The organism is Burkholderia pseudomultivorans, assembly GCF_902499075.1.
GTDB classification, from domain to species: domain Bacteria; phylum Pseudomonadota; class Gammaproteobacteria; order Burkholderiales; family Burkholderiaceae; genus Burkholderia; species Burkholderia pseudomultivorans.
The window spans coordinates 229,453-286,884 of sequence record NZ_CABVPP010000001.1; the positions used below are offsets into that span (position 1 = coordinate 229,453).

The window sequence follows — 57,432 nt, forward strand, 5'->3', positions numbered from 1 at the left end:
AACCGGAAGACGGCGGCGGCGAGGCGCCGCAGCGGCCGGCATGGCACAAGCGGATCGCGCATCCGCCGTCTGCGCAGCGCAACATCGTGAAGCCCGCGAACTGGCAGCACTACGAATTTCCGTTCATCTACGGGCAGTTCGACCAGTCGCTGTTTCCGACCAACGACTGGCGCGAATGCTGCCTGAAAGCGCTGTCGGTGATGGAGATCCGCAACTGGGCGCCCGACCTGATCGAACGCGACGACGAATCGCTGATCCAGCAGATCCGCACGCGCGTGCTGCCGCGTCGCGGCGTGTTCGCGATGCCCGACGAGATCGTAGTCACGAACGGCTGCCAGCAGGCGCTGTACCTGATCGCGGACCTGCTGTGCGACAAGCACACGACGGTCGGCTTCGAGAACCCCGGCTATCCGGACGCGCGCAACATCTTCGAGAACCGCAACGCGCGGCTGCTGCCGCTGCCCGTCGACGGCAACGGGATCGCGCCCGACGCACAGGACGCCGTGCTCGCGCGCTGCGACTACGTGTACGTGACGCCGAGCCATCAGTGCCCGACCACCGCGACGATGCCGGTCGAGCGCCGCCGCGCGCTGCTCGAGCGCGCGCAGCAGCACGATTTCGTGATCATCGAGGACGACTACGAGAGCGAGAACACATTCTCCGGCACGCCGCATCCGGCGCTGAAGAGTCTCGACGGCGCCGATCGCGTGATCTATGTCGGCAGCCTGTCGAAGACCTTCGCACCGGGCCTGCGGCTCGGTTACGTGGTCGGGCCGCGCGAGCTGATCCGCGAGCTGCGGGCGCTGCGGCGGCTGATGGTGCGCCACCCGGTCGCGTATATCCAGCGTGCGTTCGCGACCTTTCTCGCGCTCGGTCATCACGACGCGCTGCTGCGCCGGCTCGCGCATGCGTACAGCGAGCGCTCGCAGGCGCTGATGGCGGCGCTCGACGCGCATCTGCCGGAAGCGCGCTACGTGCCGGTGACGGGCGGCGCGTCGTGCTGGGTCGAGGGGCCGCCGTGGCTCGACGCGGCGCGCCTTGCGGCCGATGCGCAGGCCGCCGGCATCCTGATCGAGCCGGGCGACGTGTTCTTCATGCGCGACGACGATGCGCACCGCTATTTCCGGATGGGGTTCTCGGCGATTCCGCTCGACCGGATCGATGCGGGCGTGCAGGCGCTGGCGCAGTGTGTGCGCGCGCAGAAGCCCGATTAATGAATGAGGCCCGCAGTGGCGCGGGCCTTGTCGCGGGACGCGAACATCAAGGCACGGTGTGCGGATTCGGGCAACAATCGTCAGGGCACCCCGGCCCTACATTGACCTCCACACGCCTCCCCGTTTCCTCGATCTCGGGAATCGGCTTGTAGACTCTGCCGATAAAAGCACTCCGTTTTCCTCTGATCGCGAACTGGTCAAGTGCATTCATGACGTTTTGTGCACGTCGGTATGCCAGTTGTCGCGCGTCTTTCTCGGTCGGCTCCGAAAGTCCGACAGTCCAGACGACGTCGATAATCGGAAATCGACTGCGCAGATCACGCGACCATACCGACAACCTCGCCAGCTCGGTGACAGGAATCTCGCTTGAGTCGCTTTCGAAGCGAACGTCGATATATTGGCCGGAAAGATTTTTTGGCCCGTCGCACGCCAACGCTGTCTGCATACCGATGAACGCGAGCGCGAGGACCGCCAGGAGTTTAGTCTCCATCTACGACGTATCCCGCAATGCTGTCGGCATTGTTGATCGCCAAATCCGGATGTGATCGCCCCCATGCGGAAAGGAATGGCGTGATGTAGTACTGCTCGTCCGTGGTTGCCATGGTGTCCAGGAAATGACTTGCTTCGTGAATGATCACGGATACTTGGGAATCCGCATACGCGCTCCAGGGACGCATGGTACAAAACTTGGCGCTGATCGAGAACGTGTGCGTTGCGGTGTCCGGTGCGCAGACGTGGGCGGCCTCCTGCCCCGTTCCCAGTGGGTGGGGTGTGCAACCCGTCGCCAGATCGGCCGCGCTCCCCGTACGAACGACGTTGTGCTCGCTGAACGAACGGACAACATTCAGCACCTTCGTCAATCCGGTCAGAAGCCGTCTACGGGTTTGCTCGTCATCGCGACCGAACCACTTGAATACGCGGCCTTTCTCGTGCGAGGACCATTCCGTCAAGAAGGCAACGCGCGCCTCCAGCCGATTCACGGCAATCGCCTGCGCCCGAGCGAACATTATCCGAAACTCAGAATTGCTCATGTTTTCGCAAATCGGCCGCATGTCGACATCGGCGAACCGCTGCGATCCCTTGATGGTATTCGTCGTTGTCTCGGCCACCTCGGTTTGATTCGTCATCGTTTCAGTCCCCGACAAAAAGCTTCAGCGTCTGCGGGCCTTCCGTTCTCACGCGCAACGTGCACCCGCTTGCGTCGCTCGATCCCGACGCAAGCACATTGCCGGACTGATCCTTGATCCAATACCGCACATTGCTCAACGGTTGCTTTGTCCGCTTGTCCCGGATCACGAACTGCTCGTCATGGACTACCGGTGTAACGGAACGCGTGAGTGCGCTTGACGAACGCGCACCGATTCCGGCCGCACCGTCCGAAACATCGTAAAAAATGGTGCAGTCACTGCCCGCGAGAACTCTGTTCGTTCCGCATGGACAAAGTACGTGGTCACCCTCGAGAACAACATTGCGGCCGTGCCACGTCATGCGTGTTGCGCTCCCGACAATCTTGAACGAACCCTTGCAGTTGCCGCATGTTGCCTCGTCGCCATCAAGCGCTACATGTTTGTCTTTATGAAACATCGTGGCTGTCGTTGCAGTAACGAAGCCCCCTGTAGTCGTCGGGTCGCCGTTTCTGACTGCTCGTCGCGACATAGTCGGATCCTTAGATAAGTTGGCAAAAGATCGATTGCATGCCTGCTCTCCCGCACTACGCAAAAATCCGGGAAGCGACCACGCAAAACCAACGAAATATTGACCCGCAAACTCGCGCACACACCAACAGATACACATCCCTCGATTTTTCAAATAAGGCAACTCGAATAAGGCAACTCGACTTCAGACACGTCCTATCTAATCAAATCAATTTAGAACAATCTTGATTCCTACCATCCAATCCCGAAATCGACTCCTTACTTTTCAAATTCAAATTACGCCCGCCCAACAATCATCGATCCGATATATCGCCCAAAAATAATCATTAAATAATTAAAAACTGTCACGCCGCCCCTTCCCCCGCCAACCGCCACAACGCCGCTGGCCCAAGCGAAACCCCCGAACTGGCGCTACCGTCAAAAACAGGCGCTCACTAACGTGTCGATACCGCGTGCCGCATGCGTGCCAGCGCAGCGCGGCCGCCCACCACTCGACAGGAGACACGTTATGGCTGACACGCTTACCGCCCCCGCCGCCGTCACGACCGCCACGCTCACGGCCTTTTCCGACGCCTTCAACCGGCACGACGCGAACGCGCTGATGGGCTTCATGACCGAGGACTGCGTGTTCGACGCGGCCGGCGGCCCCGACGTCCACGGCACGCGCTTCGTCGGCCGCGACGCCGTGCGCGCCGCGTTCGAAGCGGTGTTCAAGACCTTCCCCGACGCGCATTGGGGCCACGGCCGCCACACCGTATGCGGCGAGCGCGGCGTGTCCGAATGGGTGTTCACGGGCACGCACGCGGACGGCTGGCGCATCGAGGCCGAAGGCTGCGACCTGTTCGAATTCCGCGACGGACTGATCGCCGTCAAGCGCGCGTTCCGCAAGGAACGGCCGAAGCAGCCGGCCTGAGCGCGCCCGGCGCGCATCGCCGACGCCTCGCGCATTTTGAAACGAATCATTTCATTTCATTCCACATTCCCCGACACCCGGCGGAATCGCTTGACCCGGCTCCGCCAGCAAATAGCATCTGGAACAGGACGTTCCGTTAATTGAACAATCCCGGAGACAACCCATGAGCGAACAAACCACTTCCCAGCGCGTTTCGGCCAGCGGCCCGCAGGACATGACGCCGTCCGAAGCCTTCGTCGAGACTCTCGCGGCCAACGGCGTGACCGACATGTTCGGCATCATGGGCTCCGCGTTCATGGACGCGATGGACATCTTCGCGCCGGCCGGCATTCGGCTGATCCCGGTCGTACACGAACAGGGCGCCGGCCACATGGCCGACGGCTATGCGCGCGTATCGGGCCGTCACGGCGTCGTGATCGGCCAGAACGGTCCCGGCATCAGCAACTGCGTGACGGCAATCGCGGCCGCGTACTGGGCGCACAGCCCGGTCGTGATCGTCACGCCGGAAGCCGGCACGATGGGCATCGGCCTCGGCGGCTTCCAGGAGGCGAACCAGTTGCCGATGTTCCAGGAATTCACGAAGTACCAGGGTCACGTCACGCACCCGGCGCGGATGGCCGAATTCACCGCGCGCTGCTTCGACCGCGCGCAGGCCGAGATGGGGCCGACGCAGCTCAACATTCCGCGCGACTACTTCTACGGCAAGGTCAAGGTCGAGATTCCGCAGCCGCGCAAGCTCGATCGCGGCCCCGGCGGCGAGCAGAGCCTGAACGACGCGGCCGAGCTGATCGCGCAGGCGAAGTTCCCGGTGATCATCTCGGGCGGCGGCGTCGTGATGGCCGATGCGATCGACGAATGCAAGGCGCTCGCCGAACGGCTCGGCGCACCGGTCGTCAACAGCTACCTGCACAACGACTCGTTCCCGGCGAATCATCCGCTGTGGTGCGGCCCGCTCGGCTACCAGGGCTCGAAGGCCGCGATGAAGCTGCTGTCGCGCGCGGACGTCGTGATCGCGCTCGGCTCGCGCCTCGGGCCGTTCGGCACGCTGCCGCAGCACGGCATGGACTACTGGCCGAAGGACGCGAAGATCATCCAGATCGATGCCGATCACAAGATGCTCGGCCTCGTGAAGAAGATCTCGGTCGGCATCTGCGGCGATGCGAAGGCCGCCGCGGTCGCGCTCACGCAGCGCCTCGAAGGCCGCACGCTCGCATGCGATGCGTCGCGCGGCGAACGCGCGGACCAGATCGCGACCGAAAAGGCCGCGTGGGAGAAGGAGCTCGACGACTGGACGCACGAGCGCGACGCGTTCAGCCTCGACATGATCGAGGAGCAGAAGCACGAGAAGCCCTTCAGCGGCGGCCAGTACCTGCATCCGCGCCAGGTGCTGCGCGAGCTCGAGAAGGCGATGCCCGAGGACGTGATGGTGTCGACCGACATCGGCAACATCAACTCGGTCGCGAACAGCTATCTGCGCTTCAACAAGCCGCGCAGCTTCTTCGCGGCAATGAGCTGGGGCAATTGCGGTTATGCGTTCCCGACGATCATCGGCGCGAAGGTCGCCGCGCCGCACCGTCCGGCCGTGTCGTACGCGGGCGACGGCGCGTGGGGGATGAGCCTGATGGAGACGATGACCTGCGTGCGCCACAACATCCCTGTCACGGCCGTCGTGTTCCACAACCGCCAGTGGGGCGCGGAGAAGAAGAACCAGGTCGACTTCTACAACCGCCGCTTCGTCGCGGGCGAACTCGACAACCAGAGCTTCGCGGCGATCGCGCGCGCGATGGGCGCCGAGGGGATCACGGTCGACCGTCTCGAAGACGTGGGCCCGGCGCTCAAGCGCGCGATCGACATGCAGATGAACGAAGGCAAGACGACGATCATCGAGATCATGTGCACGCGCGAACTCGGCGATCCGTTCCGTCGCGACGCGCTGTCGAAGCCGGTGCGCATGCTCGACAAGTACAAGGACTACGTGTGACGACGCGTCGCTGACGCACCCAGCGGCCGGCCGTGCGCGACGCGCGCGGCCGGTTCCCCGGCCGGATGCCGAGCCCCCGCGCGGGCCGCCGCTTCCGGCCGTTTTTCCTTCCCGAGCCGCCCATGAAAGCCCTCGACCGCATTCTCGACTCCGCGCGCCGCCAGCCGATGCGCATCGCGCTCTGCGAAGCCGACGATCCGCGCGTGCTGCACGCCGCCGCGCGCGCGACCCGCGACGGCATCGCGCATGTCGTGCTGGTCGGCGCGCGCGCCGCGATTCACGCGGCCGCCGCGCGCGACGGCATCGACCTCGACGGCATCGCGCTCGTCGATCCGGCCAGCGCCGCGTCGCGCGACGCGTATGCGGATGCGCTGCATGCGCTGCGCAAGAACAAGGGCATGACGGCCGACGCCGCGCGCGATGCCGTGCTCGACCCGCTCTGCCATGCGAACCTGATGGTGCGGCTCGGCGACGCGGACGGCTCGGTCGCGGGCGCGGTGCACGCGACGGCCGACGTCGTGCGCGCGGCGATCCAGCTGATCGGCGTCGATCCGTCGTTCCGGATCGTGTCGAGCTTCTTCCTGATGATGCTGTGCGAGCCGTTCCACACGATCAAGGGCGGCCTGATCTTCTCCGACTGCGCGCTGGTCGTCGATCCGGACGCCGGGCAGCTCGCCGAAATCGCGATGGCCGCGGCCGACAGCACGCAGGCGCTGCTCGGCGAGGCGCCGCGCGTCGCGATGCTGTCGTTCTCGACGAGCGGCAGCGCGCACCATGCGGCGGTCGACAAGGTGACGGCCGCGACCGCGCGCGTGCGCGAGCGCCGCCCCACGCTCGCGATCGACGGCGACGTGCAGCTCGACGCGGCGATCGTCGCCGAGATCGCCGAGCGCAAGATCGCGCATTCGCAGGTCGGCGGCCACGCGAACGTGCTGGTGTTCCCGAGCCTCGAGGCCGGCAACATCGGCTACAAGCTCGCCGAGCGCATCGGCCGCGCGAAGGCCGTCGGCCCCTTGCTGCAAGGCTTGCGCCGACCGGCGAACGACCTGTCGCGCGGCTGCAGCGCGGACGACGTGTATCACGTGATCGCGGCGACGACCGTGCAGGCGCAGGCAGCCGCGCAACGCGCCGCGACGACCGAGGCCGCGCACGCATGAGCGCCGACAAACTGGCCGTGCTGATCGCGGTGATCGGCGCCGGCAGCTATTTCCAGACGATTACCGGCTTCGGGCTCGGCATGATCGTGATGGGCGCGACGAGCGGCTTCGGCCTCGCGCCGCTCGCGACCGTCGCGACGCTGATGAGCATCGTGTCGCTCGCGAACGGCGCGGCCGCGCTGCCCGGGCGGCTGCATCACATCGACTGGCGCGCGGTCGGCGCGGCAACGCTCGGCATCCTGCCGTCGGTCGTCGCGGGCGTGCTGCTGCTCGAATGCCTGAGCCGCTCGGCGGCCGACCTGCTGCAGCTGATCCTCGGCGCGGTCGTGCTGTACGGCGGGCTGAGCGCGGCGCTGCGGCCGACGCCGCTCGACACGCGCTCGGACAATCGCAGCTTCTTCGTCAGCGGCGTGTTCGGCGGGCTGCTGAGCGGGATGTTCGGCGTATCGGGGCCGCCGCTGATCTTCCAGTTCTACCGGCAGCCGCTGACGCTCGTGCAGATCCGCTGCGCGCTGATCGTGCTGTTTACGACGACCTCGGCGACGCGCGTGCTGTTCAGCGCATGCGAAGGCCGGCTCGACCGCGACATCTGGCTGCTCGCGGCGATCGCCACGCCGGTCGTGATGCTGATGACGGTCGCCGCGCGCCACTATCCGCCGCCGCTGTCGCCGGTCGCGACGCGGCGGCTCGCGTTCGGCGTGCTGATGGCGATCGGCGGCGGACTGATCGCGACGTCGCTGCCGCCGCTGCTGCATCGGGTCTGAGCGCCGCTTCTCCGCAGCAGGCCGCGCCGCACCTCATCGCCGCGCGCCGATCCAGCCCGCGATCTCGACCAGCCGCTTCATGTCCGGAAGCGACGCGAGATCGATCGCGAGCCGGTGCCGGTAATACGGGCCGAGATCGAGCCCGACGCCGAGCCCGAGGATCTCGACGCGGCCAGCCGCTTCCTGGCGCGCGACCACCTGCTTCAGATGGTTGTCGAGATAGAACGGGTCGTTGGCGAGCGCCGTCGCGCCGTCCATCGGGCTGCCGTCCGAGATCACGACGAGAATCCGCCGCGCCTCCGGCCGCGCGGCGAGCCGCGCGCACGCCCACTCGACCGCTTCGCCGTCGACGCCTTCGCGAAACAGGTCGGCCTTGAACAGCGCCGCGATGCCGGTGCGTGCGTGCCGCCAGCGCGTGTCCGCGTCCTTGAACACCAGATGGCAGGTTTCGTTCAGCCGCCCCGGATGACGCGGCTTGCCGCGCGCGAGCCAGTCCTGTCGTGCACGGCCGCCGTTCCAGGCGAGCGTCGTGAAGCCGAGCACCTCGGTCGCGACACCGGCGGCGTCGCCTGCGCGAGCGAGCGTGTCGACGGTCAGCGCGACCGCGTCGATCCACGCCTTCATCGAGCCCGAGCAATCGATCAGGAACGCGAGCGCGCAATCGGCACGCGGCCGCACGCGTTCGAGCCGGAACAGCCGACGCTCCGCCGGCGAGCTGACGAGCTGCGCGAGCCGACGGCCGTCGAGCCGGCCGTGCTCCTCGCCGAACGACCAGCCGTCGGCCTGCGGCACGACGAGCGCCGCGCGCAGCACGCGCGCGAGCCGCGTCGCGTTGATGCGCTGCGCGGCGACCTGCGCATCGAGCCGCTCGCGATACTCGCGCAGCAGCGCCGCACGGATCCGCGCGGCCGGCCGCAGTTCGCGGTCGTAGCGCGTGGTGTACGCGCGATAGACGCCGTCGCCGCCATCCAGCACGACGCTGTCGCCGGTCTCCACCAGCGCCGGCAGGTCGACGCCCGTTTCGTCGAAATCGACCCACAGCGAGAAATTCGTCAGCGCGTCGTCCGGTTCGCGCGCGTCGTTTGCGTCGGTGTCGACGACGGCCGCGCGCGCGTCGCGAATCATCGCCGCGATGCGCCGCGCGAGCGTCAGCGCATGCGCGGCGAACGCGCGCTGGTCGTGCCGGCAGTGCTTCAGCGCCGCGAGTTGCATGCCGATCTCCGGCACGATCGCCGCGCGCGTCGCTTCGATCAGGTCTTCCGTTTCGTCGAGCACCGGCCAGCCCGACAGGCGCGACCACGCGACCTGCGCGACCGTGTACACGAGAATCCCGACATGCGTGTCGGCCTGCCCCGACCGATGGAACGCGCGCGACCACGCTTCGAAACGATGCCGCAGGTTCTGCACGAGCCCGCGCATCGCAGGCGGCGCCAACGATTCGCAGCGCAACTGCTCGAGCATCTCGAACAGCACGCGTTCGACCGGGTCGTCGCCGAGCAGCGCGCGATGCAGATCGGCGTCGGAATGCAGGATGCGCAGTGCAGCGCCATCCGCCGCGCCGCGCCAGGATGCGAGATCGTCGTCGGCCTGCGCGCGCAGATGCGGCGCATGAATCGGCAGCGGACGCAGCTCGCGGCAGACGCGGCCCGCACGATAATGCAGCGCCGCATCGCGCGTCAGCGCACGCACGGTCGAGGCGGCCAGCGCTTCGCGCAGCGACGCGCGGCGCGCCGCGTCGCGATCGGCGCTCACCGCCCCGCTCCCGGTTCGCCGCCGCCGGCATGCGACGCAACCGCCAGTTCCTCGCCGAAACAGCGCTGGTAATACTCGGCGACGACCGGCCGCTCGGCGTCGTCGCACTTGTTCAGGAACGTGAGCCGGAACGCGAGCGCCGGATCGCGGAAGATCCGGCAGTTCTCGGCCCAGTCGATCACCGTGCGCGGCGACATCAGCGTCGACAGGTCGCCGGTCGCGAAGCCGTTGCGCGTCAGCTCGGCGACGCTCACCATCGCTTCGAGCAGCGTGCGGCCCGCTGCGTCGTCCAGCTCGGGCACGCGTGCGCGCACGATGCCGATCTCCTCGTCGCGCGGCAGGTAGTCGAGCGTCGCGACCACGTTCCAGCGATCCATCTGCGCATGGTTGAGCATCTGCGTGCCGTGATAGAGGCCGTTCAGGTTGCCGAGCCCGACCGTGTTCGCGGTCGCGAACAGCCGGAACGACGGATGCGGATGAATCACGCGGTTCTGGTCGAGCAGCGTGAACTTGCCGTCGCGCTCCAGGATCCGCTGGATCACGAACATCACGTCGGGCCGCCCGGCATCGTATTCGTCGAAGATCAGTGCGACCGGTCGCTGCAGCGCCCACGGCACGATCCCTTCCTGGAACTCGGTCACCTGCACGTCGTCGCGCACGACGATCGCGTCCTTGCCGACCAGATCGAGCCGGCTGATGTGGCCGTCGAGGTTTACGCGCACGCACGGCCAGTTCAGGCGCGCCGCGACCTGCTCGATATGCGTCGACTTGCCGGTACCGTGCATGCCCTGCACCAGCACGCGCCGGTTGCGGGCGAAGCCCGCGAGAATCGCGAGCGTCACGTCCGGGTTGAAGCGGTACGCGTCGTCGACGTCGGGCACGTGATCGTCGCGCACGCCGAACGCGGGCACCATCAGGTCCGAATCGACGCCGAACCGCTCGCGGACCGACACCATGCAGTCCGGCTTGCTCGCCACCCCATCCATCGTGTTGCGCTCCTGTCGTTGCATATCGTTTGCGGGCGTCTACGCGTGCCGCGTCGCACCCGTTTGCGGAACGATTCGTTCCGCCGTGAAAGATTCGGGCCGGCTCGTTCCGGCCGCCCGTCGGCGCGGCGGGCCGGCGAAGCCGTTCGGTACAATGGCCGCAGTCCAGTTTCCGGAACGGCCCTGCCCATGCTTCCCGCGGATACGCCCACGCTGCGCGCCTTCGCGCTGCTCGAACACCTCGTCCAGGCCGGCGATGCCGTGTCGCTCGCCGATCTCGCGCGCGACGTCGACATCCCGAAGGCATCGCTGCACCGGATGCTCGCGTCGCTCGAGGCCGGCGGCCTCGTGATTCGCGAGCCGGGCCGCAAGAACGCGTACGCGGTCGGCCCGCGGCTCGCGCGGCTCGGCGCCAACGTGATGCTGAACGCCGGCGCGCGTCGGCTGCGTCATGCGATCCTCGAACGGCTCGTCGCCGATCTCGGCGAAACCTGCAACCTGACGATGCTGCACGACACCGAGGTCGTCTATCTCGACCGCGTCGAAGCCGACTGGCCGCTGCGGCTCGACCTGAAGCCCGGCTCGCGCGTGCCCGCGCACTGCAGCGCCAGCGGCAAGCTGCTGCTCGCGCTGCTGCCGCGCGACGAACGCGCCGTGCTGGTGCGCACGATGACGCTGGCGCGCCATACGCCGAACACGATCTCGGACCCGGAACTGCTCGAAGCCGAACTCGACCGCACCGCGCACAAGCGGCTCTCGATCGACAACGAGGAGTTCGTCGCCGGCATCGTCTGCATCGCCGCGCCGATCGTCGGTGCGGACGGCGCGTGCGTCGCCGCGGTCGCCGTGCATGCGCCCGTGTCGCGCGCGCCGCTGTCGCGGCTGCTCGACAGCGTGCCGCGCCTGCAGGAAGCCGCCCGCGCGCTCGCGGCGACCTTCTAGCGTGTGATTGCATCCGGAACACACGGGCGAGTCCATCGCTATTCGCGGCGTCGCGCGCCGTCGTACACGCAGCAACGCCTCCGCGCTCCGGAGATGCACCGACACCGGCACCGCGTCGCGCAGCGCACGCATCGTCATGACGCGCGCTGGTAGTAGATGTTCTGCGGATGCCGCGCGTCCGCGAAGAAGAACCAGCGCTCGGCGACCAGCCCCGCGTACTGGATCACGAACGCCGCGCCGAGCGCAAACGCCGCGGCCGCCGAGGTCGGCGCGAGCGCCAGCGCACCCGTCAGCACGAACGGCACCGCGAACGCGCCGAGCAGGAAGCCGGCCTTCACCGCGCGCAACGTGCCGTTGCCTTTGCCGTGAAAGAACTCGCGCGTATTGAACGCGCTCGCCGTGAAGCCGCGCGACTTCTGCTCGACCTTCGCATTGCGGATCCCCGTCGCGCTCTGCACGGTCGACTTCGGCCGCAGCCGCGCATTGCGCGCGAGCGACGCGAGCCGCGCCGCGCATCCGGCGAGCGTCAGCGCGCACGCGGCCGGCGCCAGCGACGCGACGAGCGACGGCGCGAGCCACGCCGCACAGGCCGTCGCGAGCGTGCAGCCCGACGCGCAGCCGAGCAGCACGAAATTCACCAGCGTCAGCGGGCTCGCCCATTCCTGCAGGAAGCGCAGGCACGCGTAGATCATCGCGGTGCACACGAACAACGCGACGCTCGCGAGCGCATCGGCCGCGCCGATCAGCAGCGTGCCGGGCCAGCCGAGCGCATGCGCGACGCCGTATGCGAACGTGCCGGCAAGAAACACCGGCAGCGCGATGCACTCGCGCGACAGCCATGACGTGCGCCACATCGCGATCGCGCGCCACGCGCGTTCCGGATGGCCGAGATGGAAGAACGACGCCAGCAGGCCGAGCGCGCCGAGCACGACCGACAGCGCGGCGCCCGTCACGTAGAACGACGCCGCGACGGCGACGCCGGACGCGCGCGTCAGCGCTTCGACGATCACGAGCGTCAGCAGCAGGCCCTGCGCGGCGCCGCACAGCGTGGTGAGAAAGACGACCGAAAAGGCGGGACGCATGAGAACTCCGTTTCTGCGTGGATCAATGATGCGCAACGCGGCTCAGCGCTGCGTCGCGAGCGACACCAGGTCGAGGTCGCCGCGCGCCGCGCGCGCCTCGAACGAATCGTCCGCGGCGCGGCCGTCCGATGCGCTGCCGCAGCCGCCGCTGCCGCATCCGCACGACGCTTCGGTCTTCACGCGCGGCAGATAGTGGTTCGACGGGCGCGTGCCCCACTCCGGCATCAGCGCGTAGCCGCCGCGCTCGCGAATCGCGCGCGACACGTCCGACTCCGGATCGTGCACGTCGCCGAACAGCCGCGCGGAGGTCGGGCACGCGAGCACGCAGGCCGGCTTGCGGTCGCGCTCGGGCAGCGCCTCGTTGTCGATGCGGTCCGCGCACAGCGTGCACTTGGTCATCTCCTTGCGGCCTTCGTCGAGTTCGCGCGCGCCGTACGGGCAGGCCCACGCGCAGTACTTGCAGCCGATGCACTTGTCGTAGTCGACCAGCACGATGCCGTCCGACTTGCGCTTGTAGCTCGCGCCGGTCGGACAGACCGGCACGCAAGGCGGATCCTCGCAGTGCAGACACGACTTCGGGAAGTGGATCGTGTCCGTCATCGGGAACACGCCGGCCTCGTAGGTCTGCACGCGGTTGAAGAAGGTGCCGGACGGATCGTCGTCGTACGGCCGCAGGTCGGCGAGGCTGCCGGCCTCGCCCGACGTGTTCCACTCCTTGCAGCTCGTCACGCAGGCATGGCAGCCGACGCACACGTTCAGGTCGATGACGAGGGCCATCTGGGTCATGGTTGCGCTCCTTCGTTTAACGGTCGTCCGACTGCGGGCCCGACGCGGCGCCGCGACGCAGCCGCGCGGCGAACGCGCCGGTGCCCGCGAAATACGCCTGCACGCGCTGCAGCACGCGGGTCGAGCCGGGCAGCGCCGGCATCGGCGCGAACTGCGGCAGCGTCGTCGCGGCGTCGGCTTCGGCCGGGTAGATCCGCACCCGCACGTCGTACCAGCCGGCCTGCCCCGTGACCGGATCGGAGTTCGACAGACGCGCGCCGGCGCGCGCCGGGTCCGGCAATTCGTCGGTGATCACGTGATTGAGCAGGAAGCCGCGCTGCGACTCGCCCGCCTGCGGGCCGAGGTTCCATGCGCCGGCCGCCTTGCCGATCGCGTTCCACGTCCACACGGTGCCGGGCTCGACGGCCTCGCTGTAGCGCGCGCGGCAGCGCACCTTGCCCCATGGCGATTCGACGTAGATCCAGGCGCCGTCGTCGATCCGCTGTGCGGCGGCCGTCGCCGGATTCACGAACAGATGGTTCTCGCCGTGGATCTGCCGCAGCCACGCGTTCTGCGAATCCCACGAGTGGTACATCGCCATCGGCCGCTGCGTGATCGCCGCGAGCGGATAGCGGTTCGCGTCGGTCAGCCCGCTTTCGAGCGACGGATACCAGAACGGCAGCGGATCGAAATGACGCGCAATGCGCTCGCGCAGATGCTCGGGCGGCTGCCGGCCCGACGTGCGGCCCTGCGCGGCGAGCCGGAATTTCTGCATCACGTCCGAATAGAGCTGGATCACGATCGGCACGCCGAACTTGCGCATCCCGTTGTCGACCGCCCACTGCATGTACGGGCCGTTGCAGTTGCGCATGTACTGCAGCGATTCCGGCAAGCGGTGGTGATACACGCAGTTGTTCTCCGCATAGCGCTGCCACTGGTCGGGGTTCGGCTCGCCGACCACGGCCTTGTCGCCGTGCTTGCCGCGCCAGCCGATCAGGAAGCCGGTGCCCGAATCGGGCGCGGTCTGGAAGTTGACGACGAAGTCCGGATAGTCGCGGAACTTGCGTTGCCCGTCCGGCGTCGTGAACGCGGGAAACTTCAGCCGGCTCGCGAGTTCGATCAGCACTTCCTGGAACGGCCTGCATTCGCCGGCCGGCGGCACGACCGGCACGCGCACCGAATCGACCGGCCCGTCGAATTCGGAAATCGGCCGGTCGAGCACCGACATCACGTCGTGCCGTTCGAGGTAGGTCGTGTCGGGCAGGATCAGGTCGGCGAACGCGGTCATCTCCGACGCGAACGCATCGCACACGACGAGGAACGGGATCCGGTATTCGCCGTCGTCGCGCTTGTCGACCAGCATCCTGCGCACTTCCGTCGTGTTCATCGACGAATTCCACGCCATGTTGGCCATGAAGATCAGCAGCGTGTCGATCGGATACGGATCGCCGCGCCACGCATTCGTGATCACCGAATGCATGAGTCCGTGCACCGCGAGCGGGTATTCCCACGAGAACGCCTTGTCGAGCCGCGCGGGCGAGCCGTCCGGATGGACGAACAGGTCCTCGGGGCCGGCCGGCCAGCCGAGCGGGCCGGTCGCAAGCGGCGTGTTCGGCCGCACCTGCTCCGGATCGTTCGGCGGTTTCGCCGACGGCGGTACCGCGCGCGGATACGGCGCCTTGTGCCGGAACCCGCCGGGCCGGTCGATCGTGCCGAGCAGCGACATCAGCACGGCCAGCGCGCGGATCGTCTGGAAGCCGTTCGAATGCGCGGCCAGCCCGCGCATCGCATGAAACGCGATCGGCACACCCTTCACCGACGCATGTTCCTTGCCCCATGAGTCGGTCCAGCGCACCGGCAACTCGATCGCCTGCTCGCGCGCGACCGTCTCCATCTCGCGCGCGAGACGGCGGATCGTGTCGGCCGCGATGCCGGTGATGTCGGCTGCCCACTCGGGTGTGCAATCGGCCACCTGCTCGCGCAGCAGCGCGAAGGACGGCGCGACGGGCGTACCGTCGTCGAGCGTGTAGCGGCCGTCGAGCGCCGGCTCCGCGCCGTCGGTGTGGTGCAGCACCGCGCGGTTCGTCGCGGCATCCCACCACATGCGGTTCTGCGGATACAGCGCGTTGATCTCGGGCGCGCCGGCATCGCGCACGAACAGCCCGAACGTGTCGGCGTCTTCGCGCAGGTCGACCAGCTCGGCCGCATTCGTGAAGCGCGCGACGAACTCGCGGTCAAACGCGTCGCGCGCGATCAGCTCGTGCATCAGCGCCATGAACAGCGCGCCGTCGGTGCCGGGGCGAATCGGGATCCATTCGTCGGCGATCGCCGCATAGCCGGTACGCACCGGATTGATCGCGATGAAGCGCCCGCCCGCGCGCTTGAACTTGCCGAGCGCGATCTTCAGCGGGTTCGAATGGTGATCTTCGGCGGTGCCGATCATGAAGAACAGCTTCGCGTTGTCGAGGTCGGGGCCGCCGAACTCCCAGAACGAGCCGCCGATCGTGTAGATCATCCCGGCGGCCATGTTCGCCGAGCAGAAGCCGCCGTGCGCCGCATAGTTCGGCGTGCCGAACTGCTTCGCGAACAGGCCGGTGAGCGCCTGCATCTGGTCGCGGCCCGTAAACAGCGCGAAGCGCTTCGGGTCGGTCGCTCGCAGGTGCGCGAGGCGCTTTTCGAGCACGTCGAACGCGACCTCCCACGACACGGGCTCGAACTGCGCGTCGCCGCGCTCGGCGCCCGGCTTGCGCATCAGCGGCTGCGTGAGCCGCGCGGGCGAGTACTGCTTCATGATCCCCGACGAACCTTTCGCGCAGATCACGCCCTGGTTCAGCGGATGCTCGGGATTGCCGTCGATGTAGCGGACTTCGCCGTCGCGCAGGTGCACGCGGATGCCGCAGCGGCATGCGCACATGTAGCACGTCGTGGTCTTGATCTCGGCCCGCTCGTCGCGGGCGCGCGCACGCTGCTCCATCGTCTGTCCTCGTTCGCGGATGACGGCGGGCCCGGCCGGGCCCGCCCGTGAATCGGTCTGTGTATCGTAGGCGCGCCGGCGGCATGCACAAAGTCGCATCCTCTGATCGAACCTATCGGTCGGACTGATAGTTGGGCGTTCGATCCGCGCGTGCGCCGCATGCGCGCAGGCCCGGCGCGCTCGCCGGGCCTGCGGCGCATCCTGCGTGACGCGTGTTACCGCGGCGGATACGCGAGCAGGTCGCTTTCGTCGAGATGTTCGCGACGACCGCGGCGGGTCAGTCCGTAGGCGACGAGCAGCACGGCGAGGCTCGCGACGCCGAGCCACAGCGGCTTGCGCTGGTCGGGAATGAACGCCATCGCGACGAGGATGCTGATCATGCCGCCGATCGCGACCCAGGTCAGGTACGGGTAGGCCCACATCTTGACGCGCAGCTTCGCGGTTGCGGCCGCGTCGAGACGCTTGCGCAGGCGCAGCTGCGAGAACGCAATCAGCACGTACACGAAGATCGCGACGGTGCCGTACGAATTGACGAGGAACGCGAACACCGTATCGGGCGACACGTAGGACATCACGACCGACACGTAGCCGAACACCGTGCCGAGCAGGATCGCGCGCACCGGCACGCCGCGCTTGCTGACCTTCGCGAGCGCGGCCGGCGCGTCGCCGTGGCGGGTCAGTGCGAACAGCATCCGCGACGCCGCATACAGCCCCGAGTTCAGCGCGGACAGCACGGCGGTCAGCACGATCGCGTTCATCACGTTGGCCGCGGCCGGCAGGCCCATCACCTCGAGCGCGCTGACGTACGGCGTGGCCATCTGCGGCGAATTCCACGGCACCAGCGCGACCACGAGCGCGACCGAGCCGACGTAGAACACCAGCACGCGCGTGATCACCGAGTTGGTTGCCTTCGCAACGGCCTTGGCCGGCTCGCGCGCCTCGGCCGCCGCGATCGTGACGATCTCGGCGCCGAAGTAGAAGCCGGTCGCCGCGACCGCCCCGCTCATCACCGGTCCGATCCCGAGCGGCATGAAGCCGCCGTGGCCGAGCAGCGTCGGCAGCACCGCCGTGGTATGCATCGACGACGGCCACAGGCCGAGCACGTAGAGGCCGCCGAGGAACAGGAACACGATGATCGCGGCGACCTTGATCGACGAGAACCAGAACTCGAACTCGCCGTAGCTGCCGACCGAGATCAGGTTCGTCAGCGTCAGCACGACCAGCAGCGCGAGGCTGATGATCCACGCAGGCACGTCGGGCAGCCAGAACTGGATCAGCTTGGCGCCCGCGACCGCTTCGAGCGCGACCACGATCACCCAGAAATACCAGTACATCCAGCCGGTCAGGAAGCCTGCCATCTTGCCCGGTCCGCGCCAGTTGCCGAACGCGAGCCGCGCATATTCGTAGAAGGAACCGACGGCCGGCATCGCGCAGGCCATCTCGCCGAGCATCCGCATCACGAGCACGACGAGCCCGCCCGTGATCAGGAACGACAGGATCGCGGCCGGCCCGGTCTGCTGAATCACCACGCCGCTGCCGACGAACAGTCCGGCACCGATCACGCCGCCGAGCGCGATCATCGTCATGTGGCGCTGCTTGAGCCCACATTTCAGGTCACTCTGGGTCTTCGAGGGTTGCATGTCTTCTCCATATCCTGGTTGTCCGGACGGCGTGCGCGCACCCGGATGGATGACGCGAACGCCGTCGGCGACGGCGTGTGCGGGGGCACCTGCCGCCCCGTCCGCACGGATCAGCTATTGCTTTTTGTTGTATTCGGTGATGCGCCCGGCGCATCGCGCCGGACGGCGCGGGCCGCGCTCAGGGCTTTTCGTCGCGCCTGAAGTACGACACGTAGAGCATGCGCTGCCCGAGTCGCCGGAACGGCGCGAACGGATGGCCGGGCAGCGGCGACGTAAAGATCGGCAGCGTCTGGTGCGCGCCCTTGCCGGCGATCCGCTCGGCGAGCCGGCGGCCGGCCTGCTGCGAGTACGACACGCCGTTGCCGCCGTAGCCGAGCGCGTAGAACACCGACTGTCGCGGATCGGGCTGCGCGACGCGCGGCATCATGTCGTGGCTGACATCGACCCAGCCCCACCACGAATAGTCGATCTGCACGCCGCGCAGCGCGGGAAACTTGCGGGCCATCCCTTCCTTCAGCAACTCGAGATGGCGCGGGTTCGGCGCGTCGTCGCCGGTGATCGCGCTGCGGCTGCCGATCTGCAGACGGCGGTCGGGCAGGAACCGGTAGTAGAAGCGCAGCGTGCGCGTGTCGGTCAGCACCTGCGTCGTGCGGAAGTTGCACGCGGCGATCTCGGCGTCCGTCAGCGGCCGCGTGACCATCGAGTTCGACAGGATCGGCATCACCTTGCTGCGCAGCGACGGATGCAGCGTCTGCGCGGTGTACGCGCCGGTCGCGATGCCGACCGCGCGGGCCCGCACGATGCCGCCGGGCGTGCGCAGATGGTGCACGCCGTCGATCGTCTCGAAGCCGAGCACGGGGCTGCTCGTATGCACCTTCGCGCCGGCCGCGCGCGCGAGGCGCAGGTAGCCGAACGCGAGCTTCAGCGCATGGATGCCGATGCCTTCCGGCTCGTGCAGCGCGCCGGCCGCCTCGTGATCGTCGATGAATTCGCGACGGAACGTCTCCGCGCTCAGCAGTTCGGACGGGTAGCCGAATACATCCTTCCACACTTTCGCCTCGGCCGCGAGCTTCGCCATGATGCGCGGACGATGCGCGATCAGGAAGTGGCCGCCCGGCTGCGGGTCGCAGTCGATTTCCGCGACCAGCGACTTGAAGTGCTCGAAGCCTTCGAGGATCTCGTCGTGCATCTTCAGCGCGACGTCCTTGCCCCAGCGCTCGATCCACTGCGAGCGCGACAGCCGGCCCGACGCGTTCTGGCCCTGCCCGCCGTTGCGGCTGCTGCAGCCCCAGCTGGTGCGGTTCGCCTCCAGCACGACGGCCTTGATCCCGTGGTCGCGGGCGAGGCACAGCGCGGTCGCGAGACCCGTGTAGCCGGCGCCGATGATCGCGACGTCGACGTCGAGATCGCCGCTGACGGGGCCGTCGTCGGGCGGCGGGCTGCCGGCCGTCGCGACCCAGTAGGTCGGCGCGTACTGCTTGCCGCAGCCGGGGCCGGGCGACACGAGCGGATCGTAGGTCGGGTCGTAGCGCGTATCGTTCTGGCGGCCCGTCGCGAAGCCGCCCGCGGCGCGTCCGATGGTGCTGGTGGACATGGTCAGCCCTCCGACACGGAAGCGCGCGTCGCGCCGCACGGCGTGCAAGCGGCGATTCGACTGACGGTTGCGGGGCGCGCGTTCGCCGGACGGACGAACGCTGCCGACTGCCTGTTGGTCATGCCTGTCTCCTGATCGTTCTCTTCGGGTCGATCCAGCGCAGATGCTTCGATGCGGCGATCTGTCGAACCAAGTGTAGGCAGGCCGTTTTTCGGCAGGTAGGGCCAGTCGGGCGGATTCGCTTGGACCAGCATGCGGTCGCGGGCACGGGTGCAGCGTTGGCGGGGCCGACGCTGCGGGATACCGGCGCGGCAACCGCCGCCGCCCGGCTTGCCGGCTGCTCCGCGTACCGCGCCGGCACATCACACGCGTTGCACCGCGCCCGGCGCCGTCACATCGCGCGCACCGCCACGCCGTCGACCCCGCCGCGCTTCTCGATCGCCCGCGTCGACACGATCGACAGGAGTGCAGACAGCATCACGTAAACCCCGACCAGCCATGGTGCGCCGCCGTTCGCGCGCAGCAGCGCGGTCGCGACGATCGGCGTGAGGCCGCTCGCGAAGATGCCCGACACCTGATAGACGAACGAGATGCCCGTATAGCGGACGTTCGCGTCGAACAGCTCCGCGAACAACGCGGCCTCGGGCCCGTACGCCATCGCGTAGAAGATGCCGAACGGAATCACGAGCGCGAGCCACACCGCGAGCAGGTTCGACGACTGCGTCTGCAGCAGCCAGAACGCGGGCAGCACCGACAGCCCGCACAGCGTCGCGCCCCACCGGTATACGCGCGCACGGCCGAGCCGGTCGGACAGGCTGCCGAACACGGGGATGAACGCGCACATCACGACCGCCGCGCTCATCACGCCGAGCAGCGCGTCGCCGCGCGAGATCGACAGGTTGCGCGTCATGTAGCCGATCGAGAACACCGCGAACACGTTGAAGAACACGCCGTCGATATAGCGCGCGCCCATGCCGAGCAGGATCGCGCGCCGGTAGTTGCCGAGCAGCTCGACGACCGGCAGCTTGGTGTCGCGCCGCTGGCGCTTGAGCGCGACGAACTCGGGCGTGTCGGCCACGCGCGTGCGGATGTAGAAGCCGATCGCGACCAGCAGCAGCGACGCCGCGAACGCGACGCGCCAGCCCCAGGCGAGGAACGCGGCGTCGGGCAGGCCGCGCGACAGCGCCGCCACCACGCCGGCCGCCAGGCACAGCCCGATCGCGAGACCGATCTGCGGCAGGCTCGCATACAGCCCGCGCCGGTGCGGCGGCGCGTATTCGTATGCCATCAGCACCGCGCCGCCCCACTCGCCGCCGAGGCCGATGCCCTGCAGCACGCGCAGCGTCAGCAGCAGCACGGGCGCCCACAGGCCGATCTGCGCATAGGTCGGGAGGAACGCGACGCCGGCCGTCGACACGCCCATGATCAGCATCGTCAGGATCAGCGCGGACTTGCGCCCGACGCGGTCGCCGAGATGGCCGAACAGCAGGCCGCCGAGCGGGCGCGTGACGAAGCCGACCGCGAAGGTCGCATACGCGAGCATGGTCGACACGAACGGATCGCCGGCCGGGAAGTACTGCTTGTCGAACACGATGCCGGCCACCACGCCGTACAGGAAAAAGTCGTACCACTCGACCGTCGCACCGATCACGCTGGCCGCGGCCACGCGACGGACGACTCGGGAATCGATTGCCATGCGAACTCCTCCACCGATGGATGCGCCGCAACCTGCCCCGACGCCGTGCCGGCGGGGGCATCCGGTGAGCGCGCGGCGGCCGTCCGGGCGCAGGAGCACGGGCCGCGCGGGCAACCCGCGCTACACCACGGCGACGGCGGCCGGCACGACGCTGCAGCCGCGATCGGCCTCGCGCGCGTCCTCGAGGATCATGTCGGACGCCTTCTCGGCAACCATCACGATCGGCACGTTGGTATTGCCCGACACGAGCGTCGGCATGATCGAGCAGTCGACCACGCGAAGCCCGCGCGTGCCGTACACGCGCAGACGCTCGTCGACCACCGCGAGCGGATCGCTCGCGACGCCCATCTTCGCGGTGCCGGACGGATGGAAGATCGTCTGTCCGTATTCGCGGCAGAATTCGAGCAGTTCGTCGTCGGTCTGCGCATCGGCGCCGGGCCGCACCTCGCGCTTCATCAGCGACGCCATCGGCTCGGTCGCCGCGACGCGCCGCGCGAAGCGCACGCCCGCCACCGTCGTGCGGCGATCGCGTTCGGTATCGAGATAGTTCGGCTGGATCGACGGCGCGTCGCGCGCGTCGTCGCTGCGGATCCGCACGCTGCCGCGCGACTCGGGCCGCAACTGGCAGATCGAATACGTGCAGCCGGGAAACGCATGCACGCTGCCGCCCGCCGAATCGGCCGACAGCGTCGAGAAATGGAACTGGATGTCGGGCGTCGCCGATTCCTCCGGCAGCGCGCGGCAGAACATCCCGCCCTGGTTGATGCCGACCGCGAGCGGGCCGCTGCGCAGCAGCGCCCACTGCAGCCCCATCTTCGCGCGGCCGACCCACGAATGCAGCGCGTCGTTGGTCGTGATCGGCTTCGTCACTTCATAGATCAGGCGAATCTGCAGATGATCCTGCAGGTTCTCGCCGACGCCCGCCCGATCGGCGACGACCGCAATCCCGTGCCGGTTCAGCAGCGCGGCCGGCCCGACACCCGACACCTGCAGCAGTTGCGGCGACTGCAGCGCGCCGGCCGCCAGCACCACTTCGCGCCGCGCCCGCACCTCGTGGAGCTCGCCGTGCCGCACATAGCGCACGCCGCTCGCCTGCGTGCCGTCGAACAGCACCTTCAGCGCCTGCGCATCGGTTTCGACGTGCAGGTTCGGCCGGCCGCGCGCGGGCTTCAGATAGGCGACCGCGGTCGAGCAGCGCAGCCCGTTGCGCGTCGTCAGCTGGTAGTAGCCGACGCCTTCCTGATCGCCGGTGTTGAAATCGTCGACGGTGCGCACGCCGAGCCGGTTCGACGCCGCAACGAACGCGTCGACGAGTTCGTGACGCTGGCGGATCGTCGACGCCCACAGCGGGCCGCCGGTGCCGCGCGTCGGCCCGTCGCCGAGCGTGTTGTGTTCGAGCCGCCGGAAATACGGCAGGCATTCGCGCCAGCTCCAGCCGCGATTGCCGAGCGCGGCCCAGTGATCGTAGTCCTGCTGCTGGCCGCGCACGTAGATCAGCCCGTTGATCGAGCTGCAGCCGCCGAGCGTGCGGCCGCGCGGCCAGTACAGCCGGCGGTTGTGCATGTTCGGATCGGGATCGGTATGGAAGCCCCAGTTGTACACCGGGTGGAACATCGTCTTGCCATAGCCGATCGGCACGTGAATCCACATGTAACGATCGGCGGGGCCGGCCTCCAGCAGGCACACCGTATGGCGGCCGCCGTCGGACAGGCGGTTGGCGAGGACGCAACCGGCCGAGCCCGCGCCGACCACGACATAGTCGAAGCTGCGTGTCATTCCGTGTCTCCGTTCCGATATGAAAAATCCGGTATGTTTTGTCCAAATTTATTGAGCACACGGAACGCATACAAGGCGATTTATTGTCCACTGCGGGAATGTGGTACAAAAACCGTTCAATTCGTTTCATTTCCCTCGCAGCCAACCCATCCCGGGACGCACCCCGACGGAGGAGACCCATGCGCGAACCCGCCTCCGCGCCGCCCGACGGCGCGCCCGCCGACGACGCGCGCGTGCTGCGCGCGCTCGCGGTTCTCGAAGCGCTCGCGTCGGCCGGCCAGCCATCCACGCTGTCGCAGCTCGCCGCGCGGCTGCATATCCCGAAGGCGACCCTGCTGCGGCTGATCGAATCGCTGGAGACGCGCGGCTACGTGATCCACATGCCCGACTCGCGCGGCCACGACCGCGGGATCGCGCTCGGCCCGCGCGCCGCGCAGCTCGCGCTGGCGACGCTGTCGAACAACGCGTTCACGCGCGGCTGCCGGACGGTACTGCGCACGCTCGTCGACGTGCTCGGCGAGACCTGCAACCTCACCGCGCTCGACGGCGACACGGTGCTGTACGTCGAGCGCGTCGAGACCACCGAGCCGCTGCGGCTCGAAATGCGGCCCGGCATGCGCGTGCCGCTGCACTGCACCGCGAGCGGCAAGCTGTTCCTGTCGCAGATGAACGCGCTCGAACGCAACGCGATGCTCGCGCGCCTCACGCTGAAGAAGATGACCTACCGGACGCTGACCGATGCGCAGCTGCTCGCGGCCGAGCTCGACCGGCTCGCGGCGCGCGGCGTCGGCATCGACAACGAGGAGTTCGTGCGCGGGATGGTGGCCGTGGCCGTCCCGGTAAAGGACGCGACGAGCGGACGCGTGCTCGCGGCGCTCGCCGTGCACGCGCCGACCGCGCGCGCGACGCTCAACGATCTGCTGGAAGCCGTGCCGAAGATGCGCGACACGGCCGCGCGGCTCGCGCCGCTGCTGCATGCGGCCGACACCGCACCGCCGGGCTGACGCGGCGATGCGCGCCCATGCGCGGCGTTATGCGAGGTGATAGCTCAGCCAGAAAGTCTCGCGGCATGCGTTGTCGAAGCTCTGCCGCGACGGGCTGATCGCTTGCGCGTCCGGATGCCGGATCACGTCGTAGTCGATCCAGCATTCCGCGCACAGCAGGTCGGACGGCATGCGATCCTGCTCGACCGAGCGGCGCACGATCGCGCCGTTGTCGAAACGGTATTCGGTTTCGTCGCGCGACACTTCGACGTCGTCGTCGGTCCAGCGCGCGTGCGAGGTCGTATGCGACACGATCGACACCGGGCCCGCGAGCCCGTGGATCGCGGCGACGTAGGAGATGAGCTTGTCCATGGCGGTGCGGCGAACTGGCGGATGACCGTTTCGCACGCGCGGTGCGAAACGGTCCGAGCGGCGAGTATAGCCGCGCCGCGATGACCTTGCGGCCGGCAGGGTTTCGCGCGCTACGCGTCGAGCGCGAGCAGCGCGAACGTCGCGAGCCAGTGCTCGCCCATGTAGTCGCCGGCCACGTGCGCGAGCGCGCTCGCGAGATGGCGGTCGGCCGCGTCGAGCAGCGCCGCGCGCCGCGCGTCGCCGTCCGGCAGCGCAGCGGCGAGCGAGCGCTGGCACCACGCGCGGCTCAGGTTCAGCCCGTCGAGGTGCGCGATCTTGCCGTCGCTGCGGTCGCTGACCGTCGCGGGCTCGAACAGCGTCGCGGGTTCGCGCCGCGCGAGATCGGGCAGGAAGCGCGCGAACCAGCCGTCGAATTCGGCCGCCGGCAGCACGCGGCGCATCAGTTCGGCCTCCATCAGCGCGGGCGACAGGAACTCGTCGCCCGACGGCTCCCACGCCTGGCAGCCGGCATCGTTCAAGTGCCAGCGCTTCGCGGTGTCGACGATCAGCGCGGCCAGCCCGTCGCGCTGCGTGTCGCGCGCGAATTCGAGCGTCAGCGCCAGCGCGAATGCGGTGTTGAAATGCGTGCCGACGCGCAGCGGATAGGTCGCCTTCGGCAGGAAGGTCTCGAAGCGCGACACGAACAGCTCGGTGAGCGGCATCATCGTCTTCGCCCAGCGCGCGGCCTGCGGCAGCACGCCCTTGCGCGCGAGCCGCTCGAGCTGCGCGGACAGCGCGAGCAGCCACGCCCAGCCGTACGGCCGCTCGAAGCCGCTGTTGTGCGGCAGCGCGAGATACGCGCGCTCGACCGCGACGTTCGCGTCGGTGAAATGCGCATCGACGACGGCCGCGATGCGCTCGGCCTCCGGCAGTATCGGATAGCGTTCGAGCACGCGCAGCACGAGCCAGTAGCCGTGCACGCACGAATGCCAGTCGTAGCTGCCGTAGAAGATCGGATGCAGCGCGCGCGGGCCCTGCACGTCCTGCGGCCCTGCGAGCGCATGCGTGAGCTTGTTCGGATACTCGCGCGTCAGGTGCGCGAGCGCGAGCGATGCGAATTTCGAGGCGAGTTCGGGCGTGAGTCGGTCGGTCATGGGCATCTCGTCGGGCAGGTCAGAAACGGAATACGAACGCGTACATCAGCAGCGTGTTCACGGCCAGCAGCAGCACGGCGGTCGGCCACTGCGCCTTGATCACGCCGTTCTTGTCCTTCAGTTCGAGCAGCGCGGCCGGCACGATGTTGAAGTTCGCGGCCATCGGCGTCATCAGCGTACCGCAGAAGCCGCTCAGCATCCCGATCGCGCCGAGGATCGCCGGGTTGCCGTGGAACTGGTGGACGATCAGCGGCAGGCCGATGCCGGCCGTCATCACCGGGAACGCCGCAAAGCCGTTGCCCATGATCATCGTGAACAGCGCCATGCCGACCGTATAGGCCGCGACCACCGCGAACGGCGAATCGATCGGCACCCAGTCCTTCACGAGCCCCGACACCACGCCGCCGACGCCCGCGACCGCGAACAGCGCGCCGAGCGCCGCGAGCATCTGCGGCAGAATCGCGGCCCAGCCGACCGCGTCCATCGTGTGGCGCGCTTCCTTCAGCGCGTGCACGGGCGAATCGCGCAGCATCGCGAGCGCGACGACGAACGCGACGATCGTGCCGAGCACGAGCGAGATCAGCGTCACGCTTTTCGCGTCGATGAACGGCAGGTATTTCAGCGTGAACGTGCCGACCAGCGTGACGGCCGGAATCAGCAGCGCGGGCAGGAACAGCCGGTTGCCGAAGCGCTGCGCGGCGGCCTCGCGCCGCTTCGCCGCGGCCTCGCCCGCCTCGTCGGAGCGGCCGCGCCCGAGCTTGCCTGAGCCGGCGATCAGCGCGAGCGCGATCGCGAGGCAGCCCGTCACGAAATGCGGCAGCAGCGCGCCGAACAGGAAGGTGATCGCATAGATCGCCCAGAACGCGAAGTTGACGACGCGGCGCGGGTTGGTGCGATCCGTCAGGTTGAAGCATGCGAATGCGGCGAACATCAGGCCTGCCAGCGTGTACAGCGATTCGAGGCCGATCATCGCACGCCCTCCCGCAGGGCCGGTGCGAATGCACGCGACAGCCGGCGATCGAGCAGCGCGAGCCGCGTGCAGTGGATCAGCAGCGCCGCGATCGCGGTCGGGATCGCCCACACCGACACGTGCAGCGGCTCGACGACGATCCCGTTCTGCTCGAGAAAACCCTTGATCAGCAGGATCGACTGGATCGCGATGAAGATGTCCTCGCCGAAGAACACCGCGACGTTGTCCGCGCCCGACGCGTGCGCGCGAATCTGCTGGCGCACCGACTCGGGCAGTTCGCCGTAGCGGTTCACGGCGGCGGCTTCGGCCATCGGCGCGATCAGCGGCCGCACCATCTGCGCGTGGCCGCCGAGCGACGTGAGGCCGAGCGCCGCCGTCGCCTGGCGCAGCACGAAGTACAGCATCAGCACGCGGCCGGTGGTCGCCGCATGCACGCGCGAGATCATCCGCTTCGCCTGTTCCTTCAGCCCGTTGCGCTCGAGCAGCGCGATCACCGGCAGCGTCAGCCAGATCAGTCCCATGTAGCGGTTGTCGGTAAAGGCCTTGCCGAACGCGCTGACGATGTCGACCAGATTCAGTCCGCCCGCGACGCCCGTCGCGAGCCCCGCGATCGTGACCACCAGCAGCGCGTTGAAGCGCAGCGCGAAGCCGATCACGACGATCGGCACCCCAATCAGCACCAGCATTGCTCCTCCTTGTGTGGGACGCGCGGCGCCGTGGCGCCGCGCTGCCGCCCGGTTTCGACCGGACTCGGTGCGCGCAATCTAACATGAGAATTTATCGATAAATAGTCGATGATTTCTTGATCCGGGTAAACGTTGAAAAGCACGCGATCATGGAAATCGGGGGCACACCCGTGCATCGCGCGCACCGCTGCCGCTTGCCGTCGCGGGCCGGCGCTCCGCCCCGCCGTGCGTGGCGGAGCGCGCGGCCAGCAACTACACTGGAAGGCATCGGCAACGTTCGGGAGAGCCGCCATGATTGACGTATTCCAGACCATCGGCAGCCGCGCGTTCTCCGCTCATCTGGCGAAGGACGGGATGGTGACGCTGATGGAGCAGCGCCATGAAGTCGACCGCGTGACGCTCGCCACCGCGTATGCGGCGCTCGTCGAGGAGGCCGAGCAGGAGGCCGACCTGCGCGACGCGACGGTCGAGGGAATGATGCGCGCACTGATCCAGGGCTACGCGCGCAGCCATTGAACGCCGCCGGCCGTGCGCACGACGCCCGCGCGGCGGGCGATGCGCGCGGCCGGCAGCACGACGCCCCGACCTGTCCGGCCAGCCGTCGTCGCTGCCGCCGTAAAAAACGCACAGCCGTTTGAAAATGCGATGCCGGACACCGCGCCGCCATCCGCGGCGGCGACATCGCTGTTCCGTTTCCCGGCTCCCTTCGCGCATCGCCGTCGCGCCCCGCCCTTCGCATGGCCCGAGCGCGCGTCGCGGCATGTCGACCGTCCATATCGGCCATCGACATGCGAGTTCGGTTATCCAGCGCACCGACAGAATGCCATGTGCAAATTTTTCGATTGCCGTCGGTCGCGCCGCATGACAGCATGCGGGGCGTCGCCAACCGAAAACCATGCCGCGCCGTTCGGCCGCCGATGCCGTGCCGTGGCAAGGATGGGCCGTGCCGTTCGTTGATGAAACGGCCGGACATCCGCTACCAAGACCTGACCGGAGAATCCCGCCTGTGAACATCGGCATCGTCAACGACCTCCCGCTTGCCGTCGAGGCGATGCGCCGCGTGATCGCGCAGCGGCCCGAGCATCGCGTGCTGTGGGTCGCGACCGACGGCGCGCAGGCCGTCGAACTGTGCGACGCGCAGCCGCCCGACGTCGTGCTGATGGACCTGATCATGCCGAGGTTCGACGGCATCGAAGCGACGCGGCGCATCATGCGATCGGCGCGCCCGTGCGCGATCCTGATCGTGACGAACAGCATCGGCGCAAACACGTGGCGCGTGTTCGAGGCGATGGGCGCCGGCGCGCTCGACGCGGTCGACACGCCGCAGCTCGGCGACGGCGCGGCCGGCGATTCCGCCAAACTGCTGCTCGCGAAGATCGACCAGATCGGCCGTCAGCTCGCGGTGCCGGGCGCCGCGCGCACCGCCGGCACGGCCGCCCGCGCGGACGGCGGCCCGCTGATCGCGATCGGCGCATCGGCCGGCGGCCCCGGCGCGCTCGCGTCGATACTCGGCGGCCTGCCGGCCGACTTCAGCGCGCCGATCGTGATCGTCCAGCACGTCGACCGCGCCTTTGCCGAAGGGATGGCGCAATGGCTCGACGGCCAGACGCCGCTCACGGTGCGCGTCGCCCGCGAAGGCGAGCGTCCGCAGCCGGGCATCGCACTGCTCGCCGCGACCGACGATCACCTGCGCATCACGCGCGCGGGCACGCTCGAATACACGCGCGAGCCGGCGTCGGCGCCATACCGCCCGTCCGTCGACGTGTTCTTCAACAGCCTGACCGAGCACTGGCCCGGCCGCGTGATCGGCGTGCTGCTGACCGGCATGGGACGCGACGGCGCGATCGGCCTGAAGGCGCTGCGCATGAAGGGCTACCATACGATCGCCCAGGACGAGGCGACCAGCGCCGTCTACGGGATGCCGAAGGCCGCCGCGACGCTCGGCGCCGCGCGCGCGATCCTGCCGCTCGAACGCATCGCCGGCGAACTGGCGGCACTCGCGCGATTCTGAGCGCGCACCCCGCCCCGCCATGAAAGAATCGACCATGACCAGCGACCCGACGTACCTGCCCGCCGCACACGCGCCGACCGCCGACGCACCGGCGATGGTGCTGCTGGTCGACGACCAGACGATCGTCGCGGAAGCCGTGCGTCGCGCGCTCGTCGACGAGGCCGGCATCGACTTCCACTACTGCCCGCGCTCGGACGACGCGATGAACACGGCGATCGAGACGCGCCCGACCGTGATCCTGCAGGATCTCGTGATGCCCGGAACCGACGGGCTGAGTCTCGTGAAGGCATATCGCGCGAATCCCGCGACGCGCGACGTGCCGATCATCGTGCTGTCCACGCAGGAAGAACCGGTCGTCAAGAGCGCCGCGTTCGCGGCCGGCGCGAACGACTACCTCGTGAAGCTGCCGGACCGCATCGAACTGGTCGCGCGCATCCGCTACCACTCGCGCTCGTACATCAACCTGCTGCAGCGCGACGACGCGTATCGCGCGCTGCGGCAGTCGCAGCAGCAATTGCTCGAAGCCAATCTCGAGCTGCGGCGGCTCACGCACTCGGACGGCCTGACCGGGCTGTCGAACCGGCGCTATCTCGACGAATACCTGGCCGCCGAATGGCGGCGCGGCACGCGCGAGCGCAGCGAGCTGTCGCTGCTGATGATCGATGTCGACAACTTCAAGCTGTACAACGACACCTACGGCCATGTGTCGGGCGACAGCGTGCTCAAGCAGGTCGCGACGACGATCGAGCGCTGCCTGCGGCAGTCGGGAGACCTCGCCGCGCGGTTCGGCGGCGAGGAATTCGCGGTCGTGATGCCGGGCACGTCGCCCGGCGCCGCACGGCTGCTCGGCGAGAAGATCCGTCTCGCGGTCGCGGCGCTGCGGCTGCAGCACGCGCAGTCGTCGACCGGCGGCTACGTGACGATCAGCATCGGCGGCGCCAGCATCGTGCCGGCGTCCGGCCTGCCGACGACGTCGCTGATCGAGGCCGCCGACCGTGCGCTGTATCGCGCGAAGCACGACGGCAAGAATCGCGTCGAGATCGATACGTCGCCGGCGTCGCCCACGTCGCCCGGCGCCGGCGGATCGCGCGTGCCGCACGACGGCTGAGCATGCGCGCCGCCGTTGCGGCGCGCGGCGTTCATGTCGCGACGAGCCGGCGCGCGTAGTCAGCCGGATCGAGCGGCCGGCTGAACAGATAACCCTGCTGCATGTCGCAGCCGATCTGCTGCAGGAACCACGATTGCGCCTCGGTTTCGACGCCTTCGGCAGTGACCTTCATGCCGAGCGAATGCGCCATCGCGACCACCGCCTGCGTGATCGCGACCGCGTCGCGATGATCGGGCACGCCCGACACGAACGAGCGGTCGACCTTCAGGTTGTGCAGCGGAAACCGCTTCAGGTAGGCCAGCGACGAATAGCCGGTGCCGAAATCGTCGACCGAGATCCGCACGTTCATGTCCGTCAGCGCTTCGAGCATCGGCAGCACCGTGTCGGTGTCGTTCATCAGCAGCCCTTCGGTGATCTCGAGTTCCAGCGCAGCCGGATCGAGCCGCGTCTGCGCGAGACAGCGGCCGACCGATTCGACGAGCCCGTCGTGGAACTGGCGCGGCGACAGGTTGACGGCCAGCATCAGGTCCGGCGCGATCGTGCGGCGCCATTCGGCCGCCTGCCGGCACGCGGTCTCGAGCACCCACTGGCCGATCGCGACGATCAGCCCGGTATCCTCCGCGACCGGGATGAATTCCGCCGGCGACAACGGCCCGAGCTCGGGGCTGGTCCAGCGCAGCAGCGCCTCCGCGCCGACCGTGCGACCGCTGCGCGCGTCGACGACCGGCTGATACGCGAGCCGCAGCGCATTCGACGCCAGCGCGCGCCGCAACGACTGCTCGATCGCGAAACGGCGCTGCAATCGCAGGTTCAGTTGCGCGGTGAAGAACGTGAAATGATTGCGGCCGCGCTGCTTCGCGTCGTACATCGCCGAGTCGGCGTTGCGCATCAGCGTCGCGGCATCGTCGCCGTCGCGCGGCGAGATGCTGATGCCGATCGACACGCCGAGCCAGTACTCGTTGTTCGCGACCGCAAACGGCTTCCCGATCGCATCGATCACCTGTCGCGCGAGCACGGCGAGCCGCTCGGGATCGTCGCAGTCGTCGACCAGGATCACGAACTCGTCGCCGCCGACGCGCGTGAGCGCATGCCGGCCGCCCGCGCAGCCTTCGAGCCGCATCGCGACGCTGCGCAGCAGCGCATCGCCCGCGTCGTGGCCGGCCGTATCGTTGACCTTCTTGAAGCCGACCAGATCGATGAACAGAATCGCGATGCGCGCGGGCCCGGACGCGGCGTCGCGCTGACCGAACATCTCGCGCATCCGGTCGGCGAGCCAGCGGCGGTTGTAGAGGCCCGTCAGCGCATCGCGCGTCGCGAGATAGCGCAGCTGCTGCTGCGCTTCGCGTACCGGCCCGACGTCGTTGAACGACACCAGCACCGATTCGGCCCGCGTGTCGCCGGGTTTCACGATCGGCACCGCGTTGCCGCGCACCCAGATGATGTCGCCGTCCGCGAGACCGAAGCCGACCGTGTAACCGAGCATCGGCGTCGCGCTCTCCAGCGCGCGCCGGCTCGGCCAGTCTTCCGGCGGAATCGGCGTGCCGTCCTCGTGCAGCTTGCGCAGGATCACCGTCGACAGGCGGCGGCCGACGAGCTCGCCCTTCACGCGCATCATCCGGCTCGCGCTCGGGTTGCTCGCGATGACGACGCCGTCGCGCGACACGACGAGGATGCCTTCGTTCAGGCTGTTGACGACGAGCCGGTGATGTTCCTCGCTGCGTGCGAGCTGCTGCGCGATGCGGTCCTGGTGCACGGCGAGCCCGACGCTGTTGCTGATGTCGAGCAGCAGCGCGGTTTCCTCGTCGCTCGGGCGGCGCGGCGTGCGGTAATAGACGGCGAACGCGCCGAGCACGGTGCCCGCGTCGTCCTCGAACGGCACCGACCAGCATGCGCGCAGCCCGAGCGGCAGCGCGATCGCCCGGTAGTCGGCCCACAGCGGATCGGTTTCGATGTCCTCGACGGCGACCATTCTTCGCTCGTACATCGCGGTGCCGCACGAGCCGGCCGCCGGCCCGATCGGCGCGCCGTCGATCGCCTCGCTGTACTGCGCGGGCAGCGACGGCGCCGCGCCCACGCGCACATGCAGGCCGTCCGTGTCGAGCAGCAGGATCGTGCACGACGCGCCGTCCCCGAGCAGCGCTTCCGCGCGCCGGCACACCTCGACCAGCAGTTCGGGCAGCGGCGTGTTGCGCGTGATCAGCCGCAGCACGCTCTGCTCGGATGCAAGCACTTCCGCGGCGAGCCCGAGGCTGTAGCGAGAACTTTGCGGTTCGGTATTCAAGATGAATCCTGCCGTCTGTCCGACCGGATGCGACCGGTTCGTTATCGATCGTTCGTGCCGTTTTTTTCGCGCCGGGATGACGCCCTGCCCCGCGCGCCCCGATCGTGCGCCGCGCCGGCGCGCACGGCGATATATTTACCACCAATCGGTGACGAGCGGCGCATCCGCGCGCATCGGGAGTTACGTGTGTATGCGGCGCAGCATGCGGGCGATCTCGCCGCCACCTTTCAAATTCCAGACATCATTCACCCGGATCCTGCTGCCGCCGCGCAACGGCTTTCAGCGCGTCGATCACGGCCGTCACCGACGCGCTCGCGGGCGCCGCATACAGCGCGCCGACGCTGTCCGGCATCATCGACAGCTTCAGCGGCAGCCGCGCGGTGCGCTCCCCGGCCCGCGCGGCGATGTCGAACGCGCTCGCCGACTGCACGAACAGACACGCGGACTGCTCGGCGATCGCGCGATTGGCCGCCCACGACACCGATTCCATCAGCACGGCCGGCGGCGGCAGGCACGCCTTCGCGAATTCGGCGTCGAGCGCGGTGCGCGCCGGCGAGCCGAGCGGCGGCGCGATCCACGGAAACGCCGCCGCGTCGCGCCACGTGACGCGCGCACGTCCGCGCAACGGATGGCGCGGCCCGCAGACGACGATCACGTCGTCGCGATACAGCGGCACGACCTCGAGGCCCGCGCGCATCGCCGACGCATCGAGCCGGCACACGAGCAGGTCGAGCTCGCGGCGCTGCGCCTGCGCGAGCATCCGGTCGAGCGTGTCCTCGCGCACGTTGAGCTGCACCGCGCGCCCGGCCTCGCGCAGCCATGCGAGCGCGCCCGGCATCAGCTGCTGCGCCATGTTCGGCAGCAGGCCGATCGTCACCGGCCGGCCCGCGCCGCGGCGCAGCGCGTCGAACGCGGGCGCCACGCCACGCATGTCGGTCAGCACGCGGCCGATGCATTCGAGCAGCGCGTCGCCGTAGACGGTCGTCGCGACGCGCCGCGAGGTGCGCTCGAACAGCGGCAGGCCGAGCGCGTCCTCGAGTTCGCGCAGCCATTTCGACAGCGCGGGCTGCGTGATCGACGCGGCCTCAGCCGTGCGCGCGAAGCTGCGCGTGCGCCCGAGCATGTCGAGCGTGTCGAGATCGCGCAGCCGCAGCCGGCGCAGCGCCTGCACGATGCGCTGGTCGCCGGCCGGCGCCAGCGGTTCCGGGCCGGGACGGCCGGTCGGGCCGCGTGTCGCATCGGTCACGGGAGTCTCCGTCATTCATGTTCGCCAGGTTATTGATCGATGCCGATCTTTCATCGATCGATACGCGATCGTGCCGCATAGTCGTCGACATGAAAACCCCCGGCACGAGCCGGCATACTCAGGAGACAGCTGCCGTGAAAGACGATCATGACCTTCCCGCTTCCGCGCCGCCCACCGGGCGGCGCCAGTTCCTCAAGCTGGCCGGCGCCGCGGTCGCGTCGACCGGCTTCGGCGCCGACGCGCTGGCCGCCGGAGCGCCGGCCGCCGGTGCGCCGAGCAACGCGTCCGGCATCGACGCGGCCAGCGGCATCGATCCGGCCCCCGCGTTTCACGGCGCGACAACCGCCCCCGCCGCACCGCCGTCCGGCTACAACATCCTGTTCATCCTGACCGACCAGGAGCGCCATTTCGACCGCTGGCCGTTTCCCGTGCCGGGCCGCGAAGCGCTGCGGCGCGACGGCGTCACGTTCATGCACCACCAGATCGCCGCCTGCGTGTGTTCGCCGTCGCGCTCCACCGTCTACACCGGACAGCACATCCAGCACACGGGCGTACTCGACAACGCGGGCGTGCCCTGGCAGAACGACATGTCGACGGACATACGCACGGTCGGCCACATGCTGCGCGATGCGGGCTACTACACCGCGTATCTCGGCAAGTGGCACCTGAGCGCGTCGCTGCACGAGACCGCGAGCCCGTATACGGCGCCCGTGGCCGACTACAACCGCACGATCCGCGCGTACGGCTTCGACGACTACTTCGGCGTCGGCGACCTGATCGGGATGGTGCGCGGCGGCTATCAGTACGACGGCATCACGTCCGAGGCCGCGGTGAGCTGGATGCGCAATCACGCGCCGCGGCTCGCGAAGCAAGGCAAGCCGTGGTTCCTCGCGGTCAATCTCGTCAATCCGCACGACGTGATGTTCGTCAACACCGACACCGACGGCTCGACCGTGCAGGACGCGAATCATCCGATGCTCGGCAATGCGCCGCCGCCGGGCGACGCGCTGTATCGCACGTCATGGCGCGACGTGCCGCTCGCGGCGTCCCGCCGGCAGGCGTACGACGAGCCCGGGCGCCCGGCCGCGCACGGGATGTTCAATGCCGCGCACGGCAACTTGGTCGGGCGCTATCCGTTCACCGACGATCGCCTGCGGATCTATCAGGATAACTACTTCAACTGCATCCGCGACTGCGACACGCACGTCGTGCGCCTGCTGCAGTCGCTGAAGTCGCTCGGCCTCGACGAGCGCACGATCGTCGTGATGACCGCGGACCACGGCGATCATGTCGGCGCGCATCAGCTCGTCGGCAAGGGTGCGACCGCATATCAGCCGCAGAACCATGTGCCACTCGTGATTCGTCATCCTGCCTATCCGGGCGGCCGGCAATGCGATGCGCTGACGTCGCATATCGACATCGCGCCGACGCTGCTCGGGCTGACCGGCATCGACGCCGCGCGGGCCGCGTCGATCAAGGGCGACGCGCTGCACGGGCACGACCTGACGCGCTGGCTCGCGAAGCCCGCCGACGCGAAGCTGCATGCGGCGCGCGACGCGACGCTGTTCAACTACGCGATGCTGCTGTACTACGACAGCGAATGGATGCTGAAGGAGCTGAGCGCGCTGAAGCAGCAAGGCGTGCCCGACGACGAGCGGCTGCGCCGTGCGCTTGCGCAACAGCCCGATTTCCGGTTGCGCGGCACGATCCGCAGCGTGTTCGACGGACGCTATCGCTTTACGCGGTATTTCTCGCCGCTCGAATTCAACCGGCCGACGACGCTCGAGGATCTGTTCGCGCGCAACGACGTCGAGTTGTTCGACCTCGCGAGCGATCCGGGCGAGATGCGCAACCTCGCGACGGATCGCCGGAAAAACGGCGAGCTGCTGCTCGCGATGAACGACAGGCTGAACGACCTGATCGCGAGCGAGGTCGGCGACGACAATCCGGACGTGATGCCGATTCGCGACGGGAAGGTGCAGGTCAAGGTGCGCAAGGGCCATTTCTGAGCGCCGGCGGACGGCGGCGCGAGGCCGTCCGCCGATGCGCTGCACACGGCGGCGCGCGTCAGCCGTCAACCGTCAGCCGTCGGTCGACACAGTGACCGCCTCCCACGCGCGTATCTCGCGCTCCAGCGCCGACAGCTTGTCGCGGACCAGCGCGAGCGCAGCGTGCGCACCATCGAGCGCCCTGCCCAGTCGGTGCGAAACGAGCCGGGCGCGACCGCCGTCACGGCGATGCCGAACGACGCGACCTCCTTGCCGAGCGCCTCCGAAATCCCCTCCAGCGCGAACTTGCTGCCGCAGTAATAGGCAATCCCCGGCATCGTGATGTGACCGCCCATCGACGTGATGTTGACAATGTGGCCGCGTCGCCGCGAGATACACGTAGCCGTTGTCCAGCATCGGAAAGTTGAATTGCTCGCAGCACTCGTCCAGCATGGACAGGATGCTTTCCACGTCGAATGTCATCGTTTCCCCGCTTGCGTTCACCCATGTGCGACGGCGCCGGAACCCGCGCCGCCCGTAACCATGGTCTAATGCCGAAGCAAGCGGCGGTGGCCGTCGACGGCCCTGCCCCGATCACCCGTCCCGCACAGGATCCACGATGAACCCGACCGAAATCAAGGCGTTCGTGTTCGATGTCTTTGGAACGATCGTCGACTGGAGAAGCCGTGTCGCGCGCGAAGCCGCCGACTTCCTGCAAACCTACGCGCCGACGCTCGACGCGTTCGAATTCGCCGACGCATGGCGGCGCGAATATAGGCCGTCGATGGAGGAAGTCCGCAGCGGACGCCGCTCGTACGTCAGGCTCGACCTGCTGCATCGCGAGAACCTGGTGCGGATCATCGAGCGCTACGGCATCGCCGGCGTGCCCGATGCGGCAGTCGACGCGCTCAACCTCGCGTGGCATCGCCTCGATCCGTGGCCCGATTCGGTCGCCGCGCTGAACCGGCTGAAACAGCGCTTCATCATCGCGCCGCTGTCGAACGGCAATATTCGGCTGATGATCGACATCGCGAAGCACGCGGGCCTGCCGTGGGATGCGATTCTCGGCGCCGAAGTCGCGCACGCGTACAAGCCGGCGCCGAAAGTCTACAACGAGGCAGTCGAGATTCTCGGCGTCGCGCCGGCCGAGGTATGTCTCGTTGCCGCGCACAACGACGATCTCGCCGCCGCGCGCCGGCTCGGCCTGTCGACCGCGTTCGTGCCGCGACCCACCGAATACGGGCCCGGCCAGACGACGGACCTGAACGCGGAGGACGCATGGGATTTCGTCGTCGCCGATCTGCACGAGCTGGCGGATCGGGTCGGGTGCCCGCGGTGAGATGAAGGTCTTGCAGTATCGCTGCCCGGACGGCGCGTCGACGGAGGCATCGGACAAGCCGTCGGGCGGCGCCCTGCCACGCGCGGCTGTCTATGCAGTGGCCCGTTGCCGAAGGACTGACGACATCTGCCCCAGCCGTTCCCTGCCCTGTTCCGCATCAGGCCCGCCGGGATACTTCACACGTGCGCACGTATTCATCCCCGGTTGATCCCCGATCGCGCTTTTCCGCGTGCTCGCGCAGTTCGGTGTAGACGTGTCCCGCGCTCGTCGTCAGAGTATTTTTCTTCACGTCGCATGCTCGCCGCCGAGATTCCTGTACGCCGCCTTCGCGTCGCTCGCAAGACGCCGCCAGTTGCGCGCCGCATACCGATGCGCCTGCCGCAACGCGAGCCACAGCCCGATCTGCCGGACCGGCTTCAGAAAGCCGCGCGCGCGAAACACGGTGCGCCGCTCGACGCGCGTGGTGCCGTCGTCGACCGGCGTCAGCGTGAATTCGTCCTCGAGCAGGCCGACCCAATCGCGACACCATACCGTCGACGCAATCATCCGGTAGCGCAGCCGGCGATGGTGGTCGAGCACGAGAATCCGCTGGTCGATCGTGCCGCGATCGCTCGTGCACTGCCGCGTATTGCCGACGGCCGGCGCGCCTTCGAGCACGCGGCAGTTGACCGGCTTCGGCACGCCGAGCCGAAACAGCAACGGCCGCGTGTCGTCCATTCGCGCATGGAAGAAATGCGGCCACACGTGCTCGGGCCGGCACGCGAACGTCCATTGCGAACGAATCTCCACGATCCTCTCCTTGCACGCGTCGAGGCGGACATCATGACATAACGGCTCCCGCGGCCGCCACGCCGCGACGGTCAGTCGGACTCCCCGACGAATCTCAGCTCCCCCGACGCCCCGGCCAGCAACGCGCGGTTCGCGTCGGCCGCCGCGCGCAGGTAGTCCCACAGCGCGGTCACCCGGCGCAGCTTGCGCAGATCCTCGCGACACGTGAGCCAGAAACACCGCGTCACGACCACATCGCCGGGCAGCACCGGCACCAGCGCCGGCTGCCGCGCGGCCATGAAGCACGGCAGGATCGCAAGCCCGCCGCCCTGCAGCGCCGCGAAATACTGCGCGATCACGCTCGTGGTCCGCAACCCGGCGGTCGCGCCCGGCACCGCGCGCTCCAGGTACAGCAGCTCGCTGCTGAACGCGAGATCGTCGACATAGCTGATGAACGCATGCTGTGCGAGATCGTCGGTGCAGGCGATCGGCGCGTGATTCGCCAGATAGTCGTGCGTCGCATAGAGGCGCAGCTGGTAGTCGCACAGCTTCGTGCACACGTAAGGCCCGCGCTCGGGCCGCTCGAGCGTGATCGCCAGGTCGGCCTCGCGCTTGGTCAGACTGACGAAATGCGGCACCGGCAGCAGGTCGACCGTCACCTGCGGATGCGCGGCGCGAAACCGCGCGAGCTGCGGCGCGAGAAAGAAGCAGCCGAAGCCCTCGGTCGAGCCGACCCGCACATGCCCCGACAACGCCTCGCCGGTGTTCGCGATCTGGTCGCGCGCGGACTGCACGGTCGTCTCCATCGCGTCCGCATATGCGACCAGCCGCTGCCCCTCGGCCGTCAGCGTGAAGCCGCCGGAGCGCGACTTGTCGAACAGCAGCGTGCCCATCGCGGCCTCGAGCGCGCGAATCCGCCGTGCGACGGTCGTGTAGTCGACCCCGAGCCGCTTCGCGGCCCCGCTCGCGCGCTGCGTGCGCGCGACTTCGAGAAAGAAGCGCAGATCGTCCCAGTTCAGGTTGCCGGAAACCGGCTCGGTCGCATGTCGCATCGGCGAGGAAGGGAAAAGGCGGTGTCTCCGGGCCGGCCGTCGATATGCATAAATGCACATCCAACCGGTTTCTTTATCGCTACAGCATGAATATGCGCATAACTATACTCGACCATGACCTGCGGACCACGAACCGCGGCAACCACCATGGAGACGCCATGCAGACCCGATCCACCCTCGATGAGCATGAGACGCTCGCGGCGCCTGCGCCCGCGCGCACCGCGAAGCACCATCTATTGGCCGGCTGGGCCAGCATGGCCGGCACCACGATCGAGTGGTACGACTTCTTCCTGTACGGCACCGCCGCCGCACTCGTGTTCAACCGCATCTTCTTCCCGTCGCTCGATCCGGTGGTCGGCACGCTCGCCGCGTTCGGCACGTTCGCGGTCGGCTTCATCGGCCGGCCGATGGGCGGCATCGTGTTCGGCCACTTCGGCGACCGCATCGGCCGCAAGTCGATGCTGATGATCACGCTGCTGCTGATGGGCGTGCCGAGCATGATCATCGGGCTGATCCCGTCGTACGACCGCATCGGCTACTGGGCCGCCGCGCTGCTGATCGCGATGCGCTTCCTGCAGGGGATGGCGGTCGGCGGCGAATGGGGCGGCGCGGTGCTGATGGCCGTCGAGCATGCGCCGAAGGGCCGCAAGGGACTGTTCGGCAGCCTGCCGCAGACGGGCGTCGGGCTCGGCCTGATCCTGTCGTCGCTCGCGATGGCCGCGGTGGCCGCGCTGCCGGAAGCCGACATGCTGTCGTGGGGCTGGCGCGTGCCGTTCCTCGCGAGCATCGCGCTGGTCGGCCTCGGCTGGTTCATCCGCGCGAAGGTGCCGGAATCGCCCGACTTCGAGAAGATGCAGCGCCAGGGCAAGGCCGAGAAGTCGCCGGTGACGGCCGCGCTGCGCCGCCATCCGCGCGAAGTGCTGACGATCGTCGGCGCGCGCGCGGCCGAGAACACGTGGTTCTACATGGTCGTCACGTTTGCGCTGTCGTACGCGACGCAGCAGCTGCATCTGCCGAAGGCCGAGATGCTGCACGCGATCACCGTGGGCGCGGCGCTGTCGCTCGTCACGATGCCGCTGTGCGGCCATCTCAGCGACCTGATCGGCCAGCGCCGGATGTTCGCGATCGGCCTCGTGCTGATGTGCGCGTTCGCGGCGCCGTTCTTCATGATGCTCGGCACGCAGCAGACCTCGCTCGCGTGGTGGGCGATCGTGCTCGGCCTCGGCGTCGTATTCCCGATCCTCTATGCGCCCGAGTCGCTGCTGTTCGCGCAGCAGTTTCCGGCGGAAATCCGCTACAGCGGCATCTCGCTGTCGGTGCAGCTCGCCGGCGTGATCGGCGGCGGCTTCGCGCCGATGATCGCGACGTCGCTGCTGAAGGCCGGCGGCGGGCAGCCGCATTACGTGATCGCGTATCTCGTCGGCTTCGGCGTGTTCGCGCTGGTCTGTACCGCGCTGATGCGGCCGGCGCGCGCAGGAGCCTGAGCGCGCCCGGCAATCGTTCGATTCCCTTCCTGTCGTCCGCCGTGCCTGCACGCATGGCGGCGCGGCCCCCTCTTTTTTCGTCACACCGCTTTCCGGAGACATCCATGAACGCCGCAGTTCCCCAGACTACCCTCGCCCTGCCCACCGCCAAGCTGCTGATCGACGGCGCGTTCGTCGAATCGCACAGCACCGAATGGGGCGACATCGTTAATCCCGCGACGCAGGAAACGATCGGCCGCGTGCCGTATGCGACGGTCGACGAGGTCGACGCCGCGATCGCGTCCGCGCAGCGCGCGTTCCAGACCTGGAAGACCACGCCGATCGGCGCGCGGCTGCGCATCATGCTGAAGTTCCAGGACCTGGTGCGCCGCAATCTCGAACGGATCGCGACGACGCTGACGGCCGAGCAGGGCAAGACGCTGCCCGACGCGCAGGGCGACATCTTCCGCGGTCTCGAGGTGGTCGAGCACGCGTGCTCGATCGGCACGCTGCAACTCGGCGAGTTCGCGGAGAACGTCGCGGGCGGCGTCGATACCTACACGCTGCGCCAGCCGATCGGCGTGTGCGCGGGCATCACGCCGTTCAACTTTCCCGGCATGATCCCGCTGTGGATGTTCCCGATGGCGATCGTCTGCGGCAATACCTTCGTGCTGAAGCCGTCGGAGCAGGATCCGCTGTCGACGATGCAGCTCGTCGAACTCGCGATCGAGGCCGGCGTGCCGAAGGGCGTGCTCAACGTCGTGCACGGCGGCAAGACCGTGGTCGATCGTCTGTGCACGCACCCGGACGTGAAGGCGATCTCGTTCGTCGGCTCGACGCGCGTCGGCACGCACGTGTACAACCTCGGCAGCGAGCACGGCAAGCGCGTGCAGTCGATGATGGGCGCGAAGAACCACGCGGTCGTGCTGCCAGACGCGCATCGCGAGCAGACGATCAACGCGCTGGTCGGCGCGGGCTTCGGCGCGGCCGGCCAGCGCTGCATGGCGACCTCGGTCGTCGTGCTGGTCGGCGCGGCACGCGACTGGCTGCCCGACCTGGTCGAGAAGGCGAAGGCGCTGAAGGTCAACGCGGGGCACGAGCCGGGCACCGACGTCGGGCCGGTCGTGTCGAAGGCCGCGCATGCGCGCATCGTCGGCCTGATCGACGAAGGCGTGAAGGCCGGCGCGAAGCTCATGCTCGACGGCCGCGACGTGAAGGTGCCCGGCTACGAGCAGGGCAATTTCGTCGGCCCGACGATCTTCTCGGGCGTGACGACCGACATGTCGATCTATACGCAGGAAATCTTCGGGCCGGTGGTGGTCGTGCTCGAAGCCGACACGCTCGACGATGCGATCGCGCTCGTCAATCGCAACCCGATGGGCAACGGCGTCGGCCTGTTCACGCAGAGCGGCGCGGCCGCGCGCAAGTTCCAGAGCGAGATCGACGTCGGCCAGGTCGGCATCAACATCCCGATTCCGGTGCCGGTGCCCTACTTCAGCTTCACCGGTTCGCGCGGCTCGAAGCTCGGCGATCTCGGCCCGTACGGCAAGCAGGTCGTGCAGTTCTACACGCAGACGAAAACGGTCACCGCGCGCTGGTTCGACGACGACGCGACGGCCGGCGGCGTGAACACGACGATCGCGCTGCGCTGATGGCGACCGGAGCCCCGCACATGGAAATCGCCTTCATCGGACTCGGCAACATGGGCGGCCCGATGGCCGCCAACCTCGTCAAGGCCGGCCACGCGCTGACGGTGTTCGACCTCGACGCGCATGCGGTCGACGCCGCGGTGCGCGCCGGCGCGGCAGCGGCCGATTCGCCGCGCGACGCGGCCGCGCGCGCGTCGATCGTGATCACGATGCTGCCGGCCGCGCCGCACGTGCGCGGCGTCTACCTCGGCGACGACGGCGTGCTGGCCGGCGCGCGCACGGGCGCGATGCTGATCGACTGCAGCACGATCGATCCCGACACCGTGCGCGCGATCACCGACGCGGCCGCGCAGCGCGGCTTGCCGCTCGCCGACGCGCCCGTATCCGGCGGCACCGGCGGCGCGCAGGCCGGCACGCTGACCTTCATGGTCGGCGCTCAGCCCGCGCTGTTCGAGCGCATCCGCCCCGTGCTGCTCGACATGGGCAGGAACGTCGTGCATTGCGGCGGCACCGGCACCGGGCAGATCGCGAAGATCTGCAACAACCTGCTGCTCGGGATCTCGATGATGGGCGTGTCGGAAGCGATGGCGCTCGGCGCGGCGCTCGGCATCGAGCCGGGCGTGCTGGCCGGGATCATCAATACGTCGACCGGACGCTGCTGGAGTTCGGACACGTACAACCCGTATCCGGGCGTCAGCGACACGGCGCCCGCCGCGCGCAACTATGCGGGCGGCTTCGCGGCGAACCTGATGCTGAAGGATCTCGGGCTCGCGACCGAGGCCGCGCGCCATGCGCGGCAGCCGGTATGGATGGGCGCGCTCGCGCAGCAGCTGTATCAGTCGATGAGCCAGCAGGGGCTCGGCGCGCTCGACTTCTCCGCGTGCGTGAAGCTGTACGAGCCGCAGCCCGCGTAACGGGCGACGGACGTGCGTCGACCCGCGATGCGCAGCGGCGGCATCGCGGGTCGACGCGGATCAGCAGAAATCGCGACGCCGGTCGCGTGCGCGGCCGTGTCGTGCTAGCCGCGCGGATTCGACGCCGTCTCGAAGGTCGGATGGCACTCGAACGACAGTTCCGAACGCGCATCGACGCGGCGGCCGCCGGTCAGCGACTCCTGTTTCATGCTCGCGCGCATCCCGCGCTGCGTGCAGTAGTTGGTCGCTTCGCTGACGGCTTTTTCATGGGCGTCGGCCCACGACGTCGACACGCCGAGCGTGCGCGTCTTCACGGTGAAAACGTTCGGGTTCGACGTCGCGGCAACGTCGGAGGCGGTCGAACACGCGGCGAGCAGGCAAGCGGCAGCCGCGAGGATCAACCCTCGCAGGATTCGGAAAGAAGCAGGATTCGACATGGGGAACGGGCGTGCCGTCGGTTCGACGGCATTGAGCAACATAGGCGACAGTATGCCTGCCCGATCGCAGAAGATCATGCCCCATTCGGTGAACACATTGTTTCGAATGGTTAAACGATGGGCGATCAGGCAATCTTTACGCGCGATCTTCGCCGATCAGGCAGATTTGCCCGAGCCGTCGCCGTCGCGGTGTGCCGCGACGCGCGATGCGCTCGTCAATGCACGTCTTCCTGCCGGATCCGCGCCGATGCATCCGCCAGATTTCGCCACGCCGGCTGCCCCGGCGCATAGCGCGCGCGGATATATGCGGCGAGTTCGGCCATCTGCCGGTCGTCGAATGCGTCGCGAAAGCCCGGCATGTAGCCGAGCCGCTCGGTGGCCGGATGGTCGATGCCGTTGTGCAGCACGCGCAGCAGATTGTCGGGCGTCGCCTGGCTGACGCTCGTGTTCAACCCCATCAGCGGGCGCACGCCGAAATGCCCGACGCCGCCCGATTCGGCATGACAGACCGCGCACGCCGCATCGAACGCGCGACGGCCGTTCTCGAGGCCGAGCGTCGCGACCGTTTCCGCGCCACGCGCGTGCCGGGCCGCCGCATCGGCCGCTGCGGCAGCGTCGACGGGCGGCGACAGCGAGCTCAGGTAGTGCGCGATCGCGCGCACGTCGGACGCCGGCAGCGACGCGAGCCCCGCGACGACCGGTGCCATCGGCCCGGCCGCGACGCCGTGCTGCGCGGAGAAACCGGTGCGCAGATACTCGAACAGCGCGGGCTCGGTCCACGGCACCGGCGCGCTACGCGACGCGACCAGCGGCGGCGCGACCCACCCTTCGGCTTCGCCGCCCGACAGGTACGCGAAGCCGCCCTTCTCGGCGCCCAGCGCGTTGCGCGGCGTATGACACGCGCCGCAATGGCCCGCGCCGTCGACGAGATACTTGCCGCGATTCCATGCGGCGGAGCGCGACGGGTCCGGCGTGAACGGCCGCGCATCGTGAAACAGCCAGTTCCAGCCGGCCAGCAGCCGCCGCCGGTCGAGCGGGAACGGCAGCTTCGTCTTCGGCGGCACATGCTTCACCGGCGGCTGCGACATCAGGTACGCATAGAGCGCGAGCAGGTCCGGCTCGCTCAGCTTCGCGAACGCCGTGTACGGGAAGGCCGGGTACAGGTGCGTGCCGTCGCGGCCGATGCCTTCGCGCATCGCGCGCGCGAACGCGGGGTAGGACCACGCGCCGATGCCGGTTTCCGGGTCGGGCGTCAGGTTGGTCGTGTAGATCGTGCCGAACGGCGTGTCGAGCGCGAGGCCGCCCGCGTTGGGCGCGCCGCCGGGCGCCGTATGGCAGACCGCGCAGTCGCCGGCGATCGCGATCTGGCGGCCGCGTTCGAGCGTCGCCGCGCTCCACATCGCGGCGTCCGCGCCGCCGGGCGCGACGGGGGCGATCGGCGCGGGGCCCGACAGGATCGCGCAGGCAAGCCCGATCAGGCCGCCCGCCATCCCGCCGATGCCGCCGCCGGCCAGCCAGCGGCGCCAGCGCGATGCACGGCGCGGCGCGACGGCGGCCGGTTCGTCGCCGAAACCGGCCGATTCGGGATGCGCCAGCGCCGCGCGAATCCGCTCGGGATCGAACGGCGGCGCGCGAAAGCGCACGCCCGTCGCGTCGTACAGCGCGTTCGCGATCGCGGCGGCGGCCGGCGCCGCCGCCTGCTCGATCCGGTGCGCGTCGTGCGCGGATCGTTGGTCGCGCGCGTCGGGTCGCGCGTCGCCGGCGAAGATCAGTTCATGCGCGAACGCATCCGGTCGTGCAGCGGTATCGGTCTCGTCATGCGCGCGGCGCGCGGCCAGCCGCGTGCCCATCACGCGTGAAATCGCCGCCTCGATCTGCCATGCGGGCAAGCCCGCGAGCGAGGCTTGGTCGGGCGCGCCCACACCCTGCCCGGCGACGACGCGCCGCACCGCAACCTCGCCCGTCGCCCGATCGACGTCGAGATCGACGACCCATGCACTCCAGTTCGCGTCGCCGCTGTCGTGCGTCGCATCGGCGTTCGGCTGTTCGTGATGGCGATCGTGCGTTGCGACGATGCCCGGCTGCGCGGATTCATCCGCCCGCGTGGCGGGCACGGCGATCGTGCCGGACGACGACGGCGCACGTGCGCCGTCGAATGCGAAGCCCCGGCCGCTGAGCCGCGCGCCGGCAGGCCGCCCGGCCGTGCCCGGCGCACCCCATGCGGCGCGTTCGCTGACCATCCGGATAATCTCGCGCGGGCCGGTGTCCTCCGACGCATCGAGATGCTGCAGCCGCAGCGCGACCGGATCGCGCCGCAATGCGCCGGCGAGTTCGTCGACGAACGATTCGCGCGCGAACACGTGCGCGTGAAGCGGAATCGCGGCGGCGGCGGCGGCCATCTCGATCGACGTCTGCGCGTGCCGGTAGACGAATGGCGGCGCCGCTGCGGATGCCCCTGCTCCCGGCACGGCATCGGACGACGGGTCGTCATCGCGATCGCGTGCTCCGTCGTCGCTCGGCAACCGGAGCCGGAGTACATCGCGATCGTCCTGCTCCGCGCCGAGCTGCGCGCGATAGCGCCATGCCGTGATCCGCCCGTCGGGCGCGATTCGCGTTTCGATATCGAGCGACGCATGCGTGCGCGCCTCGCCGGCCGGCCAGCTGTAGCGCGCATGATGCGTACGCGATGCGTCGTCGCGATCCTGCGGCGCGTTGTCGGTGGCGAGCGGTGCGTCGGCCTGCACGGCCATCTGCCGATCATCCCTCATGACCGTCCCGCAGATAGCAAGCGGCGCGATGCACCGCGCGAAGGATCTCGAGATGCGTGCCGCAGCGGCACAGGTTGAAGCGCAGCGCATCGCGGATCGCCGCGTCGTCCGGCGACGGATTGCGGTCGAGCAGCGCCTTCGTGCTCATGATCATTCCGTTCAGGCAATAGCCGCATTGCGCGGCCTGTTCGTCGATAAACGCGCGCTGGATCGGATGCGGCGCATCGCGCGACCCGAGCCCTTCGAGCGTCGTCACGTCGCGCCCGTTCGCGGCGGCGGCCGGCACGACGCACGAACGCGTCGCCTGCCCGTCGACCAGCACCGTGCAGGCGCCGCACTGCCCGAGCCCGCAACCGTATTTCGGGCCGTTCAGCGCGCAGTCGTTGCGCAGCACCAGCAGCAGCGGCGTATCGGAGGCGATGCCGTCGACGGTGCGCGGCGCGCCGTTGACGCGAAACGCGAGCGACCGCGTTGGGGAAGCGGAATGGGACATGGGCGAATCCGGAATGCGGGGCGGCCGATCATCGACCGACAAGCGGCCGGCGGCGGGCACGGCCGCCGGCTCGCGGCAACCGGCGCGAGCCGGCGACCCGCGCCGCGGCGCTCACATATAACACGCCGAAATGCGCGCGTGCCGGCATCGCATGCGTCGGTGCACGGCATCCCGCCGGCACGATGCAACGACAGCGCAGCACGCGAAGCGCGTCAGGCCACGGCCGCCACGCTGTCCCGCGACGGCGACACGAGCGGCACGTCGAACACGTCGTAGCCGAACACCCACGACGGATCCTCGTTGGTCCGCAGCCACGTGTTGTTGTGCGACACCAGCTGCACCTTCGATGCGCGCGCGGCGCGGTTCGCCTCGTACAGCGCGAACGCGCCCGCGTAATCGCCGATGCCGACCTCGTCGAGACAGCGCGCGAGCATCGCCGCATCCTCGATCGCCATCGCCGCGCCCTGCGCCATGTGCGGCTTCATCGGATGGCAGGCATCGCCGAGCAGCACCAGACGGCCGCGACTCCACAGCGGCAGCGGATCACGCTCGAGCAGCGGCCACTTCGTGATCGACGGCGACACGTCGATCAGGTGCTGGATGTCGTCGTGGAAGCCGGCGAACGCTTCGCGCATCTCGTCGCGGCTGCTGTCGACCATCGACACGCCTTCCGGCCATTCGGCCTGCGGCACGCCGGTCACGTAGTAGTACTCGTCGCGCTTCTCGGTCACGTAGTAGACCATCATGTGGCGATCCTCCGACCACCATTTCACGCACATGTCGTACGGCTTGTTGCCGAGCAGCGACGCGGGAAACACCGCGCGGTGCGCGACATAGCCCGTATAGCGCGGCGGCTCCGCACCGAGCAGGTGCTCGCGGATCTTCGAGTTCACGCCGTCCGCGCCGATCACGATATCGGCCGTGTCGACGCTGCCGTCCGCGAATATCAGGCGCACTGCACTGCCCGTGTCCTCGACCGACGCGAGCCGCTTGCCGAAACGGATCGTGCCGGGCGTCACGGCCTGCGTCATCAATGCGTGGAAATCGCCGCGATGCACGGTCAGGTAGCTCGCGCCGTAGGTCTTCAGCGCGTAGTCGCCGAGCGGGATCTGCGCAAGCACGTCGGCCGTCTGCCAGTCGCGGCTGTACCAGCAGTCCGGATGCGAGCCCATCGCGTTCAGCGCGTCCTCGCAACCGATGCGCCGCATGATCTTCATCACGTTCGGGCCGAGGTGGATCCCCGCGCCGAGGCGCGAGAACGCCGGCGCCTGCTCGTACAGCGCGACGTCGTAGCCGCCGCGCTGCAGCAGCGCAGCCGCGGCCGTGCCGCCGAGACCGGCGCCGATGATTGCGATACGGGGTGTGCTCATGCGGATCTCCTGATCGTGAGCCCGTTGCCGGACAGCGCGCGGCAACGGGTGGATGGAACGAAGTTTATGTAGCGTACACACTCAATTTATTGAAGACAAGCGGAATGTCCCGCGCCTGTTCCTCACTCGGGAAAACACCAATAAATTCCCTATATTTTCGAACAAACAGCGCCACACCGAATCAGAAAATATTTTGACCCATTGTCATTTTCAAATGTACACACTAGACTTTTCTCGAAGCGGGCCGGCCTCGCGCCAGCATGCCGCCCCACCCTTACCGACACGGAGCCCTCCTTCATGAGCAAGACCTACCGCATCGGCCAGATCGTGCCGAGTTCCAACACGACGATGGAAACCGAGATCCCCGCGATGCTGCGCCTGCGCGAAGCGATCCGGCCCGAGCGCTTCACGTATCACTCGAGCCGGATGCGGATGAAGAAGGTCGTCAAGGAAGAACTGGCGGCGATGGACGCGGAGTCCGATCGATGCGCGCTGGAGCTGAGCGACGCGCGCGTCGACGTGCTCGGCTACGCATGCCTCGTCGCGATCATGGCGATGGGTCACGGCTATCACCGCGTGTCGCAGGCGCGCCTGACGAAGCAGACGGCCGACAACGGCGCGCGGGCGCCGGTGCTGACGAGCGCGGGCGCGCTCGTCGACGCGCTGAAGGTGATCGGCGCGAAGCGCATCGTCGTCGTCGCGCCGTACATGAAGCCGCTCACCGAGTTGGTGGTCGACTACATCCGCAACGAGGGCTACGACGTGATCGACTACCGCGCGCTGGAAATTCCCGACAACCTCGATGTCGGCCGCCACGATCCGGCGCGCCTGCCCGACATCGTGAAGACGCTGCCGTACCAGGACGCCGATGCGATCGTGCTGTCCGCGTGCGTGCAGATGCCGTCGCTGCCGGCCGTCGCGAAGGTCGAGGCGATGACGGGCAAGCCGGTCGTCACGGCCGCGATCGCGACGACCTACGCGATGCTGCGCGAGCTCGATCTCGAGCCGATCGTGCCAGGTGCGGGCGCGCTGCTGTCCGGCGCGTACTGAACACGCCCCTTTCGACAGAGCCCTCCGATGTCCTCGACCTTCCTGTACGGCGCGAACCTTCGCGCCAACGGCATCCGCCAGCACTACCTGCGCTACGGCGGCGCGACCGGCCCGCGCGCCGCGCGCCCCGCGATCGTGCTGATCCCCGGCATCACGAGCCCCGCGATCACGTGGGGCTTCGTCGGCGACGTGTTCGGCGCCGCCTTCGATACCTACGTGCTCGACGTGCGCGGCCGCGGGCTGTCCGACGCGTCGCCGACGCTCGACTACAGCCTCGATGCGCAGGCCGACGACGTCGCGGCGCTCGTCGCCGAGCTCGGCTTGCCGCGCACCAGCCTCGTCGGCCATTCGATGGGCGCGCGGATCGCCGCGCGCGCGGCGCGGCGCGGCATTCGCGGGCTCGAATCGATCGTGCTCGTCGATCCGCCGGTGTCGGGACCGAACCGCCGCGACTATCCGGGCAAGCTGCCGTGGTACATCGATTCGATGGCGCTGGCGCGCGCGGGCACCGATGCCGAAGGCATGCGCGCGTTCTGCCCGACCTGGACCGACGCCGAACTGCAGTTGCGCGCCGAATGGCTGCACACCTGCGACGAACGCGCGGTGCGCGCGTCGTACGAAGGCTTCCATACCGACGACTTCCACGCGGACGCCGCGCAGCTGGCGGTGCCGTCGCTGCTGATCACGGCCGAACGCGGCGACGTGGTGCGCGACGACGACGTCGCCGAACTGCAGCGCGCGACGCCGTCGATGCGGCACGTGCGCGTGCCGGCCGCCGGCCACATGATTCCGTGGGACAACGCGCCGGGCTTCTACGCGGCGTTCGGCGACTTCCTCGGCGCGCCGCTCGCGGCCTGAGCGCCCGGCGCCCGCCCCTTTCCCTCACGCCTTTACCGGAGCCGACGATGCCAGTCAGCGACACCCAACTGATCGACGCGTGGAAGCAGGTGCTCACGCTGTCGCGCCTCGAACCGGGCCAGACCGTCACGATCCTGACGAGCGCGGCCACCCATCCGCAGACGCTGTCGTGCGCGCTGATCGCGACGCAATCGATGGGCGCGATCGTCAACCGGCTCGACCTGCCGCCCGTCAACGGCGACAAGGCGTTCAGCCGCGACCCGCTCGCCTATCTCGGCACGACGCCGCTGACCGGCAACCCGGCCGCAATCGCCGCGCTGCGCGCGAGCGACCTCGTGCTCGACCTGATGACGCTGCTGTTCTCGCCCGAGCAGCACGAGATCCTGAAGACGGGCACGAAGATCCTGCTCGCAGTCGAGCCGCCCGAGGTGCTGGTGCGGATGGTGCCGACGCTCGCCGATCGCACGCGCGTGCTCGCCGCGACGAAACAGATCGCGGCTGCCCGCGAGATGCGCGTGAGCTCGGCCGCCGGCACTGCGCTCGTGTGCCCGCTCGGCGAATTCCCGCCGACGGCCGAATACGGCTTCGTCGACGCGCCGGGCCGCTGGGACCACTGGCCGAGCGGCTTCGCGCTGACCTACCCGAACGACCGCACCGCGCGCGGCACGATCGTGATCGACCGCGGCGACATCCTGCTGCCGCAAAAGCACTACGTAAGCGAGCCGATCGCACTGACCGTCGAAGGCGGCTATGCGACGCGCATCGAAGGCGGCGTCGACGCCGACCTGCTGCGCGACTACATGGACACCTTCGCCGACCCGGAAGGCTATGCGATCTCGCATATCGGCTGGGGGCTGCAGCCGCGCGCGCGCTGGTCGACGCTCGGCCTGTACGACCGCGAAGCGACGATCGGCATGGACGCGCGCGCGTTCGAAGGCAACTTCCTGTTCTCGCTCGGCCCGAACAACGAAGGCGGCGGCAGCCGCACGACCACCTGCCACATCGACATTCCGTTGCGCCGCTGCACGGTCGAGCTCGACGGCGAGACCGTTGTGCGCGACGGCCGCGTGACCGACCAACCCGCCTGACGAGACAGACCATGACCGAGCTTTCCCGCCACGCCGAAGCCCACGTATACCGCCAGCAGGGCTTCGGCACACCGCTGCCGCCGCACGGCCACATCGGGCTGCTGATCGTCGATTTCGTGATCGGTTTTGCCGATCCGGCGACGTTCGGCGGCGGCAACATCGCGCCGGCAATCGCGCGCACGACCCGCGCGCTGGCCATCGCGCGCGAGCGCGGCTGGCCGGTCGCGCACAGCAGGATCGTCTATGCGGACGACGGCAGCGACGACAACGTGTTCTCGCTGAAGGTGCCCGGCATGGCGACGCTGACCGAGCACCATCCGAACAGCGCGATCGTGCCCGAGCTGACGCCCGCGCACGGCGAACTGGTCGTGCGCAAGACGGTGCCGTCCGCGTTCTTCGGCACGCAGCTGGCGCCGTGGCTCGCGCAGCGCGCGGTGCAGACGCTGCTGGTCGCGGGCGCCGTGACGAGCGGCTGCGTGCGCGCCAGCGTCGTCGACGCGATGTCGCACGGGTTCCGGCCGCTGGTGCTTGCCGACTGCGTCGGCGATCGCGCGATCGCGCCGCACGAAGCGAACCTGTTCGACATGCAGCAGAAGTACGCGGCCGTGATGCCGCTCGACGACGCGATCGCGGCAATCGACGCGATGGCCGCGCACGCGCGTTGAAGTGTGCGGCTTGCGCGCAGCGGCGGCGGCAGCGGCAAGACGATTCGCCGCCGCTGCCGCAGCTGCGATTGACGCTGCGCTTTTGGCCGCCTAGATTGGATGCGCGCAGAGCGCCCGACTCACCGTATCGCCGCCCGCATTCCCCGACAGGACCCCGCCTCCGTGAACCGCTCCGAACTGCTCGCGCGCAACGGCTGCCTGACCGTGATCCGGCCGCCCGCGCCGCCCGTCAAGCCCGCGCCCGGCCAGCCGGGCAGCCTGTCGTCGTATGTGCCCGACCTGCCCGAGGTATTCGTCGCGATCCTCGACGACGGCCGCATCCTCGCGTTCAACGGACACGTCGATCTCGGCACCGGCATCCGCACGTCGCTCGCGCAGATCGTCGCCGAGGAACTCGACGTGCCGGCCGCGCGCGTGACGATGGTGCTCGGCGACACGGCCGCGACGCCGAACCAGGGCCCGACGATCGCGAGCGCGACGATCCAGATTTCGGCGACGCCGCTGCGCTGCGCGGCCGCGCAGGCGCGACACGCGTTGCTCGCACTCGCGGCCGAACGGTTCGGCGTCGAGGCTGCACAGTTGACCGTCGACGACGGCGCAATCTCGACTACCGGTTCCGACGCTGCGCGGCAAACGGCCCGCTTCGCCGAACTGGTCGCAGCGCGCCGCATCGCGCTGCCGCTCGATCTCGACGCGCGCACCAAGGATCCCGCGCAGTACCGGATCGTCGGCCGCTCGTCGCCGCGCGTCGACCTGCCCGCGAAAGCGACCGGACAGCTCACCTTCGTGCACGACGTGCGCGTGCCGGACATGCTGCACGGCCGCGTCGTGCGCCCGCCGTATGCGGGTCACGACAGCGGCGCGTTCGTCGGCGCGTCGCTGCTCGACGTCGATCGCGCGTCGGTCGCCGACGTGCCGGGACTGATCGCGGTCGTCGCGATCGGCGATTTCGTCGGCGTCGTCGCCGAACGCGAGGAGCAGGCGATCCGCGCCGCGCGACAACTGCGCATCACGTGGCGGCCCCCCGCCGCGCTGCCGCCGCTCGACGATCCGGCCGCCGCGATCGCCGCCGCGCCCGCACGCCGCCGACTGCTGCTCGACGAAGGCGACGTGGACGCCGCGCGCGCGCAGCCCGACACGCTCACGCTGACGCGCCGCTATGCGTGGCCGTTCCAGATGCACGGCTCGATCGGCCCGTCATGCGCAGTCGCCGACTATCGCGCGCCGCGCGACGGCCGCATCACCGTGTGGTCCGGCACGCAGAATCCGGTGTCGCTGCGCTACGACCTCGCGACGCTGGTCGCGCGCGACGAGGCCGACTTCGACATCGTGCGGATGGAAGCGGCCGGCTGCTATGGCCGCAACGGCGCGGACGACGTGTGCGGCGACGCGCTGCTGCTGTCGCGCGCGGTCGGCCGGCCGGTGCGCGTGCAGTTGTCGCGCGCGGACGAGCATCTGTGGGAACCGAAGGGCGCGGGCCAGCTGATGCAGGTGACCGGCACCGTCACGCGCGACGGCCGCCTGCTCGGCTACGACTTTTCGACGCGCTATCCGTCGAACGACGCGCCGCTGCTGGCCGCGCTGCTGACCGGCACGCTCGCGCCCGAGCCGCGCGTGTTCGAGATGGGCGACCGTACGGCCGTGTCGCCGTACATGTGCACGCATCGGCGCTTCGTCTGCGAGGATCTCGCGCCGCTCGTGCGCGCATCGTGGCTGCGCGGCGTATCGGCGCTGCCGAACTCGTTCGCGCACGATGCGTTCGTCGACGAATGCGCGGCGCTGACCGGCGTCGATCCGCTCGCGTTTCGCCTTCGTCATCTGCAGGATCCGCGCGCAATCGATCTGCTGAACGCGGTCGCCGCCCGCGCGGGATGGACGCCGCGCGTGCGCCGCGAGCCCGATCCGGCGCGCGTCGTGCGCGGACGCGGCATCGCGTATGCGCGCTATGTGCACAGCCGCTTTCCCGGCTTCGGTGCCGCGTGGTCGGCATGGATCGTCGATGTGAGCGTCGATCGCGTGTCGGGCGAACTGCGCGTGGAGCGCGTGACGGTCGGTCAGGACACCGGCACGATGATCAACCCCGACGGCGTGCGCCACCAGATTCACGGCAACGTGATCCAGGTGCTGAGCCGCACGCTGAAGGAGCGCGTGCGATTCGCCGACGGCAAGGTCGCATCGCGCGAATGGGCGAGTTATCCGATCCTGACGTTCGCTGAAGTGCCGGAGATCGACGTCGTGCTGATGCCGAGACAGGGCGAGCCGCCGCTCGGCGCCGGCGAATCGGCGTCGGTGCCCGGTCCCGCCGCGCTCGCGAATGCGCTGTTCGACGCGACCGGCGTGCGCTTCTACGCGCCGCCGTTCACGCCCGAGACGATCCGCGCCGGACTGCGCGACGCCGGGCGGCTGATGACGCCCGACGACGCCGACCTGCGCGCCGCCGTCGGCACCGGGTAAGCGCCCGCATCACGCGCCGCCGTCTTCCTCCATCATCTTGCGCAGCAGGAACTGCAGCGCGACGCGCTCGCCCGGATTGAGCGCGCCGTACGTGCGCTCCGTCACCTGCCGCGCGAACGGCACCGTGCGTTCGATCAGCGCGAGGCCGGCCGCCGTCGCGCGCACCAGCAGCTTGCGGCCGTCGTTCGGATCGGGCAGCACCTCGATCAGCGCGCGCGCCTTCAGCCGCTCGACGACGCCGCGTATCGTCGCCTGGTCGATCGCGGTCGCCTTGACGATATCGTTCAGCGAGCTCGCCTGCCGTTCCTTGACCGCGCACAGCGTCACGAACTGCGCGGCGGTAAGGTCCGAATCGGGAATCGCTTCCTGGAAAATCGACACGTGCCGCTGATAGGCGCGGCGCAGCAAATGCCCGACCTGGTCGTGAAAGTCGTAGGAATCCTTCGAAGACGCCATGAAAATGAAGGCCCGCGCGGCCTGGAAACCGAAAGACAAGCAGTGTACACCCTCGAATCGGCGAGATCGCACACGACGCGCCGCTTCATTGCGGTGCATCAGGACCGGTCGCAATCGACCGCGCTGCGCGTCGTTGCAGACGAACGGCCGGGATGGCATGCGCGCGCCGGCCGCGCGCGTTTCCGCAACGCAATGCAGTTTCGCGTACACGCTCCACTTTTAAGTGCATACGCACGAATTTCGTGCATTCCGAAGCGCGATGCTCCCCCGCTTCGACGCTTGCCGATTCGTACGAAAAACCCCGATAAAAACAGGGATTCACCATATGCAACCGCGCCAGGCAACGCTCTGCCGCCCGGACCGACAGAACACGCATTTCCTAGTGTGTACGCTATTTAATTGGCGTGCTATACAGACTCGAGCGCGCGCCTCGAACCACGCTCGCGCCGATCAGCGACCCACTTACCCGTCACATTCGAACAGGGGCAATCCCATGTCTACCGCACACCCGAGCGCCGCCGTTTCCCCCGACGACGCGCTGCACGGCACGCTCTACCGCAAGGTCACGCTGCGCCTGATCACGCTGTTCTGCCTGTGCTACTTCGCGGCCTACCTCGACCGCATCAACATCGGGCTCGCGAAGCTGCAGATGCTCGACGCGCTGAAGTTCAGCGATGCCATATACGGGCTCGGCGCCGGCCTGTTCTTCGGCGGCTACATCCTGTTCGAAGTCCCGAGCAACCTGATCCTGCAGCGCGTCGGCGCGAAGCTGTGGATCGCGCGCATCATGATCACGTGGGGCCTGCTGTCGGGCGCAACGATGTTCGTGCACACGCCGATGCAGTTCTACGTCGTGCGCTTCCTGCTCGGCGCCGCCGAAGCCGGCTTCCTGCCGGGCGTGCTGCTGTACCTGACGCAGTGGTATCCCGATGCGCGCCGCGCGCGGATCGTCGCGCTGTTCATGGTCGGGCTGCCGCTGTCGAGCATGATCGGCAGCCCGATCTCCGGCTGGATCATGCGCGCGTTCGACGGCGTGCACGGGCTCGGCGGCTGGCAGTGGCTGTTCCTGCTCGAGGCGCTGCCTTCCGTGCTGCTCGGCTTCGCGGTGCTGCGCTGGCTGCCCAACAGCATCGAATCCGCGCAATGGCTGAACGCCGACGAAAAGCGGATCCTGCGCGCGAACCTCGACCGCGACCCGGCCGGCAACAAGAGCCACGCGCTCGGCCGCGCGTTCTCCGATCCGAAGGTCTGGGCCCTCGGCCTGATCGACCTGTGCGTGCTGCTCGGGCTGTACGCAGTGAGCTTCTGGCTGCCGACGATCCTGCGCGACACCGGCGTGAAGGACGCCTATCACATCGGCTGGCTGATGGTGATCCCGAACGCGGCCGCCGTACTCGCGACGCTGTATTGCGGCGCGAGCTCGGATCGCGCGCGCGAACGCCGCTGGCATATCGTCGTGCCGTTCGTCGTGTCCGCCGTCGCGCTGGCGATCGCCGCGACGTCGTCGCACGGCACGATCGGCACGGTGCTGCTGTTCTCGCTGATCAACGCGGGCGCGGCCGCCGCGATGCCCGTCGTGTGGGCGCTGCCGTCCACGTTCCTGAAGGGCTCGGCCGCTGCCGGCGGGATCGCGTTCGCGTGCTCGATCGCGAACCTCGGCGGCTTCGGCAGCACTTATTTCATCGGCTGGCTGCGCGACACGTTCCATTCGCAGAGCGCGGGTCTGTACGGCTTCGCCGCGTGCATGCTGGTCGGTTGCGCACTCGCGCTCGCGTATCCGGCGAAGCTCGTGAACCGCTGAATACACCGCCGCGCGCGTCGAAACCCGATTGCCGTTTGAAACGGCGCGACGACGCGCCGTCGCGCCGCGCGTCGTAACGCTGCTTTTTTACAACCGGCTGAACACGCACGCGCCCGCTTCCCGTCGCCCCGCTCACATACGACGCCGCGCCGCGTTCTCACACGCGGTTTCACGCCGCGCCCGCCGCGCAGGCACGTCCCTTGCGCCATCCCCGCGCCCGCCGACACGGCGGACGACCACCTTCCCTCAACCGGCGCTGCGCCCCGCGCGAATCCCCGCGCGGCGATCCCGCATCGCAAGCAGGTTCCCTGAACGAGAGGAAAAACATGAGATCAATCCGAACTGTAGTGGCCCTGTGCTCGGTCATCTCCGTGCTCGCGGCATGCGGCGGCGACGGCAACGACGTCGGGACCGAGCTGGGCATCTCGAAGCCGCAGGCGCGCTTCATCAATGCGGTGCCGGCCGGGCCGAACCTCGACTACTACCTGAATGCGAAGATCGATGCGTCGGGTGTCGCGTACAAGGGCGTCACGCGTTATCACGACGTCGACTCGGGCACGCAGAACGCCAGCTACGACGTATCGGGCACGACGACGACCATCGCGTCGCAGTCGTTCAGCGCCGCGAACGGTCACCACTACACGACGATCGCGCTGCCGAGCACGTCGTCGCCGATCTCGGTCGTCGACGATCCGTATGCGAAGGGGCTGCTGTCCGACAAGGCGCGCGTGCGCAGCTTCAATGCGTCGCCGAATGCGCAGAACGTCGACGTCTACGTCGTGCCGCCCGGCACCGACATCACGACGCAAAGCCCGACGCTGTCCGGCGCCGCGTATCAGAACGCATCGCCGGCCTCGGGCCAGGATTCCGTCTACCTGAACGGCGGCAACTACCAGGTGATCGTCACGACGGCCGGCAGCAAGACGCCGATCCTGAAGACTGCGCCGGTCGCGCTGAACAACAACGCCGACTGGCTGCTCGTGACGATCCCGTCGGGCGGCATCGGCGACGTGACGCCGAACGACATCCACGTGCTCGTCGCACAGGGCAACGACGCCGATACGTCCGCGCAGGAACTCGGACCGCAGTAACGCCGGCGAATATCGCGGCCCCGACGCCCCGGCATTCGCCGGGGCCG

The 57,432-nt window shown here is 68.7% G+C and carries 48 protein-coding genes and 2 pseudogenes (1 of these 50 only partly in view); 22 read left to right on the forward strand and 28 right to left on the reverse strand.

What is annotated here, in order from left to right; all coding sequences use genetic code 11:
- Nucleotides 1-1,214, forward strand: partial view of a MocR-like pyridoxine biosynthesis transcription factor PdxR gene (pdxR, locus tag BST28156_RS01000; protein ID WP_174901205.1) — the 3' portion only. 316 nt of this gene lie to the left of the window's left edge; the window shows 1,214 of its 1,530 coding nt (coding positions 317-1,530); its start codon lies off the left edge, out of view; the stop codon is at nucleotides 1,212-1,214.
- A 46-nt stretch (nucleotides 1,215-1,260) separates the two neighbouring features.
- On the opposite strand, the gene BST28156_RS01005 is transcribed toward pdxR, so the two are convergent.
- The 3 genes from BST28156_RS01005 to BST28156_RS01015 are packed head-to-tail and all read right to left on the reverse strand — an operon-like array spanning nucleotide 1,261 to nucleotide 2,870.
- Complete coding sequence (locus BST28156_RS01005) at nucleotides 1,261-1,704, reverse strand: hypothetical protein (protein WP_244131314.1); 444 nt, start codon at nucleotides 1,702-1,704, stop codon at nucleotides 1,261-1,263.
- Nucleotides 1,694-2,341, reverse strand: coding sequence for a M35 family metalloendopeptidase (locus BST28156_RS01010; RefSeq protein WP_174901206.1), 648 nt, complete (start codon nucleotides 2,339-2,341; stop codon nucleotides 1,694-1,696). The genes BST28156_RS01005 and BST28156_RS01010 overlap by 11 nt, the downstream gene beginning before the upstream one ends.
- A gap of 4 nt (nucleotides 2,342-2,345) precedes the next feature.
- Entirely contained in the window at nucleotides 2,346-2,870 is a 525-nt protein-coding gene (locus tag BST28156_RS01015) for a PAAR domain-containing protein (RefSeq protein WP_081077190.1), read from the reverse strand.
- A 507-nt stretch (nucleotides 2,871-3,377) separates the two neighbouring features.
- On the opposite strand from BST28156_RS01015, the gene BST28156_RS01020 reads away from it, so the two are divergent.
- From BST28156_RS01020 to BST28156_RS01035, 4 genes are all read left to right on the forward strand, one after another.
- On the forward strand, nucleotides 3,378-3,782 hold the full coding sequence (locus BST28156_RS01020) for a nuclear transport factor 2 family protein (protein ID WP_174901207.1): 405 nt from the start codon (nucleotides 3,378-3,380) through the stop codon (nucleotides 3,780-3,782).
- A 163-nt stretch (nucleotides 3,783-3,945) separates the two neighbouring features.
- Complete coding sequence (gene xsc / locus BST28156_RS01025) at nucleotides 3,946-5,763, forward strand: sulfoacetaldehyde acetyltransferase (protein ID WP_174901208.1); 1,818 nt, start codon at nucleotides 3,946-3,948, stop codon at nucleotides 5,761-5,763.
- Nucleotides 5,764-5,885: 122 nt separating this feature from the next.
- Nucleotides 5,886-6,920 carry a phosphate acetyltransferase gene (gene pta / locus BST28156_RS01030; protein WP_174901209.1) on the forward strand — a complete coding sequence of 345 codons (1,035 nt, stop codon included), beginning with the start codon at nucleotides 5,886-5,888 and terminating at the stop codon, nucleotides 6,918-6,920.
- Nucleotides 6,917-7,684, forward strand: coding sequence for a sulfite exporter TauE/SafE family protein (locus tag BST28156_RS01035; RefSeq protein ID WP_060243239.1), 768 nt, complete (start codon nucleotides 6,917-6,919; stop codon nucleotides 7,682-7,684). The genes pta and BST28156_RS01035 overlap by 4 nt, the downstream gene beginning before the upstream one ends.
- A gap of 33 nt (nucleotides 7,685-7,717) precedes the next feature.
- Here BST28156_RS01035 and BST28156_RS01040 read toward each other — a convergent pair whose 3' ends face one another.
- Both BST28156_RS01040 and BST28156_RS01045 read right to left on the reverse strand, forming a co-directional pair.
- Nucleotides 7,718-9,436, reverse strand: coding sequence for a cobaltochelatase CobT-related protein (locus tag BST28156_RS01040; RefSeq protein WP_174901210.1), 1,719 nt, complete (start codon nucleotides 9,434-9,436; stop codon nucleotides 7,718-7,720).
- Nucleotides 9,433-10,422, reverse strand: coding sequence for an AAA family ATPase (locus BST28156_RS01045; protein WP_174901211.1), 990 nt, complete (start codon nucleotides 10,420-10,422; stop codon nucleotides 9,433-9,435). Before BST28156_RS01045 ends, BST28156_RS01040 begins: the two co-directional genes overlap by 4 nt.
- 189 nt (nucleotides 10,423-10,611) lie before the next feature.
- On the opposite strand from BST28156_RS01045, the gene BST28156_RS01050 reads away from it, so the two are divergent.
- Nucleotides 10,612-11,364, forward strand: a complete 753-nt coding sequence (locus BST28156_RS01050) for an IclR family transcriptional regulator (protein WP_174901212.1) — start codon at nucleotides 10,612-10,614, stop codon at nucleotides 11,362-11,364.
- 134 nt (nucleotides 11,365-11,498) lie between these two features.
- Here the strand turns inward: BST28156_RS01050 and BST28156_RS01055 are convergent, their stop codons facing one another.
- The 8 genes from BST28156_RS01055 to BST28156_RS01090 form a co-directional block, all read right to left on the reverse strand.
- Entirely contained in the window at nucleotides 11,499-12,446 is a 948-nt protein-coding gene (locus BST28156_RS01055; protein WP_174901213.1) for a dimethyl sulfoxide reductase anchor subunit family protein, read from the reverse strand.
- A 42-nt stretch (nucleotides 12,447-12,488) separates the two neighbouring features.
- Nucleotides 12,489-13,232: a 4Fe-4S dicluster domain-containing protein gene (locus tag BST28156_RS01060; RefSeq protein WP_060243230.1), complete on the reverse strand. Its 744-nt coding sequence runs from the start codon at nucleotides 13,230-13,232 to the stop codon at nucleotides 12,489-12,491.
- Nucleotides 13,233-13,248: 16 nt separating this feature from the next.
- Nucleotides 13,249-16,185: a molybdopterin oxidoreductase family protein gene (locus BST28156_RS01065; RefSeq protein ID WP_174901214.1), complete on the reverse strand. Its 2,937-nt coding sequence runs from the start codon at nucleotides 16,183-16,185 to the stop codon at nucleotides 13,249-13,251.
- 215 nt (nucleotides 16,186-16,400) lie between these two features.
- Nucleotides 16,401-17,825, reverse strand: coding sequence for an amino acid permease (locus tag BST28156_RS01070; RefSeq protein ID WP_174901215.1), 1,425 nt, complete (start codon nucleotides 17,823-17,825; stop codon nucleotides 16,401-16,403).
- 178 nt (nucleotides 17,826-18,003) lie between these two features.
- Nucleotides 18,004-19,419 carry an NAD(P)/FAD-dependent oxidoreductase gene (locus BST28156_RS01075; RefSeq protein WP_174901216.1) on the reverse strand — a complete coding sequence of 472 codons (1,416 nt, stop codon included), beginning with the start codon at nucleotides 19,417-19,419 and terminating at the stop codon, nucleotides 18,004-18,006.
- 2 nt (nucleotides 19,420-19,421) lie between these two features.
- Nucleotides 19,422-19,673, reverse strand: a complete 252-nt coding sequence (locus tag BST28156_RS01080; RefSeq protein ID WP_174901059.1) for a hypothetical protein — start codon at nucleotides 19,671-19,673, stop codon at nucleotides 19,422-19,424.
- A 137-nt stretch (nucleotides 19,674-19,810) separates the two neighbouring features.
- A complete protein-coding gene (locus BST28156_RS01085) occupies nucleotides 19,811-21,115 on the reverse strand; it encodes an MFS transporter (RefSeq protein WP_174901217.1) in 1,305 nt (434 codons plus the stop codon).
- Between the two features lie 120 nt (nucleotides 21,116-21,235).
- Nucleotides 21,236-22,891, reverse strand: coding sequence for a GMC family oxidoreductase (locus BST28156_RS01090; protein WP_174901218.1), 1,656 nt, complete (start codon nucleotides 22,889-22,891; stop codon nucleotides 21,236-21,238).
- Between the two features lie 179 nt (nucleotides 22,892-23,070).
- Here BST28156_RS01090 and BST28156_RS01095 point away from each other — a divergent pair, with 179 nt between their 5' ends.
- A complete protein-coding gene (locus BST28156_RS01095) occupies nucleotides 23,071-23,895 on the forward strand; it encodes an IclR family transcriptional regulator (protein WP_059606243.1) in 825 nt (274 codons plus the stop codon).
- 27 nt (nucleotides 23,896-23,922) lie between these two features.
- On the opposite strand, the gene BST28156_RS01100 is transcribed toward BST28156_RS01095, so the two are convergent.
- The 4 genes from BST28156_RS01100 to BST28156_RS01115 form a co-directional block, all read right to left on the reverse strand.
- A complete protein-coding gene (locus BST28156_RS01100) occupies nucleotides 23,923-24,246 on the reverse strand; it encodes a hypothetical protein (protein WP_059515068.1) in 324 nt (107 codons plus the stop codon).
- A gap of 110 nt (nucleotides 24,247-24,356) precedes the next feature.
- Nucleotides 24,357-25,379 carry a DUF2891 domain-containing protein gene (locus BST28156_RS01105; protein WP_174901219.1) on the reverse strand — a complete coding sequence of 341 codons (1,023 nt, stop codon included), beginning with the start codon at nucleotides 25,377-25,379 and terminating at the stop codon, nucleotides 24,357-24,359.
- Nucleotides 25,380-25,398: 19 nt separating this feature from the next.
- Nucleotides 25,399-26,349, reverse strand: a complete 951-nt coding sequence (locus tag BST28156_RS01110) for a DUF979 domain-containing protein (RefSeq protein ID WP_174901220.1) — start codon at nucleotides 26,347-26,349, stop codon at nucleotides 25,399-25,401.
- Nucleotides 26,346-27,035 carry a DUF969 domain-containing protein gene (locus BST28156_RS01115; protein WP_060243208.1) on the reverse strand — a complete coding sequence of 230 codons (690 nt, stop codon included), beginning with the start codon at nucleotides 27,033-27,035 and terminating at the stop codon, nucleotides 26,346-26,348. The genes BST28156_RS01110 and BST28156_RS01115 overlap by 4 nt, the downstream gene beginning before the upstream one ends.
- 291 nt (nucleotides 27,036-27,326) lie before the next feature.
- Here BST28156_RS01115 and BST28156_RS01120 point away from each other — a divergent pair, with 291 nt between their 5' ends.
- The 3 genes from BST28156_RS01120 (at nucleotide 27,327) to BST28156_RS01130 (ending at nucleotide 30,154) form a co-directional block, all read left to right on the forward strand.
- The gene (locus tag BST28156_RS01120) at nucleotides 27,327-27,551 is read left to right on the forward strand and encodes a hypothetical protein (protein ID WP_011548005.1); all 225 of its coding nucleotides are present in this window, start codon (nucleotides 27,327-27,329) and stop codon (nucleotides 27,549-27,551) included.
- 490 nt (nucleotides 27,552-28,041) lie between these two features.
- Nucleotides 28,042-29,046: a chemotaxis response regulator protein-glutamate methylesterase gene (locus BST28156_RS01125; protein ID WP_174901221.1), complete on the forward strand. Its 1,005-nt coding sequence runs from the start codon at nucleotides 28,042-28,044 to the stop codon at nucleotides 29,044-29,046.
- Nucleotides 29,047-29,080: 34 nt separating this feature from the next.
- Nucleotides 29,081-30,154: a response regulator gene (locus BST28156_RS01130; protein ID WP_174901222.1), complete on the forward strand. Its 1,074-nt coding sequence runs from the start codon at nucleotides 29,081-29,083 to the stop codon at nucleotides 30,152-30,154.
- Between the two features lie 31 nt (nucleotides 30,155-30,185).
- Here the strand turns inward: BST28156_RS01130 and BST28156_RS01135 are convergent, their stop codons facing one another.
- Nucleotides 30,186-32,435, reverse strand: a complete 2,250-nt coding sequence (locus BST28156_RS01135; RefSeq protein WP_174901223.1) for a putative bifunctional diguanylate cyclase/phosphodiesterase — start codon at nucleotides 32,433-32,435, stop codon at nucleotides 30,186-30,188.
- A gap of 241 nt (nucleotides 32,436-32,676) precedes the next feature.
- Nucleotides 32,677-33,696 (reverse strand): LysR substrate-binding domain-containing protein, encoded by a 1,020-nt coding sequence (locus tag BST28156_RS01140; protein ID WP_174901224.1) that lies wholly within the window; start codon nucleotides 33,694-33,696, stop codon nucleotides 32,677-32,679.
- A 119-nt stretch (nucleotides 33,697-33,815) separates the two neighbouring features.
- Here BST28156_RS01140 and BST28156_RS01145 point away from each other — a divergent pair, with 119 nt between their 5' ends.
- Nucleotides 33,816-35,690, forward strand: coding sequence for a sulfatase family protein (locus BST28156_RS01145; protein WP_174901225.1), 1,875 nt, complete (start codon nucleotides 33,816-33,818; stop codon nucleotides 35,688-35,690).
- 152 nt (nucleotides 35,691-35,842) lie between these two features.
- Here BST28156_RS01145 and BST28156_RS01150 read toward each other — a convergent pair.
- Both BST28156_RS01150 and BST28156_RS35155 read right to left on the reverse strand, forming a co-directional pair.
- A pseudogene (locus BST28156_RS01150) lies at nucleotides 35,843-36,061 on the reverse strand (SDR family NAD(P)-dependent oxidoreductase); the annotation flags it as partial.
- A gap of 28 nt (nucleotides 36,062-36,089) precedes the next feature.
- Nucleotides 36,090-36,152: pseudogene (locus BST28156_RS35155) on the reverse strand (hypothetical protein); the annotation flags it as partial.
- A gap of 136 nt (nucleotides 36,153-36,288) precedes the next feature.
- On the opposite strand from BST28156_RS35155, the gene BST28156_RS01155 reads away from it, so the two are divergent.
- Nucleotides 36,289-37,008, forward strand: a complete 720-nt coding sequence (locus BST28156_RS01155) for a haloacid dehalogenase type II (RefSeq protein ID WP_174901226.1) — start codon at nucleotides 36,289-36,291, stop codon at nucleotides 37,006-37,008.
- 285 nt (nucleotides 37,009-37,293) lie between these two features.
- On the opposite strand, the gene BST28156_RS01160 is transcribed toward BST28156_RS01155, so the two are convergent.
- Nucleotides 37,294-37,797, reverse strand: a complete 504-nt coding sequence (locus BST28156_RS01160; protein WP_174901227.1) for an SRPBCC family protein — start codon at nucleotides 37,795-37,797, stop codon at nucleotides 37,294-37,296.
- A gap of 71 nt (nucleotides 37,798-37,868) precedes the next feature.
- Entirely contained in the window at nucleotides 37,869-38,828 is a 960-nt protein-coding gene (locus BST28156_RS01165) for a LysR family transcriptional regulator (protein ID WP_174901228.1), read from the reverse strand.
- Nucleotides 38,829-38,986: 158 nt separating this feature from the next.
- Between BST28156_RS01165 and BST28156_RS01170 the strand changes: the two genes are divergently transcribed.
- The 3 genes from BST28156_RS01170 (at nucleotide 38,987) to mmsB (ending at nucleotide 42,854) form a co-directional block, all read left to right on the forward strand.
- Nucleotides 38,987-40,312: an MFS transporter gene (locus tag BST28156_RS01170; RefSeq protein ID WP_174901229.1), complete on the forward strand. Its 1,326-nt coding sequence runs from the start codon at nucleotides 38,987-38,989 to the stop codon at nucleotides 40,310-40,312.
- A gap of 104 nt (nucleotides 40,313-40,416) precedes the next feature.
- Nucleotides 40,417-41,943 carry a CoA-acylating methylmalonate-semialdehyde dehydrogenase gene (locus BST28156_RS01175; RefSeq protein ID WP_174901230.1) on the forward strand — a complete coding sequence of 509 codons (1,527 nt, stop codon included), beginning with the start codon at nucleotides 40,417-40,419 and terminating at the stop codon, nucleotides 41,941-41,943.
- Nucleotides 41,944-41,963: 20 nt separating this feature from the next.
- Entirely contained in the window at nucleotides 41,964-42,854 is an 891-nt protein-coding gene (gene mmsB, locus BST28156_RS01180) for a 3-hydroxyisobutyrate dehydrogenase (RefSeq protein WP_174901231.1), read from the forward strand.
- 104 nt (nucleotides 42,855-42,958) lie between these two features.
- Here mmsB and BST28156_RS01185 read toward each other — a convergent pair whose 3' ends face one another.
- From BST28156_RS01185 to BST28156_RS01200, 4 genes are all read right to left on the reverse strand, one after another.
- On the reverse strand, nucleotides 42,959-43,291 hold the full coding sequence (locus BST28156_RS01185) for a hypothetical protein (protein ID WP_040131767.1): 333 nt from the start codon (nucleotides 43,289-43,291) through the stop codon (nucleotides 42,959-42,961).
- A gap of 215 nt (nucleotides 43,292-43,506) precedes the next feature.
- Nucleotides 43,507-46,059 (reverse strand): cytochrome c, encoded by a 2,553-nt coding sequence (locus BST28156_RS01190; protein ID WP_174901232.1) that lies wholly within the window; start codon nucleotides 46,057-46,059, stop codon nucleotides 43,507-43,509.
- Nucleotides 46,049-46,552 (reverse strand): (2Fe-2S)-binding protein, encoded by a 504-nt coding sequence (locus BST28156_RS01195; protein WP_174901233.1) that lies wholly within the window; start codon nucleotides 46,550-46,552, stop codon nucleotides 46,049-46,051. Before BST28156_RS01195 ends, BST28156_RS01190 begins: the two co-directional genes overlap by 11 nt.
- Before the next feature lie 212 nt (nucleotides 46,553-46,764).
- Entirely contained in the window at nucleotides 46,765-47,922 is a 1,158-nt protein-coding gene (locus BST28156_RS01200; RefSeq protein ID WP_174901234.1) for an FAD-dependent monooxygenase, read from the reverse strand.
- A 297-nt stretch (nucleotides 47,923-48,219) separates the two neighbouring features.
- Here BST28156_RS01200 and BST28156_RS01205 point away from each other — a divergent pair, with 297 nt between their 5' ends.
- From BST28156_RS01205 to BST28156_RS01225, 5 genes are all read left to right on the forward strand, one after another.
- Nucleotides 48,220-48,972 (forward strand): maleate cis-trans isomerase family protein, encoded by a 753-nt coding sequence (locus BST28156_RS01205; RefSeq protein ID WP_174901235.1) that lies wholly within the window; start codon nucleotides 48,220-48,222, stop codon nucleotides 48,970-48,972.
- Nucleotides 48,973-48,999: 27 nt separating this feature from the next.
- The gene (locus tag BST28156_RS01210) at nucleotides 49,000-49,830 is read left to right on the forward strand and encodes an alpha/beta fold hydrolase (RefSeq protein WP_174901236.1); all 831 of its coding nucleotides are present in this window, start codon (nucleotides 49,000-49,002) and stop codon (nucleotides 49,828-49,830) included.
- Between the two features lie 47 nt (nucleotides 49,831-49,877).
- The gene (locus tag BST28156_RS01215) at nucleotides 49,878-50,918 is read left to right on the forward strand and encodes a 2,5-dihydroxypyridine 5,6-dioxygenase NicX family protein (RefSeq protein ID WP_174901237.1); all 1,041 of its coding nucleotides are present in this window, start codon (nucleotides 49,878-49,880) and stop codon (nucleotides 50,916-50,918) included.
- Between the two features lie 11 nt (nucleotides 50,919-50,929).
- Nucleotides 50,930-51,583 carry an isochorismatase family protein gene (locus tag BST28156_RS01220; RefSeq protein WP_174901238.1) on the forward strand — a complete coding sequence of 218 codons (654 nt, stop codon included), beginning with the start codon at nucleotides 50,930-50,932 and terminating at the stop codon, nucleotides 51,581-51,583.
- Between the two features lie 162 nt (nucleotides 51,584-51,745).
- Nucleotides 51,746-54,037, forward strand: coding sequence for a xanthine dehydrogenase family protein molybdopterin-binding subunit (locus tag BST28156_RS01225; RefSeq protein WP_174901239.1), 2,292 nt, complete (start codon nucleotides 51,746-51,748; stop codon nucleotides 54,035-54,037).
- Between the two features lie 9 nt (nucleotides 54,038-54,046).
- Here BST28156_RS01225 and BST28156_RS01230 read toward each other — a convergent pair whose 3' ends face one another.
- Nucleotides 54,047-54,493: a MarR family winged helix-turn-helix transcriptional regulator gene (locus BST28156_RS01230; RefSeq protein ID WP_060243162.1), complete on the reverse strand. Its 447-nt coding sequence runs from the start codon at nucleotides 54,491-54,493 to the stop codon at nucleotides 54,047-54,049.
- A gap of 493 nt (nucleotides 54,494-54,986) precedes the next feature.
- Between BST28156_RS01230 and BST28156_RS01235 the strand changes: the two genes are divergently transcribed.
- Nucleotides 54,987-56,294, forward strand: a complete 1,308-nt coding sequence (locus BST28156_RS01235) for an MFS transporter (RefSeq protein ID WP_174901240.1) — start codon at nucleotides 54,987-54,989, stop codon at nucleotides 56,292-56,294.
- Nucleotides 56,295-56,620: 326 nt separating this feature from the next.
- Complete coding sequence (locus BST28156_RS01240) at nucleotides 56,621-57,385, forward strand: DUF4397 domain-containing protein (RefSeq protein ID WP_060243157.1); 765 nt, start codon at nucleotides 56,621-56,623, stop codon at nucleotides 57,383-57,385.
- Nucleotides 57,386-57,432: the final 47 nt, after the last annotated feature.

Coding starts and splice junctions, on each gene's coding strand:
- BST28156_RS01005 (WP_244131314.1), bottom strand. CDS start 1,704: ATGGAGACTAAACTCCTGGCGGTCCTCGCGCTCGCGTTCATCGGTATG.
- BST28156_RS01010 (WP_174901206.1), bottom strand. CDS start 2,341: ATGACGAATCAAACCGAGGTGGCCGAGACAACGACGAATACCATCAAG.
- BST28156_RS01015 (WP_081077190.1), bottom strand. CDS start 2,870: ATGTCGCGACGAGCAGTCAGAAACGGCGACCCGACGACTACAGGGGGC.
- BST28156_RS01020 (WP_174901207.1), top strand. CDS start 3,378: ATGGCTGACACGCTTACCGCCCCCGCCGCCGTCACGACCGCCACGCTC.
- xsc (WP_174901208.1), top strand. CDS start 3,946: ATGAGCGAACAAACCACTTCCCAGCGCGTTTCGGCCAGCGGCCCGCAG.
- pta (WP_174901209.1), top strand. CDS start 5,886: ATGAAAGCCCTCGACCGCATTCTCGACTCCGCGCGCCGCCAGCCGATG.
- BST28156_RS01035 (WP_060243239.1), top strand. CDS start 6,917: ATGAGCGCCGACAAACTGGCCGTGCTGATCGCGGTGATCGGCGCCGGC.
- BST28156_RS01045 (WP_174901211.1), bottom strand. CDS start 10,422: ATGGATGGGGTGGCGAGCAAGCCGGACTGCATGGTGTCGGTCCGCGAG.
- BST28156_RS01050 (WP_174901212.1), top strand. CDS start 10,612: ATGCTTCCCGCGGATACGCCCACGCTGCGCGCCTTCGCGCTGCTCGAA.
- BST28156_RS01055 (WP_174901213.1), bottom strand. CDS start 12,446: ATGCGTCCCGCCTTTTCGGTCGTCTTTCTCACCACGCTGTGCGGCGCC.
- BST28156_RS01060 (WP_060243230.1), bottom strand. CDS start 13,232: ATGACCCAGATGGCCCTCGTCATCGACCTGAACGTGTGCGTCGGCTGC.
- BST28156_RS01065 (WP_174901214.1), bottom strand. CDS start 16,185: ATGGAGCAGCGTGCGCGCGCCCGCGACGAGCGGGCCGAGATCAAGACC.
- BST28156_RS01070 (WP_174901215.1), bottom strand. CDS start 17,825: ATGCAACCCTCGAAGACCCAGAGTGACCTGAAATGTGGGCTCAAGCAG.
- BST28156_RS01075 (WP_174901216.1), bottom strand. CDS start 19,419: ATGTCCACCAGCACCATCGGACGCGCCGCGGGCGGCTTCGCGACGGGC.
- BST28156_RS01080 (WP_174901059.1), bottom strand. CDS start 19,673: ATGCTGGTCCAAGCGAATCCGCCCGACTGGCCCTACCTGCCGAAAAAC.
- BST28156_RS01085 (WP_174901217.1), bottom strand. CDS start 21,115: ATGGCAATCGATTCCCGAGTCGTCCGTCGCGTGGCCGCGGCCAGCGTG.
- BST28156_RS01090 (WP_174901218.1), bottom strand. CDS start 22,891: ATGACACGCAGCTTCGACTATGTCGTGGTCGGCGCGGGCTCGGCCGGT.
- BST28156_RS01095 (WP_059606243.1), top strand. CDS start 23,071: ATGCGCGAACCCGCCTCCGCGCCGCCCGACGGCGCGCCCGCCGACGAC.
- BST28156_RS01100 (WP_059515068.1), bottom strand. CDS start 24,246: ATGGACAAGCTCATCTCCTACGTCGCCGCGATCCACGGGCTCGCGGGC.
- BST28156_RS01105 (WP_174901219.1), bottom strand. CDS start 25,379: ATGACCGACCGACTCACGCCCGAACTCGCCTCGAAATTCGCATCGCTC.
- BST28156_RS01110 (WP_174901220.1), bottom strand. CDS start 26,349: ATGATCGGCCTCGAATCGCTGTACACGCTGGCAGGCCTGATGTTCGCC.
- BST28156_RS01115 (WP_060243208.1), bottom strand. CDS start 27,035: ATGCTGGTGCTGATTGGGGTGCCGATCGTCGTGATCGGCTTCGCGCTG.
- BST28156_RS01120 (WP_011548005.1), top strand. CDS start 27,327: ATGATTGACGTATTCCAGACCATCGGCAGCCGCGCGTTCTCCGCTCAT.
- BST28156_RS01130 (WP_174901222.1), top strand. CDS start 29,081: ATGACCAGCGACCCGACGTACCTGCCCGCCGCACACGCGCCGACCGCC.
- BST28156_RS01140 (WP_174901224.1), bottom strand. CDS start 33,696: ATGACGGAGACTCCCGTGACCGATGCGACACGCGGCCCGACCGGCCGT.
- BST28156_RS01155 (WP_174901226.1), top strand. CDS start 36,289: ATGAACCCGACCGAAATCAAGGCGTTCGTGTTCGATGTCTTTGGAACG.
- BST28156_RS01165 (WP_174901228.1), bottom strand. CDS start 38,828: ATGCGACATGCGACCGAGCCGGTTTCCGGCAACCTGAACTGGGACGAT.
- BST28156_RS01170 (WP_174901229.1), top strand. CDS start 38,987: ATGCAGACCCGATCCACCCTCGATGAGCATGAGACGCTCGCGGCGCCT.
- BST28156_RS01175 (WP_174901230.1), top strand. CDS start 40,417: ATGAACGCCGCAGTTCCCCAGACTACCCTCGCCCTGCCCACCGCCAAG.
- mmsB (WP_174901231.1), top strand. CDS start 41,964: ATGGAAATCGCCTTCATCGGACTCGGCAACATGGGCGGCCCGATGGCC.
- BST28156_RS01185 (WP_040131767.1), bottom strand. CDS start 43,291: ATGTCGAATCCTGCTTCTTTCCGAATCCTGCGAGGGTTGATCCTCGCG.
- BST28156_RS01190 (WP_174901232.1), bottom strand. CDS start 46,059: ATGAGGGATGATCGGCAGATGGCCGTGCAGGCCGACGCACCGCTCGCC.
- BST28156_RS01195 (WP_174901233.1), bottom strand. CDS start 46,552: ATGTCCCATTCCGCTTCCCCAACGCGGTCGCTCGCGTTTCGCGTCAAC.
- BST28156_RS01200 (WP_174901234.1), bottom strand. CDS start 47,922: ATGAGCACACCCCGTATCGCAATCATCGGCGCCGGTCTCGGCGGCACG.
- BST28156_RS01205 (WP_174901235.1), top strand. CDS start 48,220: ATGAGCAAGACCTACCGCATCGGCCAGATCGTGCCGAGTTCCAACACG.
- BST28156_RS01210 (WP_174901236.1), top strand. CDS start 49,000: ATGTCCTCGACCTTCCTGTACGGCGCGAACCTTCGCGCCAACGGCATC.
- BST28156_RS01215 (WP_174901237.1), top strand. CDS start 49,878: ATGCCAGTCAGCGACACCCAACTGATCGACGCGTGGAAGCAGGTGCTC.
- BST28156_RS01220 (WP_174901238.1), top strand. CDS start 50,930: ATGACCGAGCTTTCCCGCCACGCCGAAGCCCACGTATACCGCCAGCAG.
- BST28156_RS01230 (WP_060243162.1), bottom strand. CDS start 54,493: ATGGCGTCTTCGAAGGATTCCTACGACTTTCACGACCAGGTCGGGCAT.
- BST28156_RS01235 (WP_174901240.1), top strand. CDS start 54,987: ATGTCTACCGCACACCCGAGCGCCGCCGTTTCCCCCGACGACGCGCTG.
- BST28156_RS01240 (WP_060243157.1), top strand. CDS start 56,621: ATGAGATCAATCCGAACTGTAGTGGCCCTGTGCTCGGTCATCTCCGTG.